Below are 45336 nucleotides of genomic sequence, written 5' to 3'. Positions count from 1 at the left end.
ATATATTAATGAATATTTTAAAAACTTTATTAGAAATTGCTGAGGCAGAGGTTCTTTAACTTCTGTCTTTTGAAGTACCACTAAAAATTTGGAGATGGTATTCTTGAACAGAATATGGTCTGATGAAGAAGTTGAACTATTAAATAAAGTCTACCCTATTAAAACAATAGAAGAATTGTGCGAATTATTCCCAAATAAAACAGATAAACAGATAAATAAAAAGGCTAAAAATCTCAAATTAAAAAAGGACAAGTTGTTTATTAAAGAATACCGTCTCAAGAAATCACTAGCAGCGAGAAGTGATTTGTGGACGAAAGAAGAATTTGAAATCCTCCAAGTGCATTATCCTAAAGGTGGAATTTATGAAGTAAAAAAATATCTACCGCACAAAAGTAATGATGCAATTAGAAGGAAAGCAAATAGTCTAGGCATTACTATTCAAAATGATGAATATTGGGATTTAAATAAGATAGAACAAGCAAATGAAAACCCCTATGCGATAAAAGTATCATTGAAAAAAAAGGTTACAAGAGATGATAATAAAACTAACAATATTGAAAAAACTGGGAAGTTCGACAATTACACATGGGAAGAAAGAGAAGATTTTAGTTTTGTTGGAGATTTAGAATTTCCAAAAGAAGTCTTGATAAGTTTTTTTAAAAGTATTTTAGAGTTACATGATGAAAAGGATAATGAAAATTGAATTATGACCACTCAAATTATTTTAAGTCGTCTTTTTAGTATTAATATAATTTATTCAATAAATAGATTTATATTAATATAATTTATTTAAGTCAATATTTTTATAGATTTTTGGTATAAGAATCCGGAGTTTGGTTAAATTGTTTCCTAGGAATACTATGGAGGAATCATTTATGTCAAACTATTGGAATAAGAAAGAGGAAAAATTATTAAAGGAAAATTTTGAAACAATGGAATGGGAGAAGTTACTTTCTTTACTACCTAATAAATCTGATAAGCAGATATTAAGAAAAGCAAGTAAGTTTGATTTGAAAAGGAAAACAGAGTTGATTGAAAGGTACTATGATGAAGATCGTAAAGCATGGAAGGATAAAAGAAGAGTTTATTTGGAAACTAGTATCGGATATGTTACAAATACCTTTCCAGCGCCGAAAGGAAGTAGTTATGAAGAAACTGAGAAAAAATATATAGGTCGATTTTTTAATGGAATAAATGAACGTTTTGTCCAGAAACAATATCAAGAATTTTTAACCGAAACAGGGTTTGACCACAATGAACAATTGTTTAGGTTATTTTTTGAAAATACCTTGAGTAAAATGTTTAATCAAGAACTTCCGAATCAAGAAAAAAGAATAGAAGATGTGATGGAATCAATTAAGAAAGACTTGGAATTGAAAAAGTACAAGAATAAGAAAAAAGACTCCTGAGTTAATCTTGGGAGTCTTCTTTGTTTTTATAATAATATTCGAAGATGTCAGTTACATTGTATTTCTTTTGTATTCCCTTTTCATGAGCAATCCTATTCAGCGTTTCAATAATATCGCCAAGCGTCCTTAGATTGATCTGTTTTACCTCACCATTAACAATTTCATTAATCGTCAACGGTCTTATCTTTGCTTCGACTGCAAGCGCATTTCTAGTAGTGTCGTCAAGTTCCTTCAATGTCTCCCCTAACTTAGAAATAAAACCAGCTTCAATCATTGTTTTAGTTTCTCGTTTCTTTTCTGCCATGAATTTCCCTCCCTTGAGTATTAGTATATTTTATTTAACTTAAAATGTAAAACTTTTTTAGTTTAACTTGTTGACAATAGAAATAGAATGAATTATATTTAACTTAACAAGTTAAACTTGAAGTGTTAAGGGGGTGATGACTTGGAAAAAGTGACAGTACTACTTGAGTATGAAGACGAAAATTTTCAGAATGCAATTAAACAAAAACTAGGCTATCTCATTGATAATAATCATGTAATGTACGTTGATTCAGGATGGTTAGAGTTTGCAAAGGTTGAGCCTGTTGAAAATGGTTACGTTAAAACATCTGGAACATTGTTTTTTGGTAAGGGTGTGCCGGAAGATGAAGCTGAAGAAACAATTAAAAAAATGGTAGACTTCATGAAGAATCTAGACTTCTTTACGTTCCTTACAAAGTATCACGATACCTTTGAATCAGTTGAGTTCGATTATTTTGTTAAGTTAATAAAAAACAAATAAAGCGTGGGGCTTAGTCCCCCGATAAGGGAGAGGAATATAAATGAATTTAACTCGAGAAAATGTAAAAAAAGTATTTTCGTTTATGGATGTAAAAGGTAGTTGGGATCTTACAGATAATGAAAATGAAGCTAGAATTGATGATACATACAGACTTACTACCCTTGAGGAATTACATGATTTAGTAGCAGGTTGTGGTTACGTTTTTGAAGGAAAGATACTTACTTCTGATGGTGTGGTTCAATGGTACACTGAAACAATTTTCGATGAGTGGGGCGAAGAAGAAAATTACATCTGTGAGTATAGATTAGTTAGTTAATTCAAAAATGAAAATGGAGTGGAACTGTTCCCGCAGCTTCACTCCAAAGAATACGAACACACGTTCATTTTACGAAATTTTTGTTTTTTAGTCAAGGCACAATACAAAGATACATCTAACTCATCGTATTTAATGCCTAATGATTAAATTTGAGCGTTTAAATATAGTTTAAGTGTAATTGGTCTAGTAGGTTAATTTAAGGATAAAGACCACTGTATCGAATCGTAAACACTTCTGAGGGGGTGTGCGTTTTATTTGAAATTATCTTGAAGTGAAGATTTATTACTTGATTTATAAATATTACAATGATATAGTTTTTACATTCGTTGGTACAAGCTTTGGTAGGGAGTGGTAGGATTTTGGTAGGAAATTACCCTACCAAATAGGATTTTAAAGGATATTGCAGGATATTAATAAAATTCAAGAAGTCCTATAAATGCCTATTATAAAGCACTTTCGGGTACGAGAGGATATTAAAGTAAATCNNTTTCCTTCGGGGTTAGGTGAAATTCCTTACCGACGGTGATGAACAAATGTTCTAAGCCCGTGACCCATTTTAATATTAGCATTCATGTTAATAGGCTATATGCCATGAGTTTTCATTTAAAATGGTGGACTTTGGTGAGAATCCAAGGCCGACAGTTAAAGTCTGGATGGGAGAAGGATGTTAGTACGGTATGTGAAGAAAATTTGTCCATAATACCTTTTATTTGTGTTGGACAAAACTACATATTTAGTTACTTGAATAACATCGACGTAGACCCCGGATTGATTTCTGTGGTCTTTTTGTTTTGGAAACAAAGATAAAAACCCCCGTTATTAGTACATGATAAAGAGAAAGGAGTGTAAATAAGGTGAGAGATCAAGACTATATGAATTTAGCGATAAATGTAGCAAAGGCTGGTGTGGGTCAAACTACACCAAACCCAGTAGTGGGAGCAGTTGTCGTAAACGAAGGTCGAGTAGTTGGTATTGGTGCACACCTAAAAGCAGGTGAACCACATGCTGAGGTCCATGCGATACAGATGGCTGGTGAAAATGCCAAAGATGCAACGGTTTATGTAACGTTGGAGCCTTGTAGCCATCATGGAAAAACACCACCATGTGCGGACCTTTTAGTAAATAGTAATGTGAAAAGGGTAGTCATTGCAACGACTGATCCAAATCCACTGGTTGCCGGAAAAGGCATCGCCAAATTACAAGCAGCTGGAATTGAAGTTGAGGTTGGGGTATGCAAGGAACAAGCAGATGGTTTAAACTCGGTTTTTTATCATTTTTTAGATAAAAAGATTCCTTATGTTACCTTGAAATCTGCAACAACTCTCGATGGGAAAATTGCCACTGTAACTGGTGAAAGTAAATGGATAACCGGTGAAGAAGCAAGAAATGATGTACATCTATATAGAAGTATCCATGATGCTATTCTTGTCGGTGTTAATACTGTACTTGCAGATAATCCAAGTTTAACAACAAGGCTTCCAAACGGCACAGGTAAAAATCCGATTCGGATTATCTTGGATTCATCCCTAAGAACGCCCCTTGATTCACAAGTCGTTAATGACGGTAAGGCAGAGACATGGATTATCGTTACAAATCAAGTAAGCGAGGAGAAAATGAACGAATTCTCTGGTAAAAACGGTGTTCGAGTTATTCAATTGCAGGAGTCTGAATTATCAATCAACACCGTGCTTACAGTTTTAGGCGAAGAAGGCATTTCCTCCATTTATGTAGAAGGTGGAGCAGAAGTAAATGGGAGCTTTTTGAAGGAAAGGGCGATTAACCAAGTCATTATCTACCTTGCACCCAAATTAGTCGGTGGGAAACAGGCGCCAACGTCCATTGGTGGTACTGGAATTGAGTCCATCGATAATGCCTTACAATTAACTATCAAATCTGTGGAACAGATCGGAGAAGACGTAAAAATCGTAGCAGAACCGAGATAGAGGTGAAAAAATGTTTACAGGAATTGTAGAAGAAATCGGGAAAATAAAAGCAATAAATGGATCACAGGATTCCGTTGAAATGGTGATCCAAGCTAAAAAGATTCTCGAAGATGTAAACTTGGGCGATAGTATTTCGGTTAATGGAGTGTGCCTAACCGTTACAGAATTTACATCCGATGGTTTCACTGTTGATGTGATGCCGGAAACAGTTAAATCAACTTCGTTACGTGAGTTACAGCTAGCATCTGCCGTCAATCTAGAAAGAGCCATGTCAGCAGGCGGCCGCTTCGGAGGTCATATCGTTTCAGGCCATGTCGACGGTATTGGGAAAATAGTTCGGAAGGAACCCAAGGGAAATGCCGTCTATTATGAAATTGAAATCCCAGAAGAGCTTGTTCAGTTTATAATTTATAAAGGTTCTGTTGCAGTAGACGGGACAAGCTTAACCATATTTGGACTTACGAAGAATACATTTACTCTTTCGTTGATCCCTCATACCTTATCGGAGACAATTTTACGTAAAAAAGGTGTAGGGGACATTGTAAATATAGAGTGTGACATGCTTGGCAAGTATGTAAGTCAGTTCATGCAACGAACCTTAGTAAACGACAACCCAAAATCAAAAATTACGGCAAGCTTTTTAGAAGAGCACGGTTTTAAATAAGAAAAGGGGGGACAACAATGTTTGATCTAATTGAAGATGCACTTGCCGACTTAAAGCAGGGAAAAGTAATCATTGTATGTGATGATGAAAATCGTGAAAATGAAGGAGACTTTATTGCAATTGCAGACAAAGCGACACCAGAGGTCATCAACTTTATGATTACACATGGGCGTGGACTCGTTTGCACACCTATTACGAAGTCGTTAGCAAAAAAATTAAATCTAGAACCAATGGTAGCCCATAATACGGACCCACATGGAACAGCTTTTACAGTCAGTATCGATCACAAAACCACCACTACAGGTATAAGTGCTGTTGAACGTTCAACAACTATCCTTGAACTTCTCAACCCAGAATCAAAGGCTTCAGACTTTAAAAGACCTGGTCATGTTTTTCCTTTAATTGCAAAGGAAGGCGGAGTGCTACGTAGGGCAGGTCATACAGAAGCTGCAGTGGACTTAGCTGCTCTTTGTGGATCAGAACCAGCTGGGGTAATCTGTGAAATTGTTAAGGAAGACGGAACCATGGCGAGAGTTCATGATTTGCGTAAGATTGCAGACGAATTCAACCTAAAAATGATAACGATAGAAGACTTAATCCGTTATCGAAATCAGAAGGAAAAGCTGGTAAAAAGAGAAGTGGAAGTTTCATTACCAACTGAGTATGGAGATTTGAAAGTAATTGGATACTCCAGTCTTATTGATGGAAAAGAACATGTTGCACTTGTTAAAGGTGATATTAGTGAAACAGAACCTACATTGGTGAGGGTACATTCTGAATGCTTAACGGGAGATGTATTTAGTTCAAAGCAATGCGAATGCGGTTCACAGCTCCACGGTGCTTTACGTCAAATAGAGAAAGCAGGCTCAGGCGTACTCTTATATATGCGTCAAGAAAGTAGAGGGACTGGTCTAATAAATAAAATGCGTACCTATAAACTCCAAGTGGAAGGTGAAGAAACCAACGGAATGAATGAGAAACATGGAGTTTTACCGGAATTAAGGGATTATGGTATTGGTGCTCAAATCCTCAGAGATCTGGGAATTAAGAAAATGAAACTATTAACGAATAACCCACGAAAAATCACTGGTCTTGAGGGATATAATTTAGAGGTAGTCGATACAATTCCAATTCAATTAGAAGGAAAAATTAGTAACAATAGTAAAATAGGGCAGATCATTCATTTTTAATAAATAAAAAACATAACTGATAACACAGGAGGCTAATGATGAATAAAATTTATGAAGGACATTTAGTTGGAACAGGTTTAAGAGTAGGGATTGTAGTTGCACGTTTTAATGAGTTTATCACAGCGAAGTTATTAACCGGCGCACTTGATGGACTTAAAAGACATGGGGTAGCAGATGAGGATGTTGAAATTGCATGGGTACCAGGTGCGTTTGAAATCCCTTTGATTGCTAAAAAAATGGCTGAATCAAGCAAATATGACGCTGTTATAGCTTTAGGTACTGTTATTAGAGGCTCCACTTCCCACTATGATTTTGTTTGTAATGAAGTAGCAAAAGGATTGGCTTCCACGTCACTCGCGTCTGGAAAACCTGTCATGTTTGGGGTTTTAACAACTGATACAATTGAACAAGCAATTGAAAGAGCGGGAACAAAAGCAGGAAATAAGGGCTGGGATTCTGCTGTATCTGCAATAGAAATGGCGAATTTAGCACGTTCATTTGAATAATTCACGTGAGTTTGTATTGGATTGGAAAGTTTTGGATATAATTTAAATTTAAGGGTATTCCAAAAAGACTATGGAAAAATAACACGGATAATGGTACTCTTAATTAAATTAGGGTTAGTCCAAAAGTAGTAAAGGGTATACTATTTGGAAAGCTTTTCGATAATGAGGGATTTATATGTTAATTCGTTATAAAAAGAATTATGAGAAAATCGCAATGGGGCTTCTTTCATTTATGCCGACTGAAAAGGACCTAAAGAACCTGCAAGCAACGATGAAACAATATGATGAAGATGACACACAGCAGCTATTCTTATGGAAAGAAGAAGATATTGTAGGAATTATCGGAACAACAATCCATGACGGAAATCTTGTAGAAATTCAACATATCTGTGTGAATCCATCCCATCGGTACCAAGGCATCGGTAAAAAGATGGTGAAGGCACTTAAAGAGCATTTCCCAGATCGTGAATTACGACCAAATGAACATACAGCAGCATTTTTTGAGAAATGTGATTTCTCAGAGGATGAAACATGTGAGGAAGGACAGTCATAAGACTGTCCTTTTATTATTCTTTGTTTCGCAATTTTTGTTTTAACAGCAATTGTTTTTGCCGTTCGGCAATTGTCTCACTTCTATCCCGTATTGTATGTTTATGAATTAATTTCTCGTTTGATAAGTCACTAGTCTTCCCCCATGATTTCCCGGATTGCGTAGCCTTAGAAATACAGGTTGAAAGTAGAGTTTTATCTGTAAGTGGTAAATTTATACTTTCATAAGGTGTACCATTATCAATATCATGAAGTTTCTTTTGTAATAGTTCAATTAGTTCGTCCACGTGAAAACCTAATTGACTTAATTCAAATCTTTGCTTTTTACAAATCGTAAGAGCACTTTTCATCATTTTACTTGCTCCTGCTGTATTTTTACGGCGATAGTGGTAAAGTGATACAGCAATTTGAATTAACCCTACCCAATATAGCTTCCTTTCATGTACGGGATCTTCTTTCCAATGATCTTCTAATACTTCGTGACATTCAAAATAGTCGCGGTCACAATGAAAATAAATTAAGTATTTAATTAATGCTTGTGGATACAAAGGGGATCACACATCCTTTTAACACTATGTAAATGTAGTTTAACATAATTACCATACCCATAACATGGAAAAAATAAAGTGTTCAGCACATTGCCGAACACTTTATTGTCAAATTGAGTTTGTTAATTAAAACCAAGCAGCACCAACGATAATTAAAAGAATAAACAATACTACGATTAAGGCAAATCCGCCTCCGAAGCCGTATCCTGCACTCATGTAAAATACCTCCTTAATTTTCTTGTTTACACAGTTATAGTATGACTTTACCTACTTCCTGTGTGGGCGGATGTCCCTACAAACAATTTTTTTTTGAAAAATAGCTGGGACAAATATGCAAAATCCACTTATGGCTTGAAGGTTCATTATGTTCTATACTAATAATTGTGTTAAAATAAAAGAATATGAATTTGTCATGAAGGGTATTTTTAGGTGAGATGAGCGTGGATTTACATTACAGCGTTAAAATTGACTCTTTTGAAGGTCCATTAGACCTTCTTTTACATTTAATTAATCGATTAGAAATTGATATTTATGACATACCAGTTGCAGAAATTACAGAACAATACTTGATGTATATTCATGCAATGAAGGATTTGCAATTAGATATCGCGAGCGAATATCTTGTTATGGCAGCGACACTTTTAGCCATTAAAAGTAAAATGTTGCTTCCAAAACAAGAAGAAGAACTGATTGAAGGTGACTCTGAATTTGAATATGAAGAGGACCCGCGCGAAGAACTAATGAACCGTCTGATTGAATACCGCAAATATAAGAATGCTGCGGAAGATTTAAAACATTTGGAAGAAGAACGATCCCAGTTGTATACAAAGCCTCCTAGTGATTTAAGTGAATTTACAAAGGATGTGACCATTGATCATTCATTAGATGTCAATATCTATGACATGCTTGGAGCGTTTCAAAAGCTTATGCGTCGCAAAAAATTGCAGCGACCGTTATCAACAAGAATTACAAGACAAGAAATACCCATCGAAAAGAGGATGGCAGAGATTGTTAATGAATTAAAAGGGTACCGTGGGAAAAAGAAATTCACAGAACTTTTTCCATACCATGATAAAAACCATATTGTTGTCACATTCCTTGCGCTTCTTGAATTAATGAAAAATAATGTTGTGTTCATTGAACAACAGAACAATTTTTCAGAAATCTATATATCAAGTATGGAAAGGGATTTTTAGTAATGAATTTAATTGATTGGAAAGCCATTGTCGAAGGACTTTTGTTTGCAGCCGGAGATGAAGGTTTGACATTAAAACAAATAGCAATGGTTTTAGAAATAAATGAGAGTACTGTTGTGGACATATTGACTGAATTAGACGATGAATATAAACAAGCTAGACGCGGCATAAATCTAGTTGAGGTTGCGGGGACCTTTCAACTAACAACCAAAAAAGAACATGCCACATATTTGAAAAAGCTAGTAGAATCACCTACTTCAACCGCATTATCACAGGCTGCGTTAGAAACACTGGCGATCATTGCTTATCGTCAGCCGATTACTAGAGCTGAAATCGAAGAAATTCGTGGTGTGAAGACAGAACGACCAATTCATACTTTAATGGCAAAAGTATTAATTAAAGAGGTAGGACGTGTTGAAGGTACAGGAAGAGCTATACTATATGGTACAACAAAGGAGTTTTTGGAATATTTCGGATTAAAGACATTGGAGGAATTGCCTACACTTCCTGAAAAAGTAGACGAAGACTATATTCAGGAAGAAGCAGACCTCTTTTTTGAGAGATTTCAAGAGACCATAGAAGATCCAAATTAATTCACCTGAGATATGTAATCTATGATAATATATAGATATTCGATATGGAAAATTGTGGCGAGTGGGTGAAAATGTGATAATTAAAAAATGTAGTGGATTTGAACTTGAAAAAACGTTAAAAAATACTTTTGAGGACTTTTTTAACCAATCTGAAGTAACAATTGTCGAGGATGGCGAGGAAAGAATATTTCAAGTACTTTATTTACGTTATTTTGATGAACAATTTACATCATTTACTCCTTTTACTGAAGACCCCGTTTATAAAATAGATTCAAATGAGGTTTATTTCAAGGATCTGGTTGCTCTTGTGTGCTTGCTTAAGAATCCTGGGTATCGTCATCGTAAACGAGTCTATCTAAATGATCAAACCCAATTTGAAGAACATTTTAAAGGTATCAATTTTGATAGACTAAAAGAAATACTTACACATCTTCATCACAAAGATAGCTATGAAGTCAAATCACCATTAGAATTTATCGAACAAACATAATGAATAAACCCCAATTGCAGAGTATGTGTTATGCAATTGGGGTTTTCTATACAAAGATTAGAAACTTTTATTACGTAGTTTTTGATGTCTAGCTCCAGGCGCCATCAGCTCTCTGGTCTAGCCAATCGCTTCGGAAGGCAAGAAGCGCCTTCTGTCATCGCCCGTCTTATGCTTGTCGCCTAAGGCTGCGCGCCTTGCGCTTTTCTTATTGAACACGCGGCTTTGTTGGGTCACAATTTGGTTGATCGATTTCTTTTGTGGCTTGCGCTAATTTTATTAAATAATAGCATTCTTCTCTTGCCATATGGTCGGCCATTAATGGGGTCATGACACCTAAAATCTCTTTGTTCAATTCCATTTCTTCTAATTCTTCCAAAAACCCCTTGAAAATCTGCATTTCTAATTCTACATCATTGTTAAATCGGGCTAATGCAGGGAATTCATATTGACTCGTACGTAAGAAACCAACCATTTCTACTGCCTTTAGGTAAAAATCCTCCCACTCCTTTACAAATTTCTCGCTCTTTTGAAATAGATTTTTTTCTACTCGGTCTAGGTTCGATGCAATTCCACCGGCATGCCCTGCAGCATCTAATAGCCAAATGAGATGATGATGAAGTGCATGTGTTGGAGGGACACTTTTACCTACTACTAAAAAGCTCGAAACCCGTTGCCATTCCTCTAATTCATTGACCATATGATTGATAAATGAAGGAGTAAGACCGATTTTCACTTTACCCACTAATTGGTTTTTAATGATATCTAATTTAAAACTGCGCAGCTGTTCTGCAGCAGTTCTACCTTCTTGAATAAGGATGATCAGTTGATTTTGCTGTACAGCTTCTCTTGCCGACTCCAGTAAACGATCAAAAATTGTGATAAATTGTTCTGTTGCTTTAATTCTTTCCTGTTCACTTGGTGCCAAGGAATCATGTAAAAACCGACTATGGTCACCTAAAACCTGCATCCAAAACTGAGTTTCAAATACGGCTTCCTCTTGAAATGAGCCAATCAAGTTGCATACCTCCTCGTAATCCTCACGCGTAATTTATAGGCATTCGCCAAGTTATCTCCAGTATCAGTATGTCAAAAGGGAAAGAAGGGTGAATGATAAATTTCAATTCTTAATGTAAAAGTCACGAAAATAGGTGAAGTGCATACGATAATGACGATAAAATCTGAGGGAGGATTATGATGGGCACCCCTGAAAAGTATGTGGAAGATGTGAAGAAATGGTTTTTGGAGATGGAAAAACAATTTAAAAATGAACGAAATGAGGAGTTTCAAACGAAACTATCGAAATTCTCCAAACTTCTTGAATCTGTTAGTGAAACACTATCACCATCTAGTATGCTTGAATTGCAGAAAGAGGTAGAGAACCTTTATAGAACAGGCTTACGATTTGCAGAACCTGACGAATTCCAAGAAATAAGGAGAGTGGGAATAGGGCAGCATAGATTGCCACCCCTCCCATATGGATATGATGCATTAGAACCATATATATCAACAGAAATCATGAGACTTCATCATGATAAGCATCATAAAAGTTATGTCGATGGATTAAACAAGGCTGAGAAAATGATGGAAAAAGCGCGTGACACCGGTGATTATGATTTATTAAAGCATTGGGAAAGAGAAGCTGCTTTTCATGGTTCAGGTCATTATTTGCATACGATTTTCTGGAATGTTATGAAACCAAAGGGTGGTGGTATGCCCGGGCGTGAATTACTGCGCCAGATTAATAGGGATTTTGGTAGCTTTGAAGTCTTTATGAGACATTTTAGTGAAGCTGCTAATAAGGTGGAAGGTGTAGGTTGGGCCATTTTGGTATGGTCACCACGAGCTGGTCGTTTAGAAATTCTCCAAGCTGAACGTCATCAATTCATGACTCAATGGGATACGATTCCACTACTTGTGCTAGATGTTTGGGAACATGCTTATTATCTTCAATACAAAAATGTTCGCGCAGACTATGTGAAAAATTGGTGGAATATCGTGAATTGGGATGAAGTCGAACACCGATTTAATGAAGCATCAAAACTTCAATGGAAACAATATTAACGAATAAAGACTCCTGCTGACCACGCATTGGTCAGTTTTTTTGTAATCATTTTTCGGTGTCTAGTTCCAGCGCCTAGCCAGTTTTCATCTTGAAAAGGCTTCTGAGAGTATCTTGCGAAAAGCTTCTGAACAAGCATAGCTTGTTCCTGCGAGGATTACGCAAGGAAGTCTTCCTTAGTGCTTTGAGCAGCTCGAGGTCATAAGCTAATCCGTCAAGAAGGATAGATTGCATCCTTCTCGTCGGCTTATCTTATGCTTGTCGGACTTGCACAGGACAAGAAATGCTTCGGCAGTATAATCATCGCACGAAGAAAATGGATAGCATTTTCGAGGATGTGCTGACATCGACGTCTGCCACAGGACGTGGCAGCATTTAGTCGATGTTCCCCTTCAGCGCTTGCACTTTTAAATGTTTGTACATATTTTATTCATATAGTTGGACATGTTTTGCATACACTTTTACAAAACAGCAAAAGGGACGGGGATCGAATGACATTTTTTCGCAGAAGATTAATTACACTTTTCATCATTGTTATGATTCTCATAGGCTTCCTTCCTCAAAAAGCGAGTGCGCTTTCTGTTAGTGCAAAAGGTGCAATCTTAATAGAGCAAGAGTCTGGTAGAATTTTGTATGAAAAAAACGCTCACCAACGAATGAGAATTGCTAGTATTACAAAAATCATGACAGCGATTCTCGCCATTGAATCTGGAAAACTGGAGGAAATGGTAAAAGTGAGTAATAATGCTGTACGTGCAGAAGGTTCTTCCTTATACCTAAAGCCGAACGAGCAAATAAAACTGGAGGATTTGGTTTATGGTTTGATGTTACGCTCAGGTAATGATTCTGCAGTTGCTATTGCCGAGCATGTAGGTGGCAGTCTAGAGGGCTTTGTATTTCTAATGAATCAAAAAGCTGCAGAAATTGGTATGAGGAACACAGAATTTGCAAATCCACATGGACTGGATGATCATGAAAACCACTATTCGTCTGCATATGATATGGCCATTTTAACGCGATATGCAATGATGAATGAAAAATATAGGGAGATTGCCAGTACAAAGGTACATCGTGCACCAAACCCAACAGAAAAATGGGATCGTGTGTGGAGAAATAAAAACAAGTTACTTACAAAGCTTTATCCATATAGCACTGGTGGAAAAACAGGATATACAAAGCGGGCGAAACGAACATTGGTTTCAACGGCATCAAAGGATGGAATTGATTTAATTGCAGTTACGATTAATGCTTCTGATGACTGGAATGATCATATGAATATGTTTAACAGTGCATTTGAAACATATGATTTAGTGAAGATTGTCAAAGAAGGCGACTTGCAAACGGATAATAGTTTTTACAAAGGTAAAGTATTTGTTGATCATGATTTTGTGTACCCATTGACGGCAGAAGAGAAAACGAAGGTAAAACTCGATGTGCAGTTGCTCGAACCTGATACGAGAGAGTGGCGGAAACCCGAAAATGTCCCTGATATTGTAGGAACTCTAACCGTTAATCTTGGGGATGAGACAATAGAAGAAATGCCCATTTACTTTGATAATGGCAGTGTCGACAGACCTAAGGAAACATTTTGGGAAACGCTAAGAAGTATTTTTTTAGTAATTTTAGGGGTTAGATAACGATGGTAAATATCATATGGGTAGCCATGACAATTATCGGGATTATTTTTGCGATGGTGAACGGAACGATTAGTGAGGTAAATGAGGCAATCTTTAAAGGAGCTTCAGAGGCAGTTACGATTTGTATAGGGTTAATAAGCGTACTTGTTTTCTGGTTAGGACTGATGAGGATTGCTCAAGAAGCTGGCCTGTTAGAAAAACTCTCAAAATTATTTCGTCCTCTCGTTAGTCGCTTATTTCCAGAGGTTCCAGTCGACCACCCTGCTATGGGCTATATGCTTTCAAATATGATTGCAAATATGTTTGGGCTTGGCAATGCTGCTACACCAATGGGAATCAAAGCGATGGAACAGCTAAGAGTATTAAATGGCGGGAAAACCTCTGCTAGCCGCTCAATGGTTACTTTTCTAGCCATTAATACTGCAAGTGTGACGCTTGTCCCTACTACTGTAATCGCAATCAGAATGACTTATGATTCTACAAATCCAACTGAAATTGTAGGACCAACACTAATTGTAACCATTATTTCGGCAATTGGTGCAGTACTAATCGACCGTTATTTTTATTATCGAAGAGTGAAGAAGGGTAGGGTTGATAAATGAATATCATTAATACTCTGTCACTCTGGCTAATTCCTGGAATTATAGGATTTATACTCTTATACGGGACCGCAAAACGAATCCCAACTTATGAAACATTTGTAGAAGGTGGAAAGGAAGGAATTAAAATTGCCTTTTCAATCATGCCCTTTTTAATTGGCATGTTAGTTGCGATATCAATATTTAGAGCATCGGGTGCAATGGATGCTTTCATAAATTTAATCCGTCCAGCATTAGAATTTGTAGGATTCCCCGCGGAAATTGCTCCCTTGGCTTTAATAAGGACAATGTCAGGGACAGCGGCCTTAGGAATGACAACGGATCTAATTGCCACATATGGACCTGATTCTTTTATTGGTAGATTAGCATCAATTATGCAAGGAAGTACTGATACCACTCTTTATGTACTGACGGTCTATTTCGGAGCAGTAGGCATAAAAAAAATGGGGGATGCTTTGAAGGTCGGCCTATTAGCTGATTTATTAGGGATTATCGTAAGTATTGTTGTAGTGACGTTCATATTTGGTTCATAAAAAAACACGCATCCATTGCGTGTTTTTCTTTTTAGTGTATTTTTAGGAAGTTAGGGGGATGGGCATACTATTAAATGTTTTTATCTTGTACAAATACTAAGAAACAAGTAAGATGTTTAAGGGGTGAGCATAGATGGAACGTCTACAAAAAGTAATTGCGCATGCAGGAGTGGCTTCAAGAAGAAAAGCTGAGGAACTCATTGTTGCAGGACAAGTTAAAGTAAATGGAAAAGTTGTGAAGGAGCTTGGGATTAAGGTAGGTTCCAATGATAAAATCGAAGTGAGCGGCATTCCACTTGAAAGGGAAGAGCCTGTTTATTTTTTATTTTATAAACCACGTTCAGTCATTTCAAGTGTGAGTGATGATAAAGGCAGAAAGGTTGTTACAGACTTTTTTCCGGAAATTAAAGCACGGATTTATCCAGTAGGAAGACTGGATTATGACACATCTGGATTGTTGTTATTAACGAATGATGGTGAGTTTGCAAATCTTCTAATGCATCCAAAGTACGAGATTGAAAAGGTTTATGTGGCGAAAATTAAAGGGATTCCAGCAAAGGAAAAGCTTCGTCAATTAGAAAGAGGTGTAATTCTGGAGGATGGAAAGACTGCTCCTGCTAGAGTAAAGCTTATTTCGATGGACAAGCGTAAACAAACCTCCATAATCGAAATCAGTATACATGAGGGAAGAAACAGACAGGTTAAAAGAATGTTTGAAGCGATTGGACATCAAGTAATGAAGCTTAAAAGGGAAAGGTTTGGATTTTTAACCCTTCAAGGATTACATACTGGTGAGTTCAGAGAACTACTTCCACATGAGGTAAAACAGTTAAGGGCATTAGCAAGTACGAAGGATAATCGTTTGTAATGGTTGGCTTCTTTGAGTAAACCATTTTCACTTCTTTTAGAAGGGATAAATGGTGCCTAAAGAAGCCATTCGATAATAATTCTCAATTGTCACATAACCTTCAAAATGTTAGCAATGTCATTATGGTATAAAGTGCTATAATGGCAAAGAAAGTACATATTTAATATAAAGGGAGATTTCTAATGAACAAGAAAAAGCGACGATTAGTTATTCGGACCATTATATTGTTACTTCTCGCCGCTGCACTCGTTTATACATTGTATATCAATTTCTTTACGAGTAAGGAAAAGGTAGCAGTTGGGGATATGGCACCAGATTTTGTTGTAACAGATTTAAATGGGAAGGAACACCATTTATCAGAATATAGAGGAGAAAAAGGTGTATTCCTAAACTTTTGGGGAACATGGTGTGAGCCGTGTCAACGTGAATTCCCATACATTGATACATTTTATCAGGAATATAAGGATCAAGGGGTTGAGGTCATCGCCATCAACGTAGGTGAACCGAAATTCAGTGTAAATAACTTTATTCAAAAATATGAATTATCATTTCCTGTTGCTATTGATAAGGGAAACCAATTACTAAATGCCTATGGAATTGACCCATTGCCAACTACTATGTTAATTGATAAAGAGGGCAAAGTTGTTAAGATAATTACTGGTGAGATGACTAGCAAGATGGTACGTGATTATATGGAGCAAATAAAGCCATAGGGAGTTATTTTTTATGGAAAATGTAAAATGCGAATGTGGGCATGTGAATCCACACGGAACTATTTTTTGTGAGGCCTGTGGAAGGCCTCTCCAAAGCGAAGAAATAACAAGTCAGGATGATAAAAAGAATAAAAAATTGCTGGATATGAGGTATGAAGGTAGTGCAAGGCGATCTCAAACCTATAATAAAACCATTGTTGATAAAATTTGGAATTTCTTTTCATCTGTAAAAGTGGGGATTTGGATCATCGTTCTGCTTTTGGTTGCTTCTGCGCTTGGAACGATTTATCCTCAGGAATTATACATACCTCCGGCGATGAACCCAGCTGAATTCTATGAACAAGAATATGGTATAACCGGAAGATTATATTATCAATTAGGCTTCCATAACCTTTATGGTTCTTGGTGGTATATGATTCTAATTGCAATGCTTGGTATTTCCTTAATCATTTGTAGTATTGACCGTGTAGTACCATTATATAAGGCATTAAAAAAACAGGGTGTTACACGTCATGAAAGTTTCTTAAAAAGACAGCGTGTATACGGTAAAAACACGGTTGAAAATATAGAAAAGGACTTAGAAGCAGTTAAGGAGAAATTAAGAAAAAAACATTATTCTGTTCGTGAAGAAAATGGAAATATTCTGGCGGAAAAAGGCCGTTTCTCTAGATGGGGTCCATATGTTAACCACTGTGGACTTATTATATTTTTAATCGGTGGAATGCTTCGGTTTGTACCTGGAATGTACGTGGATGAGGTACTCTGGATTCGTGAAGGTGAAACTGCAAGTGTTCCAGGAACACATGGTAAATATTATTTAGAGAGCGATCAATTCCTCGTAGAAGTTTATGAAAAAGGTAAGGAAAAAGAAGTTTTTAATGAAGCTATTGAACTTGCTGGGAATGGTATGGTTGTTAAAAACTATCAAACAGATGTGACGTTATATGAACGTACAGATGAAATTATCCCTGGAGTTGAACCCGAATTAAAAAAGATTAAGTCTCATGAAATTCGAGTGAATGAGCCATTAAAGCATGATCATTATGCATTCTACCAGGTAGATTATAAACTAAACGAGTTTAGTACAATGTCCTTTAACATGATTAACAAAGAAACGAATGAAGAGTTTGGAACAATCACGATTAATTTAAGGGACCCACAGGAAAAGTATGATTTAGGAAATGGATATTCAATCGAGCTGGTAAGCTATTTCCCTGATTTCTTCTTTAATGATAAAGGTGAACCGGCAACTAAAACAAAGATTCCTAATAACCCTGCTTTTGTGTTTAATATGTATGCTCCTGATAAACCTGAAGGAGAAATCAGCTTTGTAGCTATTCAACAAAATATAGAACCTATGGGTGATAATAAATACAAGATGGCTTTTGCAGGAATAGAAATGAAGAATGTCTCTGGATTGACAGTCAGAAGAGATTTTACATTGTGGATTCTAGCTGTAGGTGGAGCAATTTTCATGATTGGAGTTATCCAAGGTTCGTACTGGCATCATCGCCGTATTTGGATTCAAAGGAAAAATAACGAGGTTATTGTTGCGGGTCATACCAATAAAAACTGGTTCGGCTTAAAAAATGAAATACGATATGTTCTTGCAGACACGGGTATCTCGGAACCTATCGATCAAGTTGATGCGAAAAATAAGGAAAATAAGGAGGGATAATAATGGCTGAATTAAGCTCAAATCTACTCTATGCTGCTTTTATTCTCTATCTTGTGGCAACCTTTGTCTTTGGTGGGGCAATAAGAGATAAAAAAAGCGCAAATGGATATAACCGCTGGTCACATCTAGGGATTATCATCACCATTATTGGATTTGCTGCACAGGTAGGCTATTTTATAACACGATGGATTGCATCTGGACATGCGCCTGTTAGTAATTTATTTGAATTTATCACATTCTTTGGAATGATGTTAGTCCTGGCATTCATCATCATTTATTTTATTTATAAAACAAGTATACTAGGCCTTTTCACTTTACCTATTGCATTATTAGTTATTGCATATGGTAGTATGTTTTCGAGAGAAATCTCTCCTCTAATTCCGGCATTACAAAGTGACTGGTTACATATCCATGTTACAACTGCTGCTTTAGGTCAAGCAATATTATCTATCAGCTTTGTAGCTGGTATTTTATATCTATTAAAAACAGTTGATCAGTCTGTAAGAAGCAAGAGTACATTTTGGTTAGAGTTTGTGATGTATGTGTTAGTTGTTGTTGTAGGATTCGTCGCAATTACAACTGCCTTTGGCGCAATGAAATATGAATCTGTCTTTTCTTGGGTTGATAAAGAAGGCGCAACTGCGGAAATGGTGTATAAATTACCTGCATTGGTTGTACCAAATGAAGGTGAACTATTAACAGATGGTAAGTTTTCAAGTGGGATTGAATTGCCAGCCTTATTAAGTGCTCGAAAAGTTAACACAGTTCTATGGTCTATAATTTCAGGTTCAATTCTATATGGATTACTTCGGTTAATTTTACGAAAACGCATCGGTGCAGCATTACAGCCATTAACTAGACGGTTAAATTTAGATTTAGTAGATGAAATCGGTTATCGTTCGGTTGCAATCGGATTCCCTATTTTCACACTAGGTGCATTGATTTTTGCTATGATTTGGGCGCAAATTGCCTGGACACGTTTCTGGGGTTGGGATCCAAAAGAAGTGTGGGCTCTTATTACATGGCTCTTCTATGCCGCATTCTTACACTTAAGGCTTTCCAAAGGTTGGCATGGTGAAAGATCTGCGTGGCTTGCAGTAGTAGGTTTCTTTATCATTATGTTCAATACCATTTTTGTTAATTTAGTTATTGCAGGATTGCATTCATATGCATAAAAAACAAGCCTTCATCTGTTGATGAAGGCTTTGTGCTTATAAAAGTACTTTCGTTTGTGTCAGAATTTTGACTTTTCCACTGTCATAGAACACTAGTGTGATTTATGTTATAGCAAATTATGAATTTTTTATGTACGATAGATATGTAAAGAAATATTCTTTCGGAAAGAAAATGGAGGAATAAAAAAATGGAAAACGAAGCAAAAATTTTAGTTGTCGATGATGAGGAAAGAATTCGTCGTCTACTTAAAATGTATTTAGAGAGAGAAAATTATGTGATAGAAGAAGCAGACAATGGAAATGAAGCTTTGGAAAAGGCATTAAAAAACGAATATGATCTTATCCTTTTGGATCTCATGATGCCCGGAAAAGATGGTATTGAAGTATGTCGTGAGTTGCGAGAAAAGAAATCAACTCCAATCATTATGTTAACTGCCAAAGGCGAAGAAGTGAACCGTGTCCAAGGTTTTGAGGTTGGAACGGATGACTATATCGTAAAGCCCTTTAGTCCAAGAGAGGTTGTTCTGCGTGTAAAAGCATTGTTAAGAAGAGCTTCCCTTACAACCTACCTGCAAACTGAAACAACGGCTAAGGATATTATTGTATTCCCGCATCTAACAATTGATAATGATGCACATCGAGTCACGGCAGATGGCAAAGAAGTGGGCTTAACACCTAAGGAATATGAATTGTTATGCTTCTTAGCAAAATCTCCAGATAAGGTATTTGATCGTGAGCAGTTATTAAAAGAAGTTTGGCACTACGAATTTTTTGGTGACTTACGTACGGTTGACACACATGTAAAACGCTTGCGTGAAAAGTTAAATAAGGTATCACAGGATGCAGCCAAAATGATTGTCACTGTTTGGGGCGTTGGTTATAAATTTGAGGTCGGCCAGGAATGAAATTTTGGCGAAGTGTTGTAGGAAAACTATGGGCAACCATTCTTTTATTGTTTTCCTTTGTATTATTTGTATTATCCGTGTTATTCATGGAGTATTTTGAAAATTATCATATCCAAGAAGCTGAAAGAAATTTAACCCAACTAGCAGCAAATATAGCTGTCATTATGGAACAGCACGAGGATAAGGATGTTGCACGAAACATTGCGTGGGAACTTGTGAATGATGAAACAAAGGTCATTATTGTTGCAGATGAAAGCACATATTGGGTATCACCCGATCGAAAATCACTTGCAAATATCCCTGTAACTTTATTAACAGATGATCCGGACCTTAAACTTGTTATCTCAAATGACCAAAACAAAAGTAAAAAAATAATCCTTCCTGAAAATGAAAATGTGAATAACCAAGGCCAAGAGTTATTTGTTGTCGGGGCTCCACTTCATATTGAGGATGACCAAAAGGGCGCAGTATATCTATACCAATCATTAGATGTTGTACAACAGACAACACAGCATACCACGCAATTTATCATCTTAGCGGCAGGTATCGGGATAGTTCTAACGACTGTATTTGCCTTTTTCTTATTAACTAGAATTACGGCTCCTTTACGTAAAATGAGAGAAGCTGCAACCGAAGTCGCAAAAGGTAAATTCGATACGAAGGTTCCGATTCTTACCCATGATGAAATTGGTGCTTTAGGACTGGCCCTTAATCAAATGGGAAGGCAATTAAAATATAATATGAATGCTCTTAATCAAGAAAAGGAGCAACTTGCAAGTATTTTAAACAGTATGGCAGATGGTGTTATCACGTTAAATCGGGATGGAACAATTTTGGTTACAAACCCACCCGCGGAACGTTTTCTTCAGGCCTGGTACTACCAACAGGGCATGTATCAGGATGTTGGTGAAGAACTCCCTCCTGAAGTAAAGGATTTATTTCAACGAGCAGTTTCCTTTGAAAAGGAACAGTTTATTGAAATAAGCCTTCAAGGAAGAACATGGGTTATTTTAATGAGCCCACTCTATAATCAGACATATATTAGGGGCGCCGTTGCGGTACTGCGTGATATGACGGAGGAAAGACGGTTAGATAAGCTTCGCGAAGACTTTATTGCGAATGTATCACATGAGTTAAGAACGCCGATTGCTATGTTACAGGGCTATAGTGAAGCAATAATGGATGATATAGCAAGTTCTGAAGAAGAGAGAAAAGAAATCACGAAAGTAATCTATGATGAGTCACTACGTATGGGGCGCCTAGTTAATGAATTATTAGATATAGCAAGAATGCAGTCTGGTCATATAACTTTGGATAAAGAAAATGTTGATTTCGATTTATTTATCGACCGAGTGATTCGAAAATTCCACGGATTAGCTAAAGAAAATTTAATTACATTAACTGCGAAAAAAGAAGAAGATATCGGAGAAATTGAAATAGATCGCGATCGGATTGAACAGGTATTTACTAATTTAATTGATAACGCGATAAGACATACTGATGAACATGGTAAGGTGGAGGTTCATGTGACAGGTCAAGAAACATCGATAAAAGTCGATGTTAGGGATACTGGGTCTGGTATTCCTGAAGAAGATCTGCCGTTTGTATTCGAACGTTTCTATAAGGCGGACAAGGCAAGAACGAGAGGAAAATCGGGCACTGGGTTAGGACTTGCCATTGTTAAAAACATTATCGGTGCTCATAATGGAAATATATCAGTTCATAGTAAGCTTGGTGAAGGAACAACCTTTACATTTGTAATTCCTCGAAAAAGTGAATAAATTGAAAAAATGTGGCGAAGATTCTTGTTTCATACGAAACATTAATCTTGTAAAATAATAATTCTTCTTGTAATATGAAGAAGGTTAATAAAAATGAATAAAATCAGATATATAGGTGTCGAGGATTTATAAAAATTCTCAAAGACTTAATAGGGAATCTGGTGTAACTCCAGAACTGCCCCCGCAACTGTAAAAGTGGACGAAATGAGAAGAACCACTGTATGAATGGATGGCAATTGCTGTTCATCATATGGGAAGGACTCAAAGTAGGTTGAAGCTTAAGTCAGTAGACCTGCCTAATTCGAACGTTTTTTAATTCTTCGGGGTGTGGGAATTAACAATAAAACAGCTACATGCTTTTTTGTTGTTTTTCTCAACTTATTAACAAAGCTCACCCGTTGTGGTGAGCTTTTTATTTTGGTATCAAGTGCTTCAAGTACTTATATATAAATACGATATAACACAAAGGGGAACTAGGACATGAAAAAATTATTAGTTGCTTTACTTTCAGTGGGATTATTATTTGGATGCAGTAATGACCAACCTACAAATGATACATCCAACAATAACAATGACTCGTCTGAAACTGTTAAAAAAGAAGAAAAAGCTGAAATTGTAACTGTTGTGGTCTCTAAAAACAATGGAGAAGAAGTTATTGAAGAAAAAGAAATCGAGATTGAAGCAGGAAAAGAAGTTACCGTAATGGAGATCATGCAAGAAAACTTTGAAGTCGAAACACAATTTGATGGTGCATTTATTGCAAGCATAAATGGAGTTGCAGGTAGTGAAGAAGAAAAAACATCATGGTTCTATTCTGTAAATGGTGAAGAAGCAATGGTCGGGGCAAATGAGTATAAATTAGAGCCTGAAGATAAGATTGAATTTGACCTCCATAAGTGGGAATAATGAACTTATCTGTAAAAAAACTAACGCTTTTATCCATGCTAATCGCCTTGTCCGTAGTAGGACGGATTGTTTTTACTTTCATACCGAATGTTCAGCCTACTACAGCTATTATTATTATTACAAGCTTATTTCTAGGACCAGTTTACGGTGTGGTTGTTGCCGTTTTTAGTTCTGTATTATCAAATCTTGTAATGGGGATGGGATTATGGACAATTGGCCAAATCTTTGCATGGGGGATAATTGGTTTAATTAGCGGTTTGTTACAAAAATATCGTGAACGAATTCCAGTTGTGTTGCTTGCTGGCTATGCGGTATTCTGTGGTTTTCTCTATGGCTTCGTCATTTCAATGCCATTATATTTGTTTTCGGGAAAATTTCTTGCCTATTATATAGCTGGACTACCATTTGATATGAGTCATGCAATCGGGAATGGACTATTTTTTCTCATTCTTTATCCAATCTTAAGACTATTATTCTTAAAAAATGTAATAATCGCAAAGTAAGGAAGAATATTACCAAAATATTCTTCCTTTTTTCATGAAAACATACTATATTGGGAGTGTAACTTTTTTTACAAAACATACGACTAATGAAATGAACGGGAGGATTTGCAAAATGGATTCCTTATTTGAGGAACTATATGAAAAATATCATCACGATGTCTTTTCCTTCTTATTTTATATGGTAAAAAATCGTGAACTGGCTGAAGATCTCGTTCAGGAAGTTTATATAAGAGTTTTAAAATCATATGATAGATTCGAAGGGAAGAGCAGTGAAAAAACATGGTTATTTTCAATTGCACGACATGTTGCAATTGATTCATTTCGGAAACAGAAAGGCTGGAAACAAAGAATCATGGATTCCTTTGATTGGAATCGACAAGAAGTAAGAGATATTGCTCCACTTCCAGAAGAAATAGCATTACAGAATGAGCAAGTTCAGATCATGTACCGCTGCTTGGACCACTGTACAACCGATCAACGTCTAGTACTAATATTACGATATATCCAATCCCTTTCCATTGCTGAGACTGCTAAAGCTCTAGGTTGGACAGAAAGCAAGGTAAAAACAACTCAGCATAGAGCCCTTAAAGTCTTAAAGACTTATATGGAAGAATCTGGTGTAAAGGAGGGTGTAGATGATGAAAAAATCCGAGTGGAACGATGAACACCTAGAGCAGCTGCTATCGCAAATGCCAACAATAAAAGATAACCGTAAGCCACAAGAGATTTATCAAAATATAACCCTTAAAATGAATAAACGAAAGAAGAAAGTTTGGATTGTTCCAACCATTGCATCTGTGGCAGCAGCCCTTCTGTTATTCATCTTAGCTCCTTCTTTGATGAATAATATGAACAGTTCAAGCTCCGACTCTGCTGAAATGGCACAAGAAAATTCAAAGATTGCGATGGATACGGAGAAAAAAGAAGCAGCTTCAAAAGATGAATCAATTAGTGCTTTGCAAGAACCTGAAGAGCCAAAACAAGATGATGATGTTGGTATTTTTTCTTCTGAGGAAAAATCAATCCAGGGCTATGCAGTGAATAGTATAGAAGATAATCAAGTTCTTTTAACATATGGGGTACTTTTAGGTGGTGCTTCGTTTCCTTCAATTATTTCTGTCGTAATAGAATCCAACGGAGAAAATGTTGTAGAACAATGGCAAAAGAATGTACCGATAGTCAATAATTTCTTTCGTGAACACAGTGATTTAGGAATTGATGAGATTCCAGAATCGTATTTTTCGGATTTTGAAGAAATTGTAACAAAAGATAATTCAAAAGCTGTTAGGATTGATGTAAGTAATTCGGTTAATACAGAGTCCTTTGCAACTGCTGAAACAAGTCATTTTAGCATCACTGTTGATTCGTTTCGATATCTGTCAGAGGATTATCAGCATGTGGAACTTTTTCAAAATAACCAACAGGGTATTTATGTAGGGCAGACTGGTATATTGGAGAAAAATATTGATATCGAAAAAGATACAAAAAAAGCTTATTTATACTATGTAAGTGAGGAATCCAATTATAAACTTTTGGCTCAAACATATAATGATTTTAAAACAATTGAAGAAGCGTTGGATGTTATGAAAGTAAAGTTTGAAGAAAGTGAGTATGCACTTCATCCTACTATCATATCTGAAATAAAAGAAATTAATAAGGATGGTACTAATTTAGAGGTTCACTTCAGTAATGATGCAGTTTTAGAAAATACGGATAATTATATCTTAATGGTAGATGCAATTATGCTGACGGCTAAGGAATTTAATTTTGATTCCGTTACATTTTACGGAAATATCGATCAAATTGGAAATGTGCGATTTGGCGAACCGACACCGGTCCCGCTAGCACCAAATCCGTTAACATTACAATAAAGAGACACTCTGTTGTCTCTTTTTTTGTTTATTTTAAAAGTATACATGCATTTTTTTACATAATTTAAGAAAACTTTTCAAATAATGATAGGGTGTTAAATTTTAAACCACAATTGTTCATTTTTTGAGGAGGATATAAATGTTTTTTAAGGGTAGACGAATTGCTATTGTTACCGTAACGGCAATTTGTATAAGTTTTTTCTTTTTCAATACTTACAGTACGTACGCACAAGAAAATGCAGCAGATGCAACAAAAGAGTGGGCATGGCCAGTCATAGGGACAATTACTGATACTTTTGGAACTAGACAAGGGAATCATAAAGGCTTAGACATTGCTGCTCCACTTGGAGATCACATATATGCGGTTGAAGAAGGAATCGTTAAAAGCTCGGCTTTCAGAGGCTCTTATGGCCATGTCATTTTTATTGAGCATCCAAATGGTTATGAAACGGTCTATGCACATCTAAGTAAACGGAATGTTCAAGTTGGTGATAAAGTTGAAAAAGGCCAATTAATTGGGCATATTGGGAGTACTGGAAATTCAACAGGTCCACATTTACATTTTGAAGTGCATAATGGGGAATGGAATTCTTCCAGAAACAATGCCATTGATCCTCTATATGTATTGACAGATGAACAGATTCTTGTTCCCGCGATTATGCCAAAAGAGGGGATTGAGGTTTCAAAAAAACTTGAAACCTATACAGTGAAAGAGGGAGAATCGTTATCTGTCATTGCAAATAAGGTAGGATTATCTGTAGAAGAAATTAAAGCTTTAAATCAGTTAACAGGTGATTTAATTTTTCCGAATCAAGTCTTAATTGTCGAAAAAACTTAAATAATTTAAGCCTTTTTCATTCCTATCAGAAGTTTGTTCATGTATAATGATAAAAAACTTCAATGGGGGATTCTTATGCGCACTGATTATCACAATCACTTAGAGCTTGGTACACTTGAACTAGACTATTTGATGAAGTTCATCAACGAGGCGAAATCCAAGAAGATTGATCATTTCGGGATATCTGAGCATGCCTATCATTTTTATCAGACTAAAGATATTCTCAGTAATCCTTGGGTTGATGCTAGAAGATATTACGATATGAAGGATTATGTAGATTTATTTAAGTTGGCCTGGAAAAATAATATTGATGTAAAAATGTCGATTGAGATGGATTATACACCTGGAAAGCATGCTGAAATGGAAAAATTTATCTCTTCCTATGATTTTGATTATGTCATTGGTTCAATACACTGGGTAGGAGATTTTGGAATTGACCTTGCGGAATTCCGTGAAGAGTGGGATAAGCGGGATTTACATGATACATATACGAAGTATTACGACCAAGTCATTACCTTAGCCGAATCTAACTTATTTGATATTATCGGCCATATTGATCTTGTCAAAATATTTAAGTATATTCCTGAGGACGAAGAATTCCTACTGCAGCAGTTTGATCGTGCAACATCTGCATTAGCTAATTCCAAAACATGTGTTGAAATTAGTACTGCTGGATTAAGAAAGCCAATCGGAAAGCTTTATCCAGATCCACGACTACTCCAAATGTGCTTTGATAAGAATATTCCGATCGTCCTATCATCAGACGCTCATCGCCCACAGGATGTAGGTGCCGATTTTGACCAAGCAATTGAGTTAGCAAAAAGTGTTGGCTACAAAACCCTGATGACATTTGAAAAAGGGAAACGAAAAGAAGTTCCACTAGGATGAACGTAAAAAACAGGCTATCCAAGCCTGTTTTTGTTTTTTTAAAAAAGAACCCTTTTTTAAGGGCTCTTTCCTATTGAATTACCTATTCAAATTTTAATGGATCCCCATCAAATGGCTCGTCTGCAACTTTAATGGAATCAGTTGGACAGCCCTCAAATGCATCGATCATATCTTCTTCTAATATCTCTGGAATTTCAACAATTCCTTGGTTATCATCAAGTGTTACAAATGCAATTCCGTCATCGTCGTAATCGTAGATGTCCGGTGCAGCTGCACCACATGCACCACAAGCGATACAAGTTTCTTTGTCAACAATGGTATACTTTGCCATGTGTACTTAACCTCCCGAAATCATTACATGTATAAACATATATTTATATTAGTTCCCCATCTACTTCCTCAAAAGATGAGAAACAGCTTCCTCATATCTCATTGTAAAGCTGTTCACAAAACTTTTCAATAAAAATATAATGTGAGATTGCTTATCAGATAAGGGTTTTTCCTTTCTGACAAGCATATTCATAAATCTACACGAAAACATCCCACTTTTCGTTATTATTTGATAAAATAAAGGTAACATTCATTCGACAATTTTCCATGTATTTCGATTGAGAGGGGAAGACGATGAACATAACTTATCGCTCGATATTGATTTTAACATGCATTGATAGACTGAACGGAGAACGAACAGTTTATGGTATATATCATTTGTTGAATGGTAAAAAATCCTCTCAAACAATTGGGGATGCAAATCTATTTACTCTTTCACATCTATTCGGAATTCTGAAACCCCTAGATAGAGAACAATTTAATAAAGAAATTAAAATGCTTCTGGCACATTCCCTGATTAAGGAAATAACACCCTTAAGCAATCAATATATTCTTAATGAAAGTGGTTATTTGCTTTTAATGGAGGAACAGAAAAAGAAACCGATCCCTGATCATTTAAACGGCTGGAAATATAATGACCAATCTATTTTGCTTTGGCAAAGACTTTCACTTCTTACACAGGTCCTGTCTAATTTAATTGACGAGAAAAAACAATATACACCCATTCAACAGGATGATGCAGTTATTGATTGGGTGAAAGGATTCATTATGAAAAACGGACAAAACCGATTTTCATTAGCTGAATCCCTTTACAATGAGATTTTGCAAACCTTAGAAAATGTATCAGAATTGGAAGCAACGATATTTGTCATGAGACTGACAAGTTCAACAAGAATCGGCTATACCATTGAGCAAATTAGTTCCTTGTACAATCAGGATGAGACATGGTGCAAAATCCTCTTTTTACATACTTTGCATACGATTCTTAAACAACTTGAAATAGATGGGGAGAGGTTTCCAATACTATTCTCGATGACTGAAACAAATCATCACAATCAATTGTTGCTGACCTCTTCAACGAAGACAACGTATCAGATGTTAATGCAAGGAAAAACAATTGATGAAATTGCACGTGTTCGTAATTTAAAACGAAATACAATTGAAGACCATGTTGTAGAAGTTGCACATCAGAAGGCTGATTTTTCAATTGATCCATTTGTTTCCCCAGAACATCAACAATTGATTTCTTCCATTTACCAGACACTGCAAACAAAACAATTACGACCATTAAAGGAAAAACTGTCAAATGACATTACGTATTTTGAAATTAGACTGGTTCTCGCGAAACTTGGTGGTTTAACATGAATCTTAATGTACTTTTAAAAGAAAAATTTAATCATGCCTCTTTTCGGGAAGGGCAACAGGAAATCATCGAAGATATTCTTAAGGGGGATGATGTCATTGCCCTTTTACCAACTGGAGGAGGAAAATCACTTTGCTATCAGTTACCTGCACAAATACTTGATGGAAGTGTTCTTATAGTTTCCCCACTTGTGGCATTAATGGAGGATCAGGTCCTTCAATTAAAGAAAATGGGTGAAAAACGAGTAATTGCGTTAAATAGTTTCTTAACGAACGAAAGAAAGCGGAAGGTCATGCAAAGCCTACACACATATAAATATATCTTTGCTTCACCCGAGATCCTGCAATCTAGATACTTCATGAACCAATTAAAAGGAATTCATTTTTCTCTATTTGTTGTGGATGAGGCACATTGTATATCGCAATGGGGGCATGATTTTCGCCCTGATTATTCGAGATTGGGTGATATCCGCAAAAAAATAGGTTCTCCACCTTGCCTTGCCTTAACAGCGACAGCGACAAAGGAAGTTTTTGAGGACATTAGAAGAACATTATTATTAACAAATCCTAGCATGCATATCCACTCCATCGATCGACCAAATATTGCAATTGCAGTAAAAAGGGTTCATTCTCTCGATGATAAAAAAGATCTGCTTCTTAGGTATACAAAAGAGTTTCAAGGACCAGGAATTATCTATTTTTCAAGTCGAATCATGGCTGAAAATATGGCTCAATATTTAAGGGATAAAGGCTTAGATAAGGTTGCTTGTTATCACGGTGGGATGGACCAGGAGCAAAGAATGTTGATTCAGGAGCAATTTATCAACAACCAATTGTCGATTATTTGTTGTACAAATGCATTTGGGATGGGCGTGAATAAGCCTGATATTCGATTTGTCATTCACTTTCATTATCCCTCACAGATGGAGGCATATTTACAGGAAATCGGACGTGCGGGTAGGGACGGAAACCCAAGTGTAGCAATTCTGCTCTATCATGAAATGGACAACGAGATCCCTGAAGTTTTAATCAAATACGAACTTCCGACGAAGGAACAAACCCAACTGGTGATTGAATATATCAATCAGGATATTAAAGACAAAGGGAAATTTATATATACAAAATCGGTCGAAGATTACTTTCAGACAGTCTTTAGTGTCTCAGAAGTCCAATGGCGATTTATTCAATTTTATTTGTCTTTGGAAGAGGTCATTCTATCACAAGTTAACATGCAAAATGCCATTCATATCGTTGATGAAGCTGCCAGGAAGCGATATGTTTATAAAGTAAAAAAACTAAAGATCATGAAAAATTGGATCATGACACAAGGGTGTAGACGTGACGAAGTTTTAGCATATTTTGATGAAATCCTTGAACAAAAACCTTCCTCATGTTGTGATTTATGTGAAATTGACTGGGAAAGGTACAAGCGCAAGATAGTTGGAGGAGAAGAATGGAAGTTGCCTTCTTGGAGACAAGAATTACATCACATCTTTCATAGAAAAGGGTGAAAAATATGGCTAGACGCCAAGCAGATATTATCAAACAGTTACCGGACAAAGAAATTGTTTTTCACCTTTATTTAACACAAGGAATTCTGTTAATTGTGTCTTTAGTCCTTGGTTTTTTCTTGTTTGACAATTGGTCCTCATTTTTAAAATTATGGGATTGGAAGGACTGGAATATTCTCCTTGTTGGCTCAGCTTTTGCTTTAGTTGTTGTCTTTGTAGATTTTTTATTGATGAAATGGCTTCCTGAAGCCATGTATGATGATGGTGGAATTAATGAGCGTATTTTTCAAAAACGAAGCATCCCCCATATTTTTGTTTTATGTATATTAATTTCTTTTTCGGAAGAAATATTATTTAGGGGTGTCATTCAAACTCATTTTGGACTTTTCATCGCTAGTTTGATTTTTGCACTCTTACATGTCCGTTATTTATATAAATGGGTTCTGTTGATCTCTGTCGTTTTTTTGAGCTTTTTTTTAGGGTATATTTATGAGCTTTATCAAAATTTGTGGATAACGGTATATGCTCATTTTTGGATTGATTTTATTTTTGCAGTAAAGCTTAGAATGGAATATGTACGTAGTTTAACAAAGGAGGTATAGTCTTGAACCACCGCGAAGGGGAAGAAAAATCTCTTGAGATAGAAACAAGTACTTCGACATTACCGCCTCGAAGTGAATTCCACAAAACGAAGAAAAAGAAAACAAAATTAAAAATTAAATACCCAATTATTCGCTTGTTAGCTCTTTTATTTGTATTACTTCCTATTGCTATCCTTAGCTATAAATTTAATGCAAATCCAGACCAGCTAGAATCACCTCCTATAAAAAAGAGTGCAAATTTTGAAAGTATTAGTTATGAAGACTTAAATGAGACTGTACAAGCTCCTGAAGAAAATGAGCAAGATAAAGAACCTGAAAATAAGGAAGAAGAATCTAATCTGCAACAAAAAGAACAGAGTCAGTCTGAAGTAGAAAAACAAGAGGAAACACCAACGAATGAAGAGCCTAGTCAAAGCGTTGCTGAAAAAACCCCTCCACCTACTACTGAAGCAACGAAGCAACCAGTACAACAGCAAGAGAAGCCAAAGGAACGATATGATATAAAGTATCATAAAGTACAAGCGGATGAAAATCTTTATCGAATTTCCATGAAATATTACAAAAGCCGTGATGGTGAAGAATTAATACGAAGATGGAATAATATAAATGGTGATACAGTCATTGAAGGTCAAATTTTACGAATTCCAATTAAACTAAATTAGTGCTGACTAAATAACGTGAGATCTCTCGCGTTATTTTTTTTGATTAGACATATACGTATGTACAAGCTCATATTTTGGTATTATAGGATGTTGATATGGAGGGATTAGAGATCGAAAAGCAAATAAGGGAGTTAAATGAATATACAGACGAAGTGACCAAGCAAATGCTTCAGCATTCCGTTGAGAAAAAGAGAAAATTTGAAAAGTTAAAGGCGCGTGCCTATTATATGAAGCTTGGTGCTCTTTTTTTATTATCAATTTTTTTAGTGTATGTGTATAAAACAATTGTCCTTCCCTATGGTCATTCCACAGAACTTATGATTGGGATCTTTCTCGATGGGTCTATTTATTTCATGTTCGTATTTGTAATTGGAGGGCTTTACGGAGGTATTCGTTATGTTGATAAAAAGAAGGATGAAGCTGAGGATAAATATCATGCAATCAGATGTGAAATTGTTGATAAGAGTAAAGACTTATGGAAAGAGCCGGCACAATGGCGTGAGCGCCAGCGGGTTTTTGAGATGATGAAAAAGGAGTTTGATGTAAACTTATATCATGAAAGCAAATAGCTGAATTCAAGATTCAGCTATTTACTTTGTTTAGAAAAACTTCTTTTTGTCTCTTTCTTCTTTAAGTATTTCGACAGCTTCTTTAAATCGTTGGGCATGGATTATTTCACGCTCACGTAGGAAGCGCAAGCTGTCATTTAGGTCAGTATCATCACTCATGTTGATAATCCATTGATAGGTAGCCCTTGCTTTTTCCTCTGCGGCGATATCTTCATATAAGTCTGTAATTGGATCGCCCTTTGCTTGGATATATGTTGCTGTAAATGGTACACCTGCAGCGTTGTGGTAAAACAATGCTTTATCATGATCTACATAGTGTTCAGCTAAACCTGCAGCTTTTAATTGGTCAGGGGTAGCATCTTTTGTAAGTTTATACACCATGGTGGCAATCATTTCTAAATGGGCAAATTCTTCTGTTCCAATATCATTTAACAATCCAATCACTTTTCCAGGTATTGTGTAACGCTGATTTAAATAGCGCAATGCGGCAGCTAACTCACCGTCTGCCCCACCATATTGTTCAATCAGTAACTTCGCTAACATTGGATTGCATGTACTCACTTTGACAGGATATTGCAGCTTTTTTTCATATATCCACATTAATCGATATTCCTCCCCCTGTAAAATTAACATTCAAATTTTTATTAAACCTGCCACGGCCAAGGTTCGTCATCCCAGTTCCAAGGGTAGTTGGAATAGCTGTAACGACCGAATTGTGTCAAAGGCCCAAAGCGTTCTTCATATTGCTTTGCGACCTTTCTTCGTTGTTGTGAAACGGTATTGAATTGTTGTATCGCCTCATAATCATGTGGATGAGTATCAAGATACAAAGTGAGTTCTACTAACACAAAATCCAGTGCTTGCAGATCCTCTAATAACGCATAATACTCTGGGGGCATCTGTTTAGGGTTCATTCGCGCTCAGCCTCCCTTTTGGGTTCATACGGGCTGTAATATGGATCGTAGAAAACTTTCCAAAGTGTCCCCGCGAATAATGCTTCCTTTGGTGAGAATTGAGGTAGGTTCGCTGGTTGAAATGTGATATAAAGATTTGGTGGGGTAACGTATGTTTTACGTGTAATTGGTTTACAAGGGTCAAATGGGCTTACGTAGGGGTAATAGGCCTTCCTCGTTGTAAACATGAAGCAACCTCCTTGATGTTAAACTACAAAACAATGTCATTCTACTGTATGGCAGAGGGAGTAAAAAAATGACTTTACCATCATGTTTTTAAAGAGGTAGTTGAAAAATACGTTAGTCCATGACAAATGTATTATGGTTAGCCTTTTCCAAAATTTATGGTATCATATCTGTATATTCAAAAACGTTAAAAACCTTATTCTAGATAGATAGGGCGTGGAATATGCTATATTTTTTCGGGATTATTTTTCTGGGGGTACTGCTCCTTCTATATATGTGGCAGGAAGCAAGACTAGATCGTGTTGTAACGAAAACATTAACATTTTCAGATTTTCCTAAAAGCTTTGGAAACATTACGATTTTTTTTATTTCAGATATTCACAGAAGAGAGGTATCTGAAAAAATAATAAATGAAGTGAAGGGGAAAGCAGACATTGTTATCATTGGAGGGGATTTAACAGAAAAGGGTGTACCCTTTGAACGTGTAAAGAAGAACCTTCAATTAATTAAAACGGTTGGACCTACGTACTTCGTGTGGGGCAATAATGATTATGAAGTAGATTACCATGAACTTGATTCCTTACTATTAAGTATGGGCATTAAAATTCTCGATAACACGGCGATGTTTTTCGAAACGGTAGAAGGTGAAAAACTTGCTCTCCTTGGAATTGATGATGTAAAGGAAGGAAGAAGCAGGTTGGACCTTGCTCTATTGGATGCAGGGGATGAAGCAGATTTTAAAATTTTGGTTAGTCATAATCCAGAAATAAAAGGCAAGCTTAAACCAGAGAACAAGATTAATCTCCTACTTTCCGGGCATACACATGGTGGACAAATTCGGTTTTGGAAATTCGGGCTTTACCCGAAAGGCGGTATCGAGTATAAGAACGGAATGACTATTTTTGTTAGTAATGGATATGGTACATCTGGAATCCCGTTAAGGCTTGGAGCACCAGCTGAGACACATTTGATTACTCTTCAATCATCTGAAAGCTAATACATGGTAAAAAAAGTCCCAACAACATTAAATCCAAGAACATAATTTTTATTTCTTCATAAAATAAAGTAACGGTTGCTGTAGGTGTGATGGTGAGGGAGGGGTTTTAATGCGTCTTGAGCGCTTAACTTATAATAAAATCAAGATTTTTCTTACATTCGATGATCTGGTTGATCGTGGCCTCACTAAAGATGATCTTTTGTCGGATTCGCTAAAGGTCCACCAATTATTTCGTGATATGATTGAAGAAGCAAGTGCCGAATTAGGATTCGAAGCGGATGGTCCCATTGCTGTGGAAGTATATTCATTACAAGCACAAGGAATGGTAATCATTGTCACAAATTCAGTAGGGGATCTTGAAGACGAAGAATTTATAGATGAAGATTATATTGAAATGCAGGTTACTCTTGATGAAAGTAAAGATATATTTTATGAGTTTCATACGTTTGAAGATGTTATTCAGCTTTCAACCAGATTAAATTGTTTATCAATAGATGGTGGTAGGTTATATTCCTATAAAGACTATTTTTATTTGTTATTTGAAGATCATTCAGCCTTTCATACAGAAAACGTCATTGCCATTTTAGCCGAATTTGGCAATCCTGCGACAATTACGAAATATCGGGTTCATGAATATGGAAAAATCCTTTTTAAAGAAAAGGCCATGAAGGAAATTTACAACTATTTTATTAAAAGTTAAGAAAGCCTCTAACGAAGATTAGGGGTTTTTCTCTACATTAATAGATTTAATTAATTGTAGATTTTACGGTGTTTTTTAATTGATATAAAATAAAGATTCTGCACATTTCATCTTGCATAAACATATGGAAGGTGTATACTAGTGACTGGAAAGGTGGACAATAAATAGTATCTGGAAAATAGATGTTATTTTTCTGTCTTTATTTTTTTTGCATAAAGAAATTGAACTCATATTTTACTAACCGAAATCTCGGCATTTCCAGCATCTTGTTTACACCTTTGAGTAATAGGAACTGATTCTCGTGAAAAATCTTGGGAGGTTTACAAATGGTAGCCGAAAATAATAAGGACATTTCAAAACACAACGAAGAGAAAATGGATGTCCTCAAATCTACACAAACAGTCATACATAAAGCATTAGAAAAATTAGGGTACCCTGAAGAAGTATACGAGCTTTTAAAAGAACCGATTCGAATGATGACCGTGAAAATTCCAGTAAGAATGGATGATGGATCTGTAAAAATCTTTACTGGTTATCGCGCACAACATAATGATGCAGTAGGTCCAACAAAAGGTGGAATCCGATTTCACCCCAATGTTACTGAAAAGGAAGTTAAAGCGCTTTCGATTTGGATGAGCTTAAAATGTGGTATCGTGGATTTGCCATATGGTGGAGGAAAGGGTGGAATTATTTGTGACCCTAGAGATATGTCATTCCGTGAACTTGAGCGCCTAAGTCGTGGCTATGTGCGTGCAATCAGTCAAATAGTAGGGCCAACAAAGGATATCCCTGCTCCAGATGTATTTACGAATTCTCAGATTATGGCTTGGATGATGGATGAGTACAGTCGAATTGACGAATTTAATTCACCTGGGTTCATCACGGGTAAACCGCTTGTATTAGGTGGTTCACATGGCCGTGAGTCTGCGACCGCGAAGGGTGTAACTATTTGTATTCGTGAAGCAGCAAAGAAACGTGGCATTAATCTTGAAGGAGCTCGTGTCGTTGTACAAGGCTTTGGAAATGCAGGTAGCTTTTTATCGAAATTTATGCATGATGCAGGTGCTAAGGTAATTGGTATTTCTGATGCATATGGTGGACTATATGATCCTAATGGTTTAGATATTGATTACTTGTTGGATCGTCGTGATAGCTTTGGAACTGTTACTAAGTTATTCAACGATACAATCACAAACAAAGAATTGTTGGAGCTTGATTGTGATATCCTTGTTCCAGCTGCAATCGAAAACCAAATTACTGAAGAAAATGCCCATAATATACGAGCAGGTATTGTAGTGGAAGCCGCAAATGGTCCTACAACACTTGAAGCGACACAAATCCTAACTGAAAGAGGAATCCTTCTCGTACCTGACGTTTTAGCAAGTGCTGGTGGAGTGACGGTTTCATACTTCGAATGGGTTCAAAATAACCAAGGCTATTACTGGTCAGAGGAAGAAGTAGAAGAAAAACTTGAAAAAGTAATGGTTAAATCCTTTGAAAATATTTATTCAACCGCTCAAAATAGACGTGTTGACATGAGACTTGCAGCCTACATGGTGGGTGTCAGAAAAATGGCTGAAGCTTCACGCTTCAGAGGCTGGATTTAATTCCAAATCATTTCATTTGCACGATTAAAGGAAATCTCCTATCATTTTATGGTGGGAGATTTTTAAGTTCGGCACTATCATGCCCTAAGTGAATCATTTAACAGACAATTGTACTAAAATAAGGAAAGCAAAACTAGATAAGACCTTATAGGTTGACAGAAGATAGTAGGAGTGACAAACATGCAATCGGAAGAAGTCGTTATTATTGGGGGAGGACCCTGTGGCCTAGCAGCTGCTATTTCACTGCAGAATATTGGAATAAAACCGCTTGTCATTGAAAAAGGAAATATTGTAAATGCCATTTACCATTATCCTACACATCAAACATTCTTTAGTACGAGCGAAAAATTAGAAATAGGGAATGTTCCATTTATTATTGAAGGTCGAAAGCCAAAAAGAAATCAAGCTTTAGCTTATTATCGAGAAGTAGCAAAACGTGAAAAAATTAGAGTCCATTCATTTGAAAAAGTAACCGGTGTTAAGAAACTTGAAAATGATGAATTTATCATCTCAAGCACAAAGGGTGAGTATCAGGCAAAATATGTGATTGTTGCAATTGGTTATTATGACAATCCAAATTACATGAATGTTCCTGGTGAAGACCTGCCTAAAGTTTTCCATTATTTTAAAGAACCGCATCCATATTTCGATAAGGATGTTGTCGTAATTGGAGGCAAGAACTCAAGTGTAGATGCTGCTTTAGAGCTAGTGAATGCCGATGCACGAGTAACTGTTTTATATCGAGGATCTGAATATTCATCAAGTATTAAGCCGTGGATATTACCAGAGTTTGAATCATTGGTTCGTAACGGGATTATAAACATGGAATTTAATGCAAATGTCGTTGAAATCACAGAAGATGCTGTGATTTATCAAGTTGGAGAAGAACAAAAGAAGGTAAAAAATGATTATGTCTTTGCGATGACGGGCTATCATCCAGATCATGGCTTTCTACAAAAAATGAATGTTCAGATTGATAAAGATACAGGTAGACCTTCGTTTAACCCTAACACAATGGAAACAAACGTAGAGGGGATTTTTATCTCTGGTGTCATTGCAGCAGGAAATAATGCCAATGAAATCTTCATTGAAAACGGACGCTTCCACGGGGACTTAATTGCAAAAACCATTTTAGACAGAAAATAGGACGGCTCGCCCTGAGTCGTCCTTATTTTTATTTATAAAACATTTCCTGAAGTTCGTCATGATCTTTTGTGATTTCTAATGTGACTAGTAACTTGAGTCTGGCTTTTTGTCCATTTAGACCATTTGAAAAAATAACCCCAAGTTTCTTTAATTGGCGTCCGCCGCCTTCATAATTATATACATCCTGGACATATCCGTTAAAACATCGCGATACCAATACGACAGGTATACCACTATCGATGAGTTGCTTTAATTCAGTTAGCATGGTTGGAGGTAGATTGCCTTGTCCAAGTGCTTCGATCACTAATCCATCAGGATGTAGAGATCGGATTGCTTCTAGAATAGATCCATTCATCCCGGCATATGCCTTAAGGAGAACCACATTTTTCGTTATTTCTTCAATATCATATGTTTCCCTAATCGTTGGCATATGGTGAAAGATGATATCTCGTTTGCTTACAATCCCAAGTGGCCCATATTGTGGGCTCTGGAAGGTTGCAATATTACTCGTGTGGGTTTTCGTTACATTTTTAGCTGTATGGATTTCATCATTTAAGACAACTAATACACCTTTTCCAATGGCACTGTCGGAAGCCGCGACACGAACAGAGGAAATCAGATTATATGGACCGTCTGCCCCAAGTTCGTTGCTCGACCTCATTGCTCCAGTTACGATTATTGGAATATCGGATTGAACGGTAATATCTAGAAAATAAGCCGTTTCTTCAAGTGTGTCAGTCCCATGAGTAATGACAACGCCTTCGATTTTATCTTCTTTAATACTCGTTTCAATTTTTTGTTTCAGCATTAACATTTCCTTTTCTGTTATATGTGGAGAAGGCAGTTGGAATAAGTCCTCGACTAAGACATCTGCGATTGTTGCTAAAGCATCGGTGTGAAGTAGAAGTGGATTTTGTTGATTTTGTTGGACTGCCCCAGTCGTTTTATCTTCCGTCATTGCGATTGTACCGCCTGTATGTATAATGAGTATTTTTTTCATTGGATTCGCCCCATTCAATATAGAAAAATTATCCATTACTTGTTATTTTCATTTACCACATTACATGTTACGATAAAAGTGATTACTACTCAAATACTAAACTTTATTCAGCTGAATTTTTCCACTTAAAAGTGGTGAGATAAGTGTTAGGAGTTTAATTCTGTGATTGGGTTCAACATGGGCTAAATAAAGTTAAAGCCTCCGGCGGATGCCACAGATTTTCAAAGGAAACTTTTCGAGCATAAGATCAAAGACTAAGAACGCCACTTCCTGTGGCAACGTCTTTGTGACCCACATCGTGTGGGCCTAAAAAATCTGGGCGCAAATACGCCAAGGCGCATTTGTTTTATAATTTCTGGGAGAAGAGGATACTTATGGTGGCGGTTATAACCGCAGGACTAGCACCTGGACTTGCGTTATTAAGTTATTTTTATTTGAAAGATAAATATGAAGCAGAACCGATTGCAATGGTGTTTCGACTTTTCATTTTTGGTGCCCTCTTGGTGTTTCCGATCATGTTTATCCAATATGTATTAGAGGTTGAAGGTGTTTTCACTCAAAACTTTTTACAGGCCTTTTTATCTGTAGGTTTATTGGAGGAGTTTTTTAAGTGGTTTATTCTATTTTATACCGTTTATCAACATATGGAATTTGATGAACAATATGACGGAATTGTATATGGTGCTGCTATTTCATTAGGTTTTGCGACGCTTGAGAATATTCTCTATTTATTTGCTAATGGGCTGCAGTTTGCAATAGGCCGAGCTCTGCTGCCAGTATCTAGTCACGCGTTATTTGGTGTGATTATGGGATATTATCTTGGTAAAGCGAAATTTTCGCCAAAGGAAAATCGTAAGTGGATCTTTATTTCCTTCTTATTTCCGTTCCTTTTACATGGAATTTATGATTACATTCTCCTATCATTGAAGAAATGGATCTATCTTATGGTACCATTTATGTTGTTTTTATGGTGGTTTGGATTACGAAAGGTAAAAATCGCTAAACCTTAACCTGTCATTTTTGGCAGGTTATTTTTTATGCTTATTTTTATCAAGAAATGAATCTAACTTCTGAATAAAATACCAATCTCTACAGAAAATACTTGTAAGTATATATAGAAAATGGTTAGGGAGGTAATTGATTATGAACTTGAAAAAGTATTTGATGTTTTCCATCACCCTTATCATGTTTGTTAGTTTGTTCATCGGAGGCACTAACAACCATGTTCAAGCTTTTTCAGAGCAAATTATTCAACGTGGTGCAACAGGTGACGATGTAATTGAGTTGCAATCAAGACTACAATATAACGGCTACTACCATGGCACAATCGATGGAGTGTACGGTTGGGGTACGTATTGGGCAGTCCGAAATTTCCAAAAGGCCTTTGGACTTGAAGAGGTAGATGGTTTAGTTGGCGACAAGACGAAAGCAATGATTAACCGTTTTACAAAGTATAATAAGCAATTTGTATATGAAAATTTACGTAAAGGCAATCGTTTCACCCACTATGGTGGGGTTCCTTGGAGCATCCAATCAGCCCCATCTGAAAAGAATATCGAAAAAGCAAAAACAACTGCAGAGGCAAGAAGAACTGAAATAGAAAAGAATTTTACGGCAGAGCAAAAGCAAGCACAGCAACCTAAGGCTCAGGCTCCTAAACAGCAGCCTCAAGCTCAGCCGCAAAAACCACAGGCTGCAAAACCAAAACCGCAGCCACAGCAGCCTCAGGCTCAACCGAAGCAACCAGCTAAACAGCAACGACAAGCAAAGGTTGAACAGCAGGAAGAGGCACAATCACTGGGACCTACAGCTGTTAATATGCCTGGTGGGTTTTCACAAAATGATATTCAGTTGTTAGCAAATGCAGTATATGGTGAAGCTCGAGGTGAGCCGTACATCGGGCAAGTCGCAATCGCAGCAGTAATTTTAAATCGCCTAGATAGCCCAACATTCCCTGACACAGTGTCTGGTGTCATTTTTGAACCACTTGCCTTTACGGCAGTTGCGGACGGGCAAATATGGTTGACGCCAAACGAGCAAGCGAAAAAAGCTGTTGTCGATGCGATAAATGGCTGGGATCCCACTGGGGGAGCAACCTATTACTTTAATCCAGAAACTGCAACAAGTAAATGGATTTGGGGTAGACCTCAAATTAAGAGGATCGGAAAGCATATATTCTGTAATTAGAATGGAAGGTGAGATAAATTGCTAAGAGGAATATTAATTACAGTACTTACAATAGGTATTATTGGAACAGGCTATTGGGGCTATAAAGAGCATCAAGAGAAAAATGCCATTCTAATACAGGCCGAAAACAACTATCAACGTGCGTTTCATAATTTAACGTATCATATTGACCTATTACACGATAAAATTGGAACAACCCTTGCAATGAATTCAAGAGATTCCCTTTCGCCAACACTTGCAGATGTGTGGCGAATTACATCAGAAGCACATTCTGATGTAGGGCAGTTACCACTTGCTCTAATGCCCTTTAATAAAACGGAAGAGTTTCTAAGTAATATCGGGGATTTTAGCTATCGTACAGCAGTACGTGACCTTTCTAAAGACCCATTATCGGATGAAGAGTATAAAACCCTGCAGCAACTATATAAAAACGCGGAAGATATCCAAAAGGAACTCAGAACAGTTCAACATCTTGCTATGGAGAATAATCTGCGTTGGATGGATGTTGAATTAGCACTCGCTTCAGGCGATAAGCAGGCGGATAACACAATCATTGACGGTTTAAAAACGGTTGAAAAAAATGTAGCTGCTTATTCTGAAAGTGACTTTGGCGTAACCCTTACCACTACTAAAAAAGATGGTGGGAAATTTCCTAATTTAGAGGGTCCGCAAATTAATGAGGAACAAGCAAAAGAAGTCGCTAAAAAGTTCCTAGGGTTAAAAGGGAACGTTAAAATGAAGGTTACCGAAAACGGTGAGGGTTCACCAAATGGTTTTTACAGTCTAGAAATAAATGATCCTAAATCAAAAGTGAATACCTTCATGGATATTACGAAAAAAGGTGGTATCCCGATCTGGGTGATTCGTAATCGTGAAGTTGCTAAAAGCACGATTAGCCTTAATGATGCATATAATCGAGCACAAAAATTCCTTAAGGATAATAAGTTTGAAAACTTTGAGCTTTTCGAAAGTGCACAATATGATAATGTTGGTGTATTTAATTTTGTGTCTTCAATGGACGGGGTAAGAGTGTATTCAGACTCGATTAAAATGAAAGTCGCACTCGATGATGGAAATATTATTGGATTTACTGCTCGAGATTATTTAATGGCAGGTAAAATTGAAACAGTAGGTAAACCAAAAATCTCAAAAGAGGAAGCAAGGAAAACCATTAACCCAAATCTTGAGATCATGGAGGACCGTCTCGCCATCATTACAAATGAGCTTGATCAAGATGTCCTTTGTTATGAATTTTATGGTACAATCGGTAATGATACGTACCGGATCTTTATCAATGCTGAAAATGGATTTGAAGAAAAAGTTGAAAAGCTTAAGAACGCAGAACCTGTATATAAAGGGATGAAGTAAGTCCATCATGATTCCAAAAAGGAAAGCAATTTTGCTTTCCTTTTTTTGTTTATTCATGTTTTAATTAAAGTACAGAATGATTTTAGAAAGAGTGAACGACCGTGTTGAAAATTGGGGATATGATTAACCTTGAACCAGCCATTAATCCGAATGGTGAAAAGTATCGCTGCAGAGTTGTTGAAAAAATGGAAAATAAGCTTTATATAGACTATCCAGTTAACAACAAGACAGGGAAAACGGTTTTTTTATTAAACGGTACACAGTTAAAGGCTTTTGTTTCAGCTGATACCACATCAGCTTATTTTTTCGATACGACTGTATTAGGAAGGGTAAAACAAAATATTCCAATGATTATTCTTTCCTTTCCGAGTGAGGACAGTATATATAAAATACAGCGACGTGAATATGTACGTGTCGAAACACCAGTAGATGTTGCAATACATAGTTTAAATGGGGAATTCCAGCCTTTTGTCTCAATCACTCGGGATATAAGTGCTGGCGGCGCCGCTATCATTCTACCGTCTTCGAAAACACTAATTCCGGGGATAGGTATTCTTACACATTTCGTCCTTCCAACCCTTTCCGATGATTATCATTATGTATCTTTCAGAAGTGATGTAATTCGAATCGTCGAGGGTAAAAATGGGGAAAGAAATAAAGCTTCACTTAAATTTTTGGATGTTAGTGAAACCGACCGCCAGCTATTAATTAAATTTTGTTTTGAAAGACAATTATTATTAAAGAAAAAAGGGATCCATGTAAGTGACATGTAGAAATGGGTTTCAAAGAATAAAATATTAAAAACTTTTGCATACTAGTAATAAAACTCTTATTAGGACGGGTATGTAAAATGAAAAATTTTGAACGAATTTTAATTAAGCTAGCAATTATTCAATTTGTTTTTTTACTTGTGGGACAGGCTATTATCATATATAGTCCATTGACTCCATATATCACGAGAATGATTGAATATGAGGGTGTCAACAAATCGGACACAACCAAAACCATTGAAACATTACTAAATAACAATTAAAATGAATTGCAGGGATTCCCTGCATTTTTTCGTAAGTAGGAATACTGTTCAAGTGAATTAATATAATAAAGCTTAGATAAACAAGCTTACTTTATAACGTTAACCTATTCCTACAAGTGTTAGTTACAGGAGGCATACATAGCTTATGAACAAAAAGATTTCGATCGCAATTGACGGACCAGCAGCTGCAGGTAAGAGTACAGTTGCAAAAATTATCGCGAAGGACTTATCTTACGTTTATGTTGATACGGGTGCGATGTATCGTGCATTAACATACAAAGCATTGCAATTAAATTTAGATTTAGAAAATGAAGACCAGCTTCTAGATGCCCTACAGAATTCAAATCTAGAATTAAGACCGAGTGAGAACGGCCAGCTTGTTTTTATCGATGGAAAAAATGTAACTGAAAAAATTCGTGAGCGTGATGTGACAAATTCAGTATCTATTGTTTCTAAACATCGCAAAGTGCGAGAAAATATGGTCAAGCAGCAGCAAGGCTTTGCTAAGCTTGGTGGCGTTGTGATGGATGGACGGGACATTGGTACCCACGTGCTTCCTGAGGCAGAAGTAAAGATATTTTTACTTGCATCAGTTGATGAAAGAGCCGTACGTCGTCACGAAGAAAACCTTTCAAAAGGCTACCAATCTGACCTAGAACAATTAAAATCAGAAATTGCAGCTCGAGATAAACTTGATTCTGAACGCGAAGTCGCCCCATTGCGAAAAGCGGAGGACGCAATTGAGATTGACACAACATCATTAAGCATCGAAGAGGTTGTAACCAAAATTATGGATATTGTAAAGGAAAGGATTTGAATCGTATGAACCTTTATCCCTTTGCAAGAGGACTAGTTGGAGCCATCATCAAACCTCTTTATCGTATAGAGGTTTTGGGCAGGGAGAATATACCTAAGGAAGGTGGCGTTCTGATTTGTTCCAATCATATTGACAATCTCGACCCACCTGTTGTTGGGGTTACATCACCAAGACCGATTTATTTTATGGCAAAAGCAGAACTGTTTAAGGTCCCTATATTAGGACCGATTTTACCAAGAATAAATGCTTTTCCTGTTAAACGCGGAATGAGTGATCGTGAAGCACTACGGACAGCCTTGAAAATATTAAAAGAAGGAAATGTGTTGTGTATTTTTCCTGAGGGCACGAGAAGTAGGGATGGAAAGCTTGGAAAAGGGTTATCCGGGGTTGGTTTCTTTGCCCTACGAACTAATTGTACTGTTGTTCCGTGTGCGATTATAGGACCTTATAAATTATTTGGTAAGTTGAGAGTGGTCTACGGTAAGCCAGTTCAAATGGATACATTTCGTGAAGAGAAGGCTTCTGCAGATGTTGTTACCGACAAAATTATGGATTCCATAAACGAAATACTGGAAAATTATAAATAGATTAAGAGTTTATACTTGACAAATAACTCTATTTATTAGAAGTTAATTAAAAGAATATTTTTATAACTTTAATATACATAAAGTGTTTTTTTGTGTTGGAGATTGAAGGAGGTAATTGGAATGGCAGAGGATATGAATCAAGTTGAGTACAAAGAGTTACAGGTTGGTGATGTAATTACTGGTAAGGTGACGAAGGTAGAGGAAAAACAAGTATTTGTTTCAGTCGAGAATAGTAAGCTAGATGGCATAATCCCAATTAGTGAGCTGTCCAGCCTGCATGTTGAAAAAGCAAGTGATGTTGTATCAGAAGGAGAAGAAATAGAGCTCTCTGTTACAAAAGTAGAAGAAGAAGCTTTGATTTTATCAAAAAAAGCCGTACTAGCTTTAAAAGCCTGGGATGATTTAGAGCAAAAATTTAATTCTGGTGAAGTGTTTGAAGCAGTTGTAAAAGATGTTGTGAAGGGTGGACTAGTTGTAGACCTTGGCGTTAGAGGCTTTATTCCAGCATCTTTAGTTGAAAATTATTATGTAGAAGATTTCTCTGATTATAAAGATAAATCTTTAACAGTTAAAGTGG

The 45336-nt window shown here is 36.5% G+C and carries 55 protein-coding genes and 2 riboswitches (1 of these 57 cut by a window edge); of the genes, 45 read left to right on the top strand and 10 right to left on the bottom strand.

The features are described from left to right. Positions 1 to 103 precede the first annotated feature (103 nt). Both V7138_RS10300 and V7138_RS10295 read left to right on the top strand, forming a co-directional pair. Positions 104 to 703 carry a hypothetical protein gene (locus V7138_RS10300; RefSeq protein WP_335396674.1) on the top strand — a complete coding sequence of 200 codons (600 nt, stop codon included), beginning with the start codon at positions 104 to 106 and terminating at the stop codon, positions 701 to 703. A gap of 172 nt (positions 704 to 875) precedes the next feature. Then, a complete protein-coding gene (locus V7138_RS10295) occupies positions 876 to 1409 on the top strand; it encodes a hypothetical protein (RefSeq protein ID WP_335396672.1) in 534 nt (177 codons plus the stop codon). A 1-nt stretch (position 1410) separates the two neighbouring features. Here the strand turns inward: V7138_RS10295 and V7138_RS10290 are convergent, their stop codons facing one another. Next, positions 1411 to 1713 (bottom strand): XRE family transcriptional regulator, encoded by a 303-nt coding sequence (locus V7138_RS10290; protein ID WP_335396670.1) that lies wholly within the window; start codon positions 1711 to 1713, stop codon positions 1411 to 1413. Between the two features lie 141 nt (positions 1714 to 1854). Here V7138_RS10290 and V7138_RS10285 point away from each other — a divergent pair, with 141 nt between their 5' ends. The 7 genes from V7138_RS10285 to V7138_RS10255 all read left to right on the top strand — a co-directional run bounded on the left by V7138_RS10285 (position 1855) and on the right by V7138_RS10255 (position 7365). Beyond that, positions 1855 to 2193 carry a hypothetical protein gene (locus tag V7138_RS10285; protein WP_335396669.1) on the top strand — a complete coding sequence of 113 codons (339 nt, stop codon included), beginning with the start codon at positions 1855 to 1857 and terminating at the stop codon, positions 2191 to 2193. Positions 2194 to 2233: 40 nt separating this feature from the next. Further along, positions 2234 to 2509, top strand: a complete 276-nt coding sequence (locus V7138_RS10280; RefSeq protein ID WP_335396667.1) for a hypothetical protein — start codon at positions 2234 to 2236, stop codon at positions 2507 to 2509. Between the two features lie 485 nt (positions 2510 to 2994). Continuing rightward, positions 2995 to 3178: riboswitch (FMN riboswitch) on the top strand. Positions 3179 to 3381: 203 nt separating this feature from the next. Beyond that, positions 3382 to 4452, top strand: a complete 1071-nt coding sequence (ribD, locus tag V7138_RS10275) for a bifunctional diaminohydroxyphosphoribosylaminopyrimidine deaminase/5-amino-6-(5-phosphoribosylamino)uracil reductase RibD (protein WP_438824339.1) — start codon at positions 3382 to 3384, stop codon at positions 4450 to 4452. A gap of 10 nt (positions 4453 to 4462) precedes the next feature. Then, positions 4463 to 5116, top strand: a complete 654-nt coding sequence (ribE, locus tag V7138_RS10270; RefSeq protein ID WP_335396663.1) for a riboflavin synthase — start codon at positions 4463 to 4465, stop codon at positions 5114 to 5116. A gap of 17 nt (positions 5117 to 5133) precedes the next feature. Next, positions 5134 to 6306 carry a bifunctional 3,4-dihydroxy-2-butanone-4-phosphate synthase/GTP cyclohydrolase II gene (locus V7138_RS10265; protein WP_335396661.1) on the top strand — a complete coding sequence of 391 codons (1173 nt, stop codon included), beginning with the start codon at positions 5134 to 5136 and terminating at the stop codon, positions 6304 to 6306. Between the two features lie 38 nt (positions 6307 to 6344). Beyond that, positions 6345 to 6812 carry a 6,7-dimethyl-8-ribityllumazine synthase gene (gene ribH / locus V7138_RS10260; RefSeq protein WP_335396659.1) on the top strand — a complete coding sequence of 156 codons (468 nt, stop codon included), beginning with the start codon at positions 6345 to 6347 and terminating at the stop codon, positions 6810 to 6812. A gap of 175 nt (positions 6813 to 6987) precedes the next feature. Next, positions 6988 to 7365, top strand: coding sequence for a GNAT family N-acetyltransferase (locus tag V7138_RS10255; RefSeq protein ID WP_335396657.1), 378 nt, complete (start codon positions 6988 to 6990; stop codon positions 7363 to 7365). A gap of 13 nt (positions 7366 to 7378) precedes the next feature. On the opposite strand, the gene V7138_RS10250 is transcribed toward V7138_RS10255, so the two are convergent. Further along, positions 7379 to 7909: a DUF309 domain-containing protein gene (locus tag V7138_RS10250; protein ID WP_335396656.1), complete on the bottom strand. Its 531-nt coding sequence runs from the start codon at positions 7907 to 7909 to the stop codon at positions 7379 to 7381. A 126-nt stretch (positions 7910 to 8035) separates the two neighbouring features. After that, a complete protein-coding gene (locus V7138_RS10245) occupies positions 8036 to 8125 on the bottom strand; it encodes a YjcZ family sporulation protein (protein ID WP_438824338.1) in 90 nt (29 codons plus the stop codon). Positions 8126 to 8349: 224 nt separating this feature from the next. On the opposite strand from V7138_RS10245, the gene V7138_RS10240 reads away from it, so the two are divergent. From V7138_RS10240 to V7138_RS10230, 3 genes are all read left to right on the top strand, one after another. Then, positions 8350 to 9105: a segregation/condensation protein A gene (locus V7138_RS10240; RefSeq protein WP_335396655.1), complete on the top strand. Its 756-nt coding sequence runs from the start codon at positions 8350 to 8352 to the stop codon at positions 9103 to 9105. Positions 9106 to 9107: 2 nt separating this feature from the next. Continuing rightward, positions 9108 to 9698, top strand: coding sequence for an SMC-Scp complex subunit ScpB (gene scpB, locus V7138_RS10235; protein WP_335396653.1), 591 nt, complete (start codon positions 9108 to 9110; stop codon positions 9696 to 9698). A 73-nt stretch (positions 9699 to 9771) separates the two neighbouring features. After that, on the top strand, positions 9772 to 10188 hold the full coding sequence (locus V7138_RS10230; RefSeq protein ID WP_335396652.1) for a hypothetical protein: 417 nt from the start codon (positions 9772 to 9774) through the stop codon (positions 10186 to 10188). A gap of 205 nt (positions 10189 to 10393) precedes the next feature. Here the strand turns inward: V7138_RS10230 and V7138_RS10225 are convergent, their stop codons facing one another. Then, positions 10394 to 11203: a DUF2935 domain-containing protein gene (locus V7138_RS10225; protein WP_335396650.1), complete on the bottom strand. Its 810-nt coding sequence runs from the start codon at positions 11201 to 11203 to the stop codon at positions 10394 to 10396. A gap of 179 nt (positions 11204 to 11382) precedes the next feature. Here V7138_RS10225 and V7138_RS10220 point away from each other — a divergent pair, with 179 nt between their 5' ends. Next, entirely contained in the window at positions 11383 to 12249 is an 867-nt protein-coding gene (locus tag V7138_RS10220) for a superoxide dismutase (RefSeq protein WP_335396648.1), read from the top strand. Here the strand turns inward: V7138_RS10220 and V7138_RS10215 are convergent. After that, the gene (locus tag V7138_RS10215) at positions 12246 to 12386 is read right to left on the bottom strand and encodes a hypothetical protein (RefSeq protein ID WP_335396646.1); all 141 of its coding nucleotides are present in this window, start codon (positions 12384 to 12386) and stop codon (positions 12246 to 12248) included. The genes V7138_RS10220 and V7138_RS10215 overlap by 4 nt on opposite strands. 352 nt (positions 12387 to 12738) lie before the next feature. On the opposite strand from V7138_RS10215, the gene V7138_RS10210 reads away from it, so the two are divergent. From V7138_RS10210 to V7138_RS10140, 15 genes are all read left to right on the top strand, one after another. Then, the gene (locus tag V7138_RS10210; RefSeq protein ID WP_335396644.1) at positions 12739 to 13884 is read left to right on the top strand and encodes a D-alanyl-D-alanine carboxypeptidase family protein; all 1146 of its coding nucleotides are present in this window, start codon (positions 12739 to 12741) and stop codon (positions 13882 to 13884) included. 2 nt (positions 13885 to 13886) lie between these two features. Beyond that, on the top strand, positions 13887 to 14486 hold the full coding sequence (locus V7138_RS10205) for a nucleoside recognition domain-containing protein (protein WP_335396642.1): 600 nt from the start codon (positions 13887 to 13889) through the stop codon (positions 14484 to 14486). Further along, positions 14483 to 15016 (top strand): spore maturation protein, encoded by a 534-nt coding sequence (locus V7138_RS10200; protein WP_335396641.1) that lies wholly within the window; start codon positions 14483 to 14485, stop codon positions 15014 to 15016. Before V7138_RS10205 ends, V7138_RS10200 begins: the two co-directional genes overlap by 4 nt. 133 nt (positions 15017 to 15149) lie before the next feature. Then, a complete protein-coding gene (gene rluB / locus V7138_RS10195) occupies positions 15150 to 15884 on the top strand; it encodes a 23S rRNA pseudouridine(2605) synthase RluB (protein ID WP_335396639.1) in 735 nt (244 codons plus the stop codon). A 182-nt stretch (positions 15885 to 16066) separates the two neighbouring features. Next, positions 16067 to 16597, top strand: coding sequence for a thiol-disulfide oxidoreductase ResA (gene resA, locus V7138_RS10190; RefSeq protein WP_335396637.1), 531 nt, complete (start codon positions 16067 to 16069; stop codon positions 16595 to 16597). Positions 16598 to 16610: 13 nt separating this feature from the next. Next, positions 16611 to 18275 (top strand): cytochrome c biogenesis protein ResB, encoded by a 1665-nt coding sequence (locus tag V7138_RS10185; RefSeq protein WP_335396636.1) that lies wholly within the window; start codon positions 16611 to 16613, stop codon positions 18273 to 18275. A gap of 2 nt (positions 18276 to 18277) precedes the next feature. Further along, positions 18278 to 19450 (top strand): c-type cytochrome biogenesis protein CcsB, encoded by a 1173-nt coding sequence (gene ccsB, locus V7138_RS10180; protein ID WP_335396635.1) that lies wholly within the window; start codon positions 18278 to 18280, stop codon positions 19448 to 19450. Between the two features lie 188 nt (positions 19451 to 19638). Beyond that, positions 19639 to 20355 carry a response regulator transcription factor gene (locus V7138_RS10175; RefSeq protein WP_335396633.1) on the top strand — a complete coding sequence of 239 codons (717 nt, stop codon included), beginning with the start codon at positions 19639 to 19641 and terminating at the stop codon, positions 20353 to 20355. Further along, on the top strand, positions 20352 to 22136 hold the full coding sequence (locus tag V7138_RS10170) for an ATP-binding protein (RefSeq protein WP_335396631.1): 1785 nt from the start codon (positions 20352 to 20354) through the stop codon (positions 22134 to 22136). Before V7138_RS10175 ends, V7138_RS10170 begins: the two co-directional genes overlap by 4 nt. Before the next feature lie 96 nt (positions 22137 to 22232). Beyond that, positions 22233 to 22450, top strand: a riboswitch (cobalamin riboswitch). Positions 22451 to 22616: 166 nt separating this feature from the next. Further along, on the top strand, positions 22617 to 23042 hold the full coding sequence (locus V7138_RS10165) for a DUF4430 domain-containing protein (protein ID WP_335396630.1): 426 nt from the start codon (positions 22617 to 22619) through the stop codon (positions 23040 to 23042). Then, on the top strand, positions 23042 to 23545 hold the full coding sequence (locus V7138_RS10160; protein WP_335396628.1) for an ECF transporter S component: 504 nt from the start codon (positions 23042 to 23044) through the stop codon (positions 23543 to 23545). Before V7138_RS10165 ends, V7138_RS10160 begins: the two co-directional genes overlap by 1 nt. 112 nt (positions 23546 to 23657) lie before the next feature. Next, positions 23658 to 24209, top strand: a complete 552-nt coding sequence (gene sigX, locus V7138_RS10155; protein WP_335396626.1) for an RNA polymerase sigma factor SigX — start codon at positions 23658 to 23660, stop codon at positions 24207 to 24209. After that, the gene (locus tag V7138_RS10150; RefSeq protein ID WP_335396625.1) at positions 24181 to 25416 is read left to right on the top strand and encodes a hypothetical protein; all 1236 of its coding nucleotides are present in this window, start codon (positions 24181 to 24183) and stop codon (positions 25414 to 25416) included. The genes sigX and V7138_RS10150 overlap by 29 nt, the downstream gene beginning before the upstream one ends. 139 nt (positions 25417 to 25555) lie before the next feature. After that, a complete protein-coding gene (locus tag V7138_RS10145; RefSeq protein ID WP_335396623.1) occupies positions 25556 to 26254 on the top strand; it encodes a peptidoglycan DD-metalloendopeptidase family protein in 699 nt (232 codons plus the stop codon). Between the two features lie 75 nt (positions 26255 to 26329). Continuing rightward, entirely contained in the window at positions 26330 to 27142 is an 813-nt protein-coding gene (locus V7138_RS10140) for a histidinol-phosphatase (protein WP_335396622.1), read from the top strand. An 82-nt stretch (positions 27143 to 27224) separates the two neighbouring features. Here V7138_RS10140 and V7138_RS10135 read toward each other — a convergent pair whose 3' ends face one another. Then, the gene (locus tag V7138_RS10135; RefSeq protein WP_077618638.1) at positions 27225 to 27473 is read right to left on the bottom strand and encodes a ferredoxin; all 249 of its coding nucleotides are present in this window, start codon (positions 27471 to 27473) and stop codon (positions 27225 to 27227) included. Positions 27474 to 27766: 293 nt separating this feature from the next. Between V7138_RS10135 and V7138_RS10130 the strand changes: the two genes are divergently transcribed. The 5 genes from V7138_RS10130 to V7138_RS10110 all read left to right on the top strand — a co-directional run bounded on the left by V7138_RS10130 (position 27767) and on the right by V7138_RS10110 (position 32178). Next, positions 27767 to 28837 (top strand): helix-turn-helix domain-containing protein, encoded by a 1071-nt coding sequence (locus V7138_RS10130; protein WP_335396620.1) that lies wholly within the window; start codon positions 27767 to 27769, stop codon positions 28835 to 28837. After that, on the top strand, positions 28834 to 30345 hold the full coding sequence (locus tag V7138_RS10125; protein ID WP_335396618.1) for a RecQ family ATP-dependent DNA helicase: 1512 nt from the start codon (positions 28834 to 28836) through the stop codon (positions 30343 to 30345). The genes V7138_RS10130 and V7138_RS10125 overlap by 4 nt, the downstream gene beginning before the upstream one ends. A 5-nt stretch (positions 30346 to 30350) precedes the next feature. Further along, the gene (locus V7138_RS10120) at positions 30351 to 30947 is read left to right on the top strand and encodes a CPBP family intramembrane glutamic endopeptidase (RefSeq protein WP_335396617.1); all 597 of its coding nucleotides are present in this window, start codon (positions 30351 to 30353) and stop codon (positions 30945 to 30947) included. Positions 30948 to 30949: 2 nt separating this feature from the next. Next, on the top strand, positions 30950 to 31609 hold the full coding sequence (locus V7138_RS10115; RefSeq protein ID WP_335396615.1) for a LysM peptidoglycan-binding domain-containing protein: 660 nt from the start codon (positions 30950 to 30952) through the stop codon (positions 31607 to 31609). Between the two features lie 95 nt (positions 31610 to 31704). Beyond that, complete coding sequence (locus V7138_RS10110; protein WP_335396614.1) at positions 31705 to 32178, top strand: YpbF family protein; 474 nt, start codon at positions 31705 to 31707, stop codon at positions 32176 to 32178. A 30-nt stretch (positions 32179 to 32208) separates the two neighbouring features. On the opposite strand, the gene V7138_RS10105 is transcribed toward V7138_RS10110, so the two are convergent. Genes V7138_RS10105 through V7138_RS10095 form a run of 3 tightly spaced genes read right to left on the bottom strand, consistent with a single transcriptional unit; the run spans position 32209 to position 33319 of the window. After that, positions 32209 to 32778, bottom strand: a complete 570-nt coding sequence (locus V7138_RS10105) for a manganese catalase family protein (RefSeq protein ID WP_335396613.1) — start codon at positions 32776 to 32778, stop codon at positions 32209 to 32211. Between the two features lie 44 nt (positions 32779 to 32822). Next, entirely contained in the window at positions 32823 to 33092 is a 270-nt protein-coding gene (locus V7138_RS10100) for a spore coat protein CotJB (protein WP_335396612.1), read from the bottom strand. Then, a complete protein-coding gene (locus V7138_RS10095) occupies positions 33089 to 33319 on the bottom strand; it encodes a spore coat associated protein CotJA (protein WP_335396610.1) in 231 nt (76 codons plus the stop codon). The genes V7138_RS10100 and V7138_RS10095 overlap by 4 nt, the downstream gene beginning before the upstream one ends. 221 nt (positions 33320 to 33540) lie before the next feature. Here V7138_RS10095 and V7138_RS10090 point away from each other — a divergent pair, with 221 nt between their 5' ends. The 4 genes from V7138_RS10090 to V7138_RS10075 all read left to right on the top strand — a co-directional run bounded on the left by V7138_RS10090 (position 33541) and on the right by V7138_RS10075 (position 37767). Further along, on the top strand, positions 33541 to 34314 hold the full coding sequence (locus V7138_RS10090; RefSeq protein ID WP_335396608.1) for a metallophosphoesterase: 774 nt from the start codon (positions 33541 to 33543) through the stop codon (positions 34312 to 34314). A gap of 109 nt (positions 34315 to 34423) precedes the next feature. Further along, positions 34424 to 35014, top strand: coding sequence for a genetic competence negative regulator (locus tag V7138_RS10085; protein WP_335396607.1), 591 nt, complete (start codon positions 34424 to 34426; stop codon positions 35012 to 35014). 326 nt (positions 35015 to 35340) lie between these two features. Continuing rightward, positions 35341 to 36621, top strand: coding sequence for a Glu/Leu/Phe/Val family dehydrogenase (locus tag V7138_RS10080; protein WP_335396606.1), 1281 nt, complete (start codon positions 35341 to 35343; stop codon positions 36619 to 36621). A 180-nt stretch (positions 36622 to 36801) separates the two neighbouring features. Next, positions 36802 to 37767, top strand: a complete 966-nt coding sequence (locus tag V7138_RS10075) for a YpdA family putative bacillithiol disulfide reductase (protein ID WP_335396605.1) — start codon at positions 36802 to 36804, stop codon at positions 37765 to 37767. A gap of 28 nt (positions 37768 to 37795) precedes the next feature. Here V7138_RS10075 and V7138_RS10070 read toward each other — a convergent pair whose 3' ends face one another. Beyond that, complete coding sequence (locus V7138_RS10070; protein WP_335396604.1) at positions 37796 to 38767, bottom strand: asparaginase; 972 nt, start codon at positions 38765 to 38767, stop codon at positions 37796 to 37798. A gap of 374 nt (positions 38768 to 39141) precedes the next feature. Between V7138_RS10070 and prsW the strand changes: the two genes are divergently transcribed. The 8 genes from prsW to rpsA all read left to right on the top strand — a co-directional run. Next, positions 39142 to 39777, top strand: a complete 636-nt coding sequence (gene prsW / locus V7138_RS10065) for a glutamic-type intramembrane protease PrsW (RefSeq protein ID WP_335396602.1) — start codon at positions 39142 to 39144, stop codon at positions 39775 to 39777. A 133-nt stretch (positions 39778 to 39910) separates the two neighbouring features. Beyond that, positions 39911 to 40954, top strand: a complete 1044-nt coding sequence (gene sleB, locus V7138_RS10060) for a spore cortex-lytic enzyme (RefSeq protein WP_438824337.1) — start codon at positions 39911 to 39913, stop codon at positions 40952 to 40954. An 18-nt stretch (positions 40955 to 40972) separates the two neighbouring features. Further along, on the top strand, positions 40973 to 42322 hold the full coding sequence (ypeB, locus tag V7138_RS10055; protein WP_335396600.1) for a germination protein YpeB: 1350 nt from the start codon (positions 40973 to 40975) through the stop codon (positions 42320 to 42322). Positions 42323 to 42423: 101 nt separating this feature from the next. Further along, positions 42424 to 43095: a flagellar brake protein gene (locus V7138_RS10050; protein ID WP_335396599.1), complete on the top strand. Its 672-nt coding sequence runs from the start codon at positions 42424 to 42426 to the stop codon at positions 43093 to 43095. 77 nt (positions 43096 to 43172) lie between these two features. Beyond that, on the top strand, positions 43173 to 43355 hold the full coding sequence (locus tag V7138_RS10045) for a YpfB family protein (protein WP_335396598.1): 183 nt from the start codon (positions 43173 to 43175) through the stop codon (positions 43353 to 43355). Between the two features lie 145 nt (positions 43356 to 43500). Further along, positions 43501 to 44172 (top strand): (d)CMP kinase, encoded by a 672-nt coding sequence (gene cmk / locus V7138_RS10040; RefSeq protein WP_335396597.1) that lies wholly within the window; start codon positions 43501 to 43503, stop codon positions 44170 to 44172. Positions 44173 to 44177: 5 nt separating this feature from the next. Next, complete coding sequence (locus tag V7138_RS10035) at positions 44178 to 44759, top strand: lysophospholipid acyltransferase family protein (protein WP_335396595.1); 582 nt, start codon at positions 44178 to 44180, stop codon at positions 44757 to 44759. Between the two features lie 120 nt (positions 44760 to 44879). Further along, a protein-coding gene (rpsA, locus tag V7138_RS10030; protein WP_335396593.1) for a 30S ribosomal protein S1 crosses the window boundary here: on the top strand, positions 44880 to 45336 show its 5' portion. Its footprint extends 680 nt past the window's final position; only the first 457 of its 1137 coding nucleotides appear in the window; it begins with the start codon at positions 44880 to 44882; the stop codon falls past the right edge of the window.

The sequence above is a fragment of the Bacillus sp. JJ1533 genome (assembly GCF_036965045.1).
Classification (GTDB): domain Bacteria; phylum Bacillota; class Bacilli; order Bacillales; family Bacillaceae_L; genus Ferdinandcohnia.
Note: the sequence above shows the minus strand (reverse complement) of the source record. Positions and strands in the feature narration are given on the sequence as shown.

Excerpts from the sequence above, each read along its gene's own strand:
- V7138_RS10035 (WP_335396595.1), top strand. The coding sequence starts at position 44,178 with ATGAACCTTTATCCCTTTGCAAGAGGACTAGTTGGAGCCATCATCAAA.
- V7138_RS10130 (WP_335396620.1), top strand. The coding sequence starts at position 27,767 with ATGAACATAACTTATCGCTCGATATTGATTTTAACATGCATTGATAGA.
- ribH (WP_335396659.1), top strand. The coding sequence starts at position 6,345 with ATGAATAAAATTTATGAAGGACATTTAGTTGGAACAGGTTTAAGAGTA.
- V7138_RS10140 (WP_335396622.1), top strand. The coding sequence starts at position 26,330 with ATGCGCACTGATTATCACAATCACTTAGAGCTTGGTACACTTGAACTA.
- V7138_RS10100 (WP_335396612.1), bottom strand. The coding sequence starts at position 33,092 with ATGAACCCTAAACAGATGCCCCCAGAGTATTATGCGTTATTAGAGGAT.
- V7138_RS10255 (WP_335396657.1), top strand. The coding sequence starts at position 6,988 with ATGTTAATTCGTTATAAAAAGAATTATGAGAAAATCGCAATGGGGCTT.
- V7138_RS10145 (WP_335396623.1), top strand. The coding sequence starts at position 25,556 with ATGTTTTTTAAGGGTAGACGAATTGCTATTGTTACCGTAACGGCAATT.
- V7138_RS10290 (WP_335396670.1), bottom strand. The coding sequence starts at position 1,713 with ATGGCAGAAAAGAAACGAGAAACTAAAACAATGATTGAAGCTGGTTTT.
- V7138_RS10075 (WP_335396605.1), top strand. The coding sequence starts at position 36,802 with ATGCAATCGGAAGAAGTCGTTATTATTGGGGGAGGACCCTGTGGCCTA.
- V7138_RS10105 (WP_335396613.1), bottom strand. The coding sequence starts at position 32,778 with ATGTGGATATATGAAAAAAAGCTGCAATATCCTGTCAAAGTGAGTACA.
- V7138_RS10080 (WP_335396606.1), top strand. The coding sequence starts at position 35,341 with ATGGTAGCCGAAAATAATAAGGACATTTCAAAACACAACGAAGAGAAA.
- ccsB (WP_335396635.1), top strand. The coding sequence starts at position 18,278 with ATGGCTGAATTAAGCTCAAATCTACTCTATGCTGCTTTTATTCTCTAT.
- V7138_RS10150 (WP_335396625.1), top strand. The coding sequence starts at position 24,181 with ATGATGAAAAAATCCGAGTGGAACGATGAACACCTAGAGCAGCTGCTA.
- V7138_RS10170 (WP_335396631.1), top strand. The coding sequence starts at position 20,352 with ATGAAATTTTGGCGAAGTGTTGTAGGAAAACTATGGGCAACCATTCTT.
- V7138_RS10205 (WP_335396642.1), top strand. The coding sequence starts at position 13,887 with ATGGTAAATATCATATGGGTAGCCATGACAATTATCGGGATTATTTTT.
- V7138_RS10200 (WP_335396641.1), top strand. The coding sequence starts at position 14,483 with ATGAATATCATTAATACTCTGTCACTCTGGCTAATTCCTGGAATTATA.
- V7138_RS10165 (WP_335396630.1), top strand. The coding sequence starts at position 22,617 with ATGAAAAAATTATTAGTTGCTTTACTTTCAGTGGGATTATTATTTGGA.
- scpB (WP_335396653.1), top strand. The coding sequence starts at position 9,108 with ATGAATTTAATTGATTGGAAAGCCATTGTCGAAGGACTTTTGTTTGCA.
- V7138_RS10090 (WP_335396608.1), top strand. The coding sequence starts at position 33,541 with ATGCTATATTTTTTCGGGATTATTTTTCTGGGGGTACTGCTCCTTCTA.
- ribE (WP_335396663.1), top strand. The coding sequence starts at position 4,463 with ATGTTTACAGGAATTGTAGAAGAAATCGGGAAAATAAAAGCAATAAAT.
- cmk (WP_335396597.1), top strand. The coding sequence starts at position 43,501 with ATGAACAAAAAGATTTCGATCGCAATTGACGGACCAGCAGCTGCAGGT.
- V7138_RS10085 (WP_335396607.1), top strand. The coding sequence starts at position 34,424 with ATGCGTCTTGAGCGCTTAACTTATAATAAAATCAAGATTTTTCTTACA.
- V7138_RS10210 (WP_335396644.1), top strand. The coding sequence starts at position 12,739 with ATGACATTTTTTCGCAGAAGATTAATTACACTTTTCATCATTGTTATG.
- V7138_RS10185 (WP_335396636.1), top strand. The coding sequence starts at position 16,611 with ATGGAAAATGTAAAATGCGAATGTGGGCATGTGAATCCACACGGAACT.
- sleB (WP_438824337.1), top strand. The coding sequence starts at position 39,911 with ATGAACTTGAAAAAGTATTTGATGTTTTCCATCACCCTTATCATGTTT.
- V7138_RS10160 (WP_335396628.1), top strand. The coding sequence starts at position 23,042 with ATGAACTTATCTGTAAAAAAACTAACGCTTTTATCCATGCTAATCGCC.
- V7138_RS10095 (WP_335396610.1), bottom strand. The coding sequence starts at position 33,319 with ATGTTTACAACGAGGAAGGCCTATTACCCCTACGTAAGCCCATTTGAC.
- ribD (WP_438824339.1), top strand. The coding sequence starts at position 3,382 with ATGAATTTAGCGATAAATGTAGCAAAGGCTGGTGTGGGTCAAACTACA.
- V7138_RS10070 (WP_335396604.1), bottom strand. The coding sequence starts at position 38,767 with ATGAAAAAAATACTCATTATACATACAGGCGGTACAATCGCAATGACG.
- V7138_RS10125 (WP_335396618.1), top strand. The coding sequence starts at position 28,834 with ATGAATCTTAATGTACTTTTAAAAGAAAAATTTAATCATGCCTCTTTT.
- V7138_RS10245 (WP_438824338.1), bottom strand. The coding sequence starts at position 8,125 with ATGAGTGCAGGATACGGCTTCGGAGGCGGATTTGCCTTAATCGTAGTA.
- V7138_RS10135 (WP_077618638.1), bottom strand. The coding sequence starts at position 27,473 with ATGGCAAAGTATACCATTGTTGACAAAGAAACTTGTATCGCTTGTGGT.
- V7138_RS10220 (WP_335396648.1), top strand. The coding sequence starts at position 11,383 with ATGGGCACCCCTGAAAAGTATGTGGAAGATGTGAAGAAATGGTTTTTG.
- V7138_RS10120 (WP_335396617.1), top strand. The coding sequence starts at position 30,351 with ATGGCTAGACGCCAAGCAGATATTATCAAACAGTTACCGGACAAAGAA.
- rluB (WP_335396639.1), top strand. The coding sequence starts at position 15,150 with ATGGAACGTCTACAAAAAGTAATTGCGCATGCAGGAGTGGCTTCAAGA.
- V7138_RS10175 (WP_335396633.1), top strand. The coding sequence starts at position 19,639 with ATGGAAAACGAAGCAAAAATTTTAGTTGTCGATGATGAGGAAAGAATT.
- V7138_RS10215 (WP_335396646.1), bottom strand. The coding sequence starts at position 12,386 with ATGCTTGTTCAGAAGCTTTTCGCAAGATACTCTCAGAAGCCTTTTCAA.
- V7138_RS10280 (WP_335396667.1), top strand. The coding sequence starts at position 2,234 with ATGAATTTAACTCGAGAAAATGTAAAAAAAGTATTTTCGTTTATGGAT.
- V7138_RS10265 (WP_335396661.1), top strand. The coding sequence starts at position 5,134 with ATGTTTGATCTAATTGAAGATGCACTTGCCGACTTAAAGCAGGGAAAA.
- V7138_RS10045 (WP_335396598.1), top strand. The coding sequence starts at position 43,173 with ATGAAAAATTTTGAACGAATTTTAATTAAGCTAGCAATTATTCAATTT.
- prsW (WP_335396602.1), top strand. The coding sequence starts at position 39,142 with ATGGTGGCGGTTATAACCGCAGGACTAGCACCTGGACTTGCGTTATTA.
- resA (WP_335396637.1), top strand. The coding sequence starts at position 16,067 with ATGAACAAGAAAAAGCGACGATTAGTTATTCGGACCATTATATTGTTA.
- V7138_RS10295 (WP_335396672.1), top strand. The coding sequence starts at position 876 with ATGTCAAACTATTGGAATAAGAAAGAGGAAAAATTATTAAAGGAAAAT.
- V7138_RS10110 (WP_335396614.1), top strand. The coding sequence starts at position 31,705 with ATGGAGGGATTAGAGATCGAAAAGCAAATAAGGGAGTTAAATGAATAT.
- sigX (WP_335396626.1), top strand. The coding sequence starts at position 23,658 with ATGGATTCCTTATTTGAGGAACTATATGAAAAATATCATCACGATGTC.